Source organism: Nocardioides sp., from assembly GCF_047606145.1.
In the GTDB taxonomy this organism is placed as follows: Bacteria; Actinomycetota; Actinomycetes; order Propionibacteriales; family Nocardioidaceae; genus Nocardioides.
Window position 1 is genome coordinate 1 of the sequence record NZ_JASGET010000088.1, and the last position, 56507, is coordinate 56507.

The following is a 56507-nucleotide window of genomic DNA, read 5'->3' on the forward strand; positions in this document are numbered from 1 at the left end:
CCCCAGACGCCGAGACGCCCCGGGTCGACGCCGACCTCCGCGCCCCGGCGCCGCAGCCAGTCGACGGCGGCGACGGCATCGTCGAGCTGGGCCGGCCACCCGGCCTCGCCGGAGAGCCGGTAGTCGATGCTGGCGACCGCGATCCCGGCGGCGGCGAGGGTCGCGAACGGCTCCGGCGCGCGGAACATCGGCCCGGCCGACCCGCGGCGGCCGACTCGCCATCCGCCGCCGTGGCAGAACACCACCACCGGCACGGCCCGATCGGCCACCGGTAGATAGAGGTCGAGCTCCAGCGGTCGGGCGCCGGCCAGGTCGCCGTACGGGATCCCGGGGATCACCCGGAGGCCGTCGAGCTCGTACGGCGCCGGGACCGGTGCCGCGCTCGGTGGCGGAGGAAGTGCTGGTCCCGCGGGTCGAGCGGGTTCAGGCATCGGGCCACCGGGTCTCGGGCAGGAACGTCATCTGGTGCCTCTGGGCCGCCTTCCCCATCTTCTCGAACGAGGGGATGTATGGCGGGCTGTCCGGGTCGATCCGGTCGGTGAGGGTGCCCATGTGCTGGAAGAACCGCTCGAAGCCGCCGCTGACCGCACCGAGCATCCGGCCCGACTCCTCGACCCGATAGGCATGGGTGTAGCCGGCCGGCACGTAGCCGAAGTCGCCCGGCAGCAGCAGCCGGGAGATCTTCTCGCCGTCCTCGAGCTCGACGAAGACCCGCACCTTGCCCTCCAGCACGTAGAAGGTCTCGTGCGTGCCGTCGTGGTTGTGCGCCGGGATGATCTCGCCCTTGGGCGTGGTCGCCACGAACATGCCGAACTGGTTCTGGGTCTCGTCCCCGCTGAGCATCACCGAGAAGTGGTCGCCGAACAGCTTGGCGTGCTCGCCCTCGCCGTCGGTGAGGAAGAACGGCTCGGGCCGACCGGGCAGCAGGCCCTCCCACGCGGGGCGGCCGTCGGGTGCGGAGAGGTACTCGAAGGTCATGAGCCGATGATCGCGTGTGATGCCCGTCTCTACCATCCGTGCTTCCATTGGTTGGAAGCGACGGTGACCCGGGCGGGGGATCAGGTCAGCCCGATCGCGCGCCGTGCCCCGAGCGCCCTCGAGATGGCCCGAGTGGCCATCATCAGCGGGGGACCGAGCCGACGGGCATCGTCGTCGCCCTCGGGCACCAGCACGGAGAGCGCGGCGACGATGGTGTCGTCCGCGCCGAAGACCGGCCCGGCCACCGAGACGAGCGGCTCGGGCACGGTCCGGCGCAGCACCGAGAGGCGCTCGCGGCGAACCTCGGCGATGGTGTGGCGCAACTCGGCCGCCGAGACCGGGGCGTGCTCCGGCTCGTGGACGTGGCGGCGGGCCAGGTAGGCCTCGCGGAAGCCGTGCTCGGCGAAGGCCAGCAGCACCAGTCCGACCCCGGTGGAGTGCAACGGCAGTCGCCCGCCGACGCGGTAGAGCACCGGCATCGCCCGATGGCCCGAGAGCCGCTCGACCAGCAGCGCCTCCTCCCCGTCGCGGACCGCGAGCAGCACGTGCTGCCGGGTGGCCTCGGCCAGGTCGCCCATGTAGGGCAGCGCGCGCTCGCGCAGGCCGAGGCCGCGCGGAGCCAGCGAGGCGACCTCGTAGAGCCGCAGGCCGACCGCGTACCGCCCCTCCTCGTCGCGCTCGAGCGCGCCCCAGGCGATCAGCCGCTCGGCGAGCCGGTAGGCGGAGCTGAGCGGGATGCCGCTGCGCTGGCTCAGATCGCCGAGGGTGAGCCGGCGATGGTCGGTCTCGAAGCACTCCAGCAGTCGCAGCGCACGGTCGATGACCGGCTCGCCCTGCTTGGGCCGCCGCCCGCGGGTCACAGGCCGCCTCCGCGGCACGGCCGCGACCGCAGGGCGTGCACGTAGTCGTCGGGAGCGCCGGCAACCTCCGCCGCGGCCGACAGCGCGCCCAGATAGTGCGCCGAGGGCAGGCCACCCTCATAGGCGTCCAGGACGTAGGTCCACGCGACCACGTCCCCGGCGAGGGTGTGCACCCGGACCTTGGTCTTGCGGTACAGCCCGTTGCCGTCGGCGCGCGCCACCTCCCACTCGTCGAGGTTGCGCTCGTCGAGCGGGCTGAGATCGTAGATCGCCACGAAGACCTGCTGGTCCCGCTCCTGCACCAGGGTCGCCAGCGCGCCGTCCCAGCCCAGCTCCTCGCCGCCGAAGGTCAGCCGCCAGCCGGTCAGCCACCCGGTGGCCCGCAAGGGGGAGTGGGGACACCGGCGACCCATCAGGTGGGGGTCGAGGTTGGTCCCGTAGGCGGCGTACGGCGTCACCGGCTCAGGCTATCGGCCGGACCCGTGCCGGACCTGTCGTCGGGCCGCGCCGGAGGTGCGCATCACCGTGGCCGAGGCGACACCCGACGGGCGGTCGCCGCAGTCTAGGCTTTGCTGCGTGACCCACTTCGATGTCCTCGTCCTCGGCGCCGGCCCCGGTGGCTACGTCGCCGCCATCCGTGCCTCCCAGCTCGGCAAGTCCGTCGCCGTGGTGGAGGAGAAGTACTGGGGCGGCGTCTGCCTCAACGTCGGCTGCATCCCGTCCAAGGCGCTGCTGCGCAACGCCGAGATCGCGCACATCATCACCCACGAGAAGGCCACCTTCGGCATCTCCGGTGACGCGACCATGGACTTCGCCACCACCCACCAGCGCAGTCGCGGCGTGGCCGAGGCGAGCGCCAAGGGCGTGCACTACCTGATGAAGAAAAACAAGATCACCGAGGTCAACGGCTGGGGCACGCTGACCGGCGCCACCTCGATCGACGTCAAGGCCGCCGACGGTACGACGAGCCAGCACACCTTCGACCACCTCATCATCGGCACCGGCGCGACGGTGCGCAGCGTGCCGGGCGTCGTACCGAACGGGCAGAACATCGTCACCTACGAGGAGCAGATCCTCGACGCCGACCTGCCCGGCTCGATCGTGATCGGCGGCTCCGGCGCCATCGGCGTCGAGTTCGCCTACGTGCTGAAGAACTTCGGCGTGGACGTCACCATCGTGGAGTTCCTCGACCGGATGGTGCCGACCGAGGATGCCGACGTCTCCAAGGAGCTGGCCAAGCAGTACAAGAAGCTCGGCGTCAACGTGCTGCTCTCCACCGCCGTCAAGGGTGTCGAGGACACCGGCTCCGGGGTCCGCGTGACGGTGGCTCCGGCCGCGGGCGGTGAGGAGACGGTCATCGAGGCCGACAAGTTCCTGGCCGCCTTCGGCTTCGCGCCGCGGGTGGAGGGCTACGGCCTGGAGAACATCGGCGTCCAGCTGACCGAGCGCAAGGCGATCGCCGTCGACGCGCGCGGCCGCACCAACGTGCCGAACGTCTACGCCATCGGCGACTGCACCGGCAAGCTGATGCTCGCCCACACCGCCGAGGCGATGGGCGTCGTGGCCGCCGAGACCATCGCCGGCGCGGAGACCATGGAGATCAACTTCGACATGATCCCGCGGGCGACCTTCTGCCAGCCGCAGATCGCCTCGTTCGGCTACTCCGAGGCGCAGGCGCGGGAGAAGGGGTACGACGTCAAGACGGCATCCTTCCCGTTCTCGGCCAACGGCAAGGCCCGTGGCATGGCCGAGGGGGTCGGCTTCGTCAAGATCGTCGCCGACGCCGAGCACAACGAGCTCCTCGGCGCGCACATGATCGGCCCCGAGGTCACCGAGCTGCTGCCTGCGCTCACCCTCGCCCAGCAGTGGGACCTGACCGCCGACGAGGTCGCCCGCAACGTCTTCGCCCACCCGACCCTCTCGGAGGCGATGAAGGAGGCCATCGAGGGCATCGCCGGGCACATGATCAACCTGTAGAGCCCGTTGGGCCGGCGGACCGCCGCAACTACAGTGCGACCGTTCCCACGACATCGTCGGCCGGGACGAAGGCGTTGAGGCACTTCTTCTCGACGGCGGGGTTCGTCTTGGCGGCCTTCTGCCTCCCGGCTGAGCAAAGGTGGTAGGAGGAGTCGACGGAGTCGCCGCGGTTGTCGCCCATGAGGAACAGGCGTCCGTCGGGGACGTCGGCCGACCAGCCGCGGCACCCGCCGCGGACGATGCCGTCGTCTTGAGCCATTGGTCCGTTGCACGAGGCGCTGCCGACGCCGATGTAGGGCTCGTCGATCCCCTTCCCGTTGATCTCGATCCGGCCGCGGGCGTCGCAGCACCCGACGGTGTCGCCGCCGACGCCGATGACTCGCTTGACGAGGCGACCGCCTCCAGCACTGTCGGTGAGCCAGTCAGTGGGAGCGTCGAAGACCACGATGTCGCCCCGGTGGCCCTGGTAGTGGTGGACGACGGTCGCGATGAGCGTCGATCCCTGGGGGATGGTCGGCTCCATGCTGGAGCTCGGCATGAAGTAGGCGTGCTGCTCGCTCCGGGTGCCGGAGCCACACGAGCAGAGCAGGGTGGCCGCCATGAGCATGCCGGCGAGCATCACCAGCGCCCGCCATCCCCGGTTCGTCGGCGACCTGCGCGTGGCCATCGGGCTCATCGTCTTTCCTTCCCGAGAGGGTTCCTGGTGCTCATGACCGTAGCGGCGGCGATCTCCACCGGCGACGAAGAAGGTCCTCGACCCTCGCGATGTCCTCCGGAATCGCGGTGGCGATCGTGTCCCAGAGCACCTGCGGACGGAGGCTCCGGCTGCCGCGGCCGAGGAGTGCCCGTCGCCGCGCGGGGGACGCCTGCCCTGGCCGGATCCGGCCAGGGCATTGCCAGCCATTGAAGCGTTTCACTAACCTCGGCGACCGGTGTGGTGAGTGCCACAGCCGACCGTCGAGAGGTGAGGACTCCATGAAACGCGCCCGACTGTGCCTCGCGACACTGCTGACCGGAGCCTGCCTGGTCTCGACCGGGCTCGCCAGCGGGTCGACGTACGCCGCCATCCCTGCGGCCGCCGTGGTCTCGACTGCCACGCTCTCGACCGCCGCGACCAGCATCGACGGCCCGACCGGGCTGAGCACCGACGGGCTGACCACGCCGGCGGACCTCGAGGACGACACCCCGACCTTCGCCTGGCACGCACCGGACATCGCCGCTCAGAGCGCCTACCGCATCGTCGTCTCCTCGACGGCGGCGAAGGCCGCGGCGCACGAGGGTGACGTGTGGGACTCCGGAGAGATCGCCTCCGCCGAGCAGGGTCAGATCGCCTACGCCGGCTCGAAGCTGGCGACCTCGCAGCGCTACTACTGGTCGGTGCGCGTCTGGGACGAGGACGGCACCGCCTCCGACTGGTCGTCGGTGACCTGGTTCGGCACCGGCCCGGGCAGCAGCTGGGACGCCACCCCGATCTGGAGCCAGTCGCCCACCGAGTTGTGGACCGACTACACCCTCACCGCCAAGCTGACCGTCACGGCCGTCGCGGTCGGCATCCGGTTCCGCTCTCCGGACGCGAACAACGGCTACATGTGGCAGTTCCGCGGCGCCGACAACCAGTTGGTGCCGCACGTGAAGGTGGGCGGGACCTACACGACCCTCGGCGACGCCGTCACCCTGCCGGACGGCACCCTGGCCATCGGCCAGCAGGTCACCATCGCCATCGACGTCGACGGGGACATCATCACCACCTCCATCGACGGGATCCAGGTCGATCAGCGCACCGACGACACCTTCTCCTCCGGCATCGTCGGCGTACGCACCGGGCGCACCGAGACCGGCACCCTCGACGACCTCAGCGTGGTCCCCGACGACTCCGACGACTCCGACGAGACGCTGCTGAGCAGCGACTTCTCCGACACCAACGTGTTCGGCTGCGGGACCGTCGCCGACGGTGTACTCAGCATCCCGATCTCCTCGGACTGCCTGGCCACCGGCCTGACCAACGACTGGGCGTTCTTCCGCAAGGACATCGACGTCGAGGACAAGCCGATCGCCTGGGCCAGCGCCTACGCCACCGCGGACGCGTGGAAGTCCTCCAAGCAGTACGTCTACAAGCTCTCCGTCGACGGCACCTTCGTCGGGCTCGGCCCGACCGCGCCGACCGGCGAGGAGACCAGGTACGACGGCTTCGACATCACCGACCTGCTCGCCCCCGGGAAGACCAGCACGGTCTCCGCGATCGCGCACTCGACCTCGTCCACCGCTCGGTTCCTCGCGATGGTGGTGATCGCCTACACCGACGGCACCACCCAGGTCGTCGGCACCGGATCGGACTGGCGCGCGCAGGCAGGCTCGTCGGTCTACCGCAGCCCGGGCAGCTACGGCACCGGCTACTTCACCGCGCCCAGGGAGAACACCGACGCGCGCGCCTACCCCGACGGCTTCGACGAGCCCGGGTACGACGATTCCGGCTGGCCGGCCGCCGTCGAACAGGACGCGTTCGAGGATCTCGAGGCCGCCCCGATGGGCAAGGTCACCGAACAGAGCGAGAAGGCCGCGTCGATCACCGAGATCGCCGACGGCGACTACGTCGTCGACTTCGGCCGCACCTGGCTGGGCGGCACCAGCTACGACATCACCGACGGCACCGCCGGCTCCCAGGTGCAGCTCCGCTACGGACAGGTGCTCAACGACGACGGCACCGTGAAGTACCAGACCAACGCGGGCAACACCTATCTGGACACCTACACCCTCGCCGACGGCGCTTCGCACGTCGACACCTTCGGCATGCGGACCTTCCGCTACGTCGAGATCGTCGGTGCGCCCGAGGCCGTCACCGCGGACAACCTCGAGGCCGAGGCGCTGATCTACCCGTTCGACGAGGACGCCTCCACCTTCGACTCCTCCGACGACGACCTCAACCAGGTCTATGCGCTGGCGAAGAACACCATCGAGGCGACGAACCAGAACTTCTACACCGACTCCTACGAGCGCGAGCGCACCGACTACGAGGCGGACGCCTACCTCCAGCTGATGAGCTCGCTCTACCTGATGGACGACCTGTCGCTGGGCCGCTACTCGATGAACTACTTCAAGTCCAACCGCACCTGGCCCACCGAGTGGCCGGTCTATGTGATCCTCGCCGTCCACGACGCCTGGGAGCAGACCGGGAACACCGAGCAGGTGGCCGACTACTACACCGACCTGCAGTCCAAGCTGCCCACCAGCACGTGGCTCGACACCGAGACCGGCCTGATCGAGAAGACCTCGGGGTCGAACGGCTGCAGCTCCAGCACCGACTGCGACATCGTCGACTGGCCGACCAGCGAGCGCGACGGCTACGTCTTCGAGCCCTACAACACGGTGGTCAACTCGCTGACCTACCGCGCGCTGCAGGACATGTCCGAGATGGCCCGCGCGATCGGTGAGGACGGCGACGCGACGACGTACGCCGACCAGGCGACGACCATGCGCACGGCCATCAACTCCTACCTCTACGACTCCGACACCGGGGCGTACGACGACGGGATGACCGCCGACCACACTCTCTCCGGCCACGAGTCGGTGCACGCCAGCGCGTTCGCGCTCGCCTTCGGGGTGCCCACCGCTGAGACCGCCAGCAAGGTCGCCGACTACGTCGCCAGCCGAGGGCTCGGCAGCGACGGCCTGACCTGCAGCGTGTACTGCGCCGCCTTCCTGATCGAGGGCCTCTACTCCGGCGACGACGGTCAGGCCGCCCTGGACGCGCTGACCGCGGAGGGCACCAGCAGCTGGATGAACATGATCGCCGACGGCGCCGGTGCGACCGCGGAGGCCTGGGACTCCTCGCTGAAGTCCAACCTGACCTACTCGCACCCGTGGGCCGCCTCGCCGGCGTTCAACGTGCCCTCGGGACTCTTCGGGATCCAGCCGGAGACGGCCGGATACGAGACCGTCTCGATCAAGCCCCAGCCGGGCGACCTGGACTGGGCCCACATCAGTACGCCGACCGTGCGGGGTGAGGTGGGCACCGGCTTCGACCACGGCAGCGACGACGCGCTGCGGGTGGTCGCCTCGATCCCGGGCAACACCACCGCCACGGTCAGCGTGCCGACCAGCGCCACCGAGGCGACCACCGTCTACGTCGACGGAGCCGCCCGCACGGTGACGCCCGAGGACGGCTACCTCACCGTCGACGACCTCGGCGCGGGCTGCCATCTGGTCACCACCTCGACCGACACCGAGCTGAGCGAGCACCTGACCTCGGTCTGCACGCCGGCGACGGACACCGCGTCTGCGCCGTCGAACACCACCGCCCCGAGGATCACCGGCGCTGCGATCGCCGGACGGACCCTGCGGGTCGGCCACGGGACATGGCGGAGCGACGGCGGCCTGAGCTACTCCTTCCGGTGGCTCCGGGACGGTAGGCCGATCGGGTCGGCGACCGCGGCGCGCTACACCCTCCGGGCCGCCGACGTGGGCCGCAGGATCGCGGTGCGGGTCACCGCGACCTCGACCGGCGGGGAGTCGGCGGTCGCCGACTCGGCGTACACCGCGAAGGTCGCCAAGGCGGCCTCCCGGGTGCGGGTCACGGCCGCGCCGAAGCGGGTCCATCGTGGCGCGAGGGTCCGGGTCAGGATCCGGGTCGGCGCGACCGGGCTCACCGCCACCGGCACGGTCCGGATCACCCGGCCGGGGAGCACGCCGGTGACCAGGCGGCTGGTCAAGGGAGTCGCGACGGTGACGTTCCGGGCCCGCGGGAGCGGGAAGAAGAAGGTCCGGGTGGTCTACTCCGGCTCGGCGAGTGTGACGCGGTCCACCGGCAGCGCCACCGTCGTCGTACGTCGCTGAGCCCGCCCGGCCGCCCCAGCCGGCCCGGGTCCCGCCCGAATCCCGCTGAGACCGCGCTCGCTGCAACAATGAGCGCCATGGCGCGTGCGGTGATCATCGGCGGCGGACCGGGCGGCTACGAGGCGGCGCTGGAGGCCCACCAGCTGGGCGCCGAGGTGGTGGTGGTCGACCGGGACGGGCTCGGCGGGTCGGCGGTGCTGACCGACTGCGTGCCGAGCAAGACCCTGATCGCCACCTCGGACGTGATGATCGAGATGGCGGCGGCACCCGAGCTCGGGGTGGCCTTCGAGGACGCCGGCGGCGATGCCGCGACCACGGTCCGGGTCGACCTGGCCCGGGTCAACGGCCGGGTCAAGGCGCTGGCCGCCGCTCAGTCGGCCGACATCGAGGGCCGCTTCGAGCGTCGCGGGATCCGACTGGTCAAGGGCACCGGACGCCTGGCCGGCCCCGGCCGGGTGATCGCCACCGCCCCCGACGGCGAGGCCGAGGAGCTGGCCGCCGACGCGGTGCTGGTGGCCACCGGTGCCCGCCCGCGCACCCTGGCCAGCGCCCGGCCGGACGGCGAGCGCATCCTCACCTGGGAGCAGGTCTACGACCTCACCGAGGCGCCGAGTGAGCTGATCGTGGTCGGCTCCGGCGTCACCGGCGCCGAGTTCGCCAGCGCCTACCTCTCCCTCGGCGTCCCGGTGACCCTCGTGTCCAGTCGCGACCGGGTGCTGCCGGGCGAGGACGCGGACGCCGCCGCCGTACTCGAGGACGTGCTCACCCGTCGTGGCATGAACGTGCTCGGCCGCAGCCGGATGGCGTCGGTGACCCGGGATGGGGACACCGTCACCGTCACCCTCACCGACGGCCGCACGGTGACCGGCTCGCACTGCATCCTGGCGCTCGGCTCGGTCCCGAACACCGAGGGCCTCGGACTGGCCGAGGCCGGCGTCTCGCTCGACGACGGCGGCTTCATCACCACCGACCGGGTCTCGCGGACGACCGCGACCGGCGTCTACGCGGCCGGCGACTGCACCGGCGGATTCATGCTCGCCTCGGTCGCCGCGATGGCGGGCCGGATCGCGATGCGGCACTTCCTCGGCGACGCGGTCAGCCCGCTCAATCTCCGGCTGGTCAGCTCCAACGTCTTCACCAGCCCGGAGATCGCCACCGTGGGCCTCACCCAGGCGCAGATCGACGGTGGCGAGGTCGCCGCCGACGTCGTACGCCTCGACCTGTCGGGCAACCCTCGGGCCAAGATGCAGGGCGTCCGTGACGGGTTCGTGAAGCTCTTCGCGCGCCGCGGCTCGGGCACGCTCATCGGGGGAGTGGTCGTCGGGCCGCGGGCCAGTGAGCTGATCCACCCGATCTCGCTGGCCGTCTCGGCCGGTCTCACCGCCGACCAGCTCGCCGCGGCGTTCACCGTCTACCCGTCGATGAGCGGGTCGGTCGCCGAGGCGGCGCGCCGACTGCACACCGTGGAGTGAGCCGATGCCTCGGGCCGGGTACGGTCGTGGCGTGCGCCAACCCCTCTCGCTGCTCTGTGCCCGTCTCGCCGCCGCGCTGACCACCGGTGCGCTGGTGGCCACGGCCGGCGTGGCCTGCGGCAAGGAGGCGGACCCGCTGCCGAACAGCACCAAGATCACCATCACCGGTCACGGCAACGGCCACGGCCACGGCATGGCGCAGTGGGGTGCGCAGGGCGCGGCGAAGAAGGGCAAGAGCTACCGCCAGATCCTCTCCTTCTACTATCCCGGCACCAGGTGGGGTACGGCGAGCGGGAACCTCCGGGTGCTGATCGGCGACGACACCACCCGTGACGTGCTGGTGTCCGCCCGCAGCGGGCTGCGGGCGCGCGCCGCGTCCGGGCGGACCTGGAAGCTCGCTCACCTGCATCCCAACGCGACCCGGTGGCGGATCGTGCCGGTCTCCGCCACCCGGGACGCGCTGGAGTACAAGACCAGCTCCTGGCACCGGCAGGCGACCGCGACGGGGACCGTCGGGTTCACCGCCGGCGGCGCGGCGATGACGCTGCTGCTGCCGCACGGCAAGAGCGCCAGCTACCGTGGCACGCTCCGCTCGGTCGCGCCGAGGTCGGGCAGCAAGGCGCGCAAGACGGTCAACGTCGTCTCCCTCGACAACTACCTGGCCGGCGTCGTACCGGCGGAGGTGTACTCGTCGTGGAAGGCGGCGGCTCTCAAGGCACAGGCGGTGGCCGCCCGCAGCTACGCCGTCTACCAGCGGGTGCACGATGCGCACGGCTGGTTCGACGTCTACGACGACACCCGGGACCAGGCCTACGACGGAGCCGGCGGGGAGGCCTCGACCACCACCGCCGCGGTCAAGGCGACCTCGGGGAAGATCCTCACCTACGGCGGCTCGGTCGCCTTCACCCAGTTCAGCGCCTCCAACGGCGGATACATGCTGGCCGGCAGCGTTCCCTATCTGGTCTCCAAGCGCGACCCGTACGACGCCAAGGCCTCCGGCGACCCGAGCCTGACCTGGACGAAGAAGGTCACCGTCAAGCAGATCCGGGCGCGGTGGCCCTCGGCCGGCAAGATCCTCTCGGTCAAGGTCACCAAGCGCGTCTCGGGCACCGGCGGCCGCTACGTCAAGGTGGTCACCGTCGAGGGCCAGGACCGGACCTACCAGGTCTCCGGTGACGCCTTCCGGTCCTGGGCGGGGCTCTCCTCGACCTGGTTCAGCCTCAAGACCGGCTGAGGAGCGGCGCCCCGCGCTGCCTGTGGCGCCCGCGGCGCCCCGCGCGCCGGTTCGTCTAGGTATGCAGGGCAACGGGCACTTCCCCGGTGGAGTTCCGCGGGGGAAGTGCCCGCTCGGCTGCATACCTAGACGAACAGGCAGCCGGCAGCCGGCAACCCAGGGCCTACTCCAGCACCAGGATCAGGTCTCCGCCCTCGACCGACTGGGTGCCGCCGATGGCGACCCGGGCGACGCTGCCACCGACGGGGGCGGTGATGGCCGCCTCCATCTTCATCGCCTCGATGGTGGCGATGGTGTCGCCGGCGGCCACCTTGTCGCCCGCCCCGACGATCACGGTCACCACGCCCTGGAACGGGGCGGCGACCTGGCCGGGGGTGTTCGGGTCGGCCTTCTCGGCGGCGGCGACCTCGGCGGAGACGGAGCGGTCGCGCACGGCGATGGGTCGCATCTGGCCGTTGATGGTGGCCATCACGGTCCGGTAGCCGCGCTCGTCGGGCTCGCCGATGGCCTGGACGCCGAGGAGGATCGTCTTCCCGGCGTCCAGTGGGACGCTGTGCTCCTTGCCGAACTGCAGCCCATAGAGGTAGTCGAGGGTGGAGAGCACCGAGACGTCGCCCCACTTCGAGCGGGCCTCGGTGAACTCCCGGGTCGGGCCGGGGAACAGCAGCCGGTTCAGTGTCTCGCGGCGGACCTCGGCCGACTCGCTCTCCAGCGCCGCCTCGTCGTCGGCGGCGAGGGTCTCCTCCGGCGCGGTCCAGGCCCGTCCCTCGATGGCCCTGGAGCGGAACGGCTCGGGCCAACCGCCCGGAGGGTCGCCGAGCTCGCCGTGCAGGAACCCGATCACCGACGCCGGCACGTCGTACGACGCCGGGTCGGCGGCGAACGCGGCCGGGTCCGCGCCGGCGGCGACCAGGGAGAGCGCGAGGTCGCCGATCACCTTCGAGGACGGGGTCACCTTCGGGACACGGCCGAGGATGTCGTTGGCGGCGGCGTACATGTCCTCGATCTGCTCGAACTTCTCGCCGAGCCCGAGCGCGATGGTCTGCTGGCGCAGGTTGGAGAGCTGGCCGCCGGGGATCTCGTGGCGGTAGACCCGTCCGGTCGGAGCCGGGAGCCCGGACTCGAACGGTGCGTAGAGCCGGCGGACCGCCTCCCAGTACGGCTCGACCGCGTTGACCGCCGCGAGCGAGAGCTCGGTGGTGCGGGCGGAGAAGTCGGTGGCCGCGACCAGCGAGGAGAGCGGCGGCTGCGAGGTCGTCCCGGCCATCGCCGCACAGGCGGCGTCGACCGCGTCCACGCCGGCGTCGATCGCCGCGGTCAGGGTGGCCAGCTGCCCGCCCGGAGTGTCGTGGGTGTGCAGGTGGACCGGCAGATCGAACCGCTCGCGCAGCGCCGTGACCAGCCTCCGCGCGGCCGGCGCCCGCAGCAGTCCGGCCATGTCCTTGATCGCCAGCACGTGCGCACCGGCCCGGACGATCTGCTCGGCCAGCCGCAGGTAGTAGTCGAGGGTGTAGAGGCTCTCGCCCGGGTCGGAGAGGTCGCCGGTGTAGCACAGCGCCACCTCGGCCACCGTGTTGCCGGTGGCGCGGACCGCCTCGATGGCGGGCCGCATCTGGTCGACGTCGTTGAGCGCGTCGAAGATCCGGAACACGTCGATCCCGGTCGCCGCGGCCTCGGCGACGAAGGCATCGGTCACCTTGGTCGGGTACGGCGTGTAGCCGACCGTGTTGCGACCCCGCAGCAGCATCTGCAGGTTGATGTTGGGCACCGCCTCGCGCAACGCGGCCAGGCGCTCCCACGGGTCCTCGGAGAGGAACCGCAGCGCCACATCGTAGGTGGCGCCGCCCCAGGCCTCCAGCGACCACAGCTGCGGCGTCAGCCGAGCCATGTGGCCGGCCACCGCGAGCAGGTCGGTGGTGCGCACCCGGGTCGCCAGCAGCGACTGGTGCGCATCGCGGAAGGTGGTGTCGGTGACCGCCACCTCGTGCTGGGCCCGCAGCGCCGCGGCGAACCCGTCGGGGCCCAGCTCGCGCAACAGCTGGCGGGAGCCGTCCGGGATCGGTGCGGCCGGGTCGAGCGCCGGCAGCTTGCTGGCCGGATCGACGCTCACCGGCGCGGCACCGTGCGGCTGGTTGACCGTCACGTCGGCCAGATAGGTCAGCAGCTTGGTGCCGCGGTCGCCGGAGGCGCGTGCGGTCAGCAGCCCCGGGTGGGTCTCGATGAAGCTGGTGGTGATCCGGCCGGCGATGAAGTCGGGGTCGTCGAGCAGCGCCTGCAGGAAGGGGATGTTCGTGGAGACGCCGCGGATCCGGAACTCGGCCACCGCACGCCGCGCCCGGCGTACCGCCTCGGCATGGGTGCGGCCGCGACACGTCAGCTTGGCCAGCATCGAGTCGAAGTGCGGGCTGACCTCGGCACCGGAGTAGGTGGTGCCGCCGTCCACGCGCACCCCGGCGCCGCCCGGCGAGCGGTAGGTGGTGATCATCCCGGTGTCCGGGCGGAACCCGTTGGCCGGGTCCTCGGTGGTGATCCGGCACTGCATCGCCGCGCCGCGCAACTGCACGCTCTCCTGGGACAGGCCCAGGTCGGCCAGCGTCTCACCCGAGGCGATCCGCATCTGGGACTGCACCAGGTCGACGTCGGTGACCTCCTCGGTCACGGTGTGCTCGACCTGGATGCGGGGGTTCATCTCGATGAAGACGTAGTTGCCCTGCGGGTCGAGCAGGAACTCCACCGTGCCGGCGCACGAGTAGCCGATCGCCCGGGCGAACCGCACCGCGTCGGCACACATCCGCTCCCGCAGGTCCGGGTCGAGGTTGGGGGCCGGCGCGATCTCGACGACCTTCTGGTGGCGCCGCTGGACCGAGCAGTCCCGCTCGAAGAGATGGATCACGTGACCGCTGCCGTCGGCGAGGATCTGCACCTCGACATGGCGCGGCTCGACCACGGCCTGCTCGATGAACACGGTGGCGTCGCCGAAGGCGGCCTCGGCCTCGCGCATGCAGGTCAGGATCGCCTCACGCAGCTGGGCACCGCCGGCGCCGGGCTCGTCGACCCGACGCATCCCGCGGCCGCCGCCGCCGGCGACCGCCTTGACGAAGAGCGGGTACGGCAACGCCGCGGCCGCCTCGAGGAGTGCGTCGACGTCGGTGGAGGGGTCGACGCTGGCGAGCGTGGGTACGCCGGCCGCCTTGGCCGCCGCGATCGCTCGCGCCTTGTTCCCGGTCAGCTCCAGCACGTCGGCGCTAGGCCCGACGAAGGTGATCCCGGCCTCCGCACAGGCCTCGGCCAGCGCCGGGTTCTCCGACAGGAAGCCATAGCCCGGATAGATCGCGTCCGCGCCCGCGCGCAGCGCGACCTCGACGATCGCGTGCGGATCCAGATAGGCGCGGACGGGATGACCCTCCTCGCCGATCTGGTAGGCCTCGTCGGCCTTCAGACGATGCTCCGACCCGCGGTCCTCGTAGGGAAACACCGCGACGGTCTTCGCGCCCAACTCATAGGCCGCCCGGAACGCTCGGATCGCGATCTCGCCCCGGTTGGCCACCAACACCTTGGTGAACATGGGCCGAAGGCTACCGAGATCGCGTTGCCGGCGGATGACGGTCCATCAGGCGTGCGCCTGCTGCCACCAGGCGACCGTCGCGCGCACACCGTCCTCCAGCGAGGTCGGTGCGAGTCCGAGCCGGGCCTGCGACGCGGTCGAGTCGAGGACGAAGGGGGCGGCGAACTGGAAGCTCATCTCGGCCAGCTCCCGGGTGGGGCGATGGAGTACGCCGATCGCACGCAACGCCCACCCCGGGATGGCGCTGACTCGTGCCGGCGGGGCGCCGGCGGCGTCGGCGTACGCCTGGGCGAGTCGGCGCTGGCTGACCGGCTCGGCGGTCGGGGCGTGCAGCACGCTGCCCCAGCACCCCTCCTCGCCGGCGGCGAGGATCATCGCCGCGGCGAGGTCGGGGACGTAGGTCCACGAGTGCGGTGCATCGGGGTCGCCGAGCACCTGCAGCCGGCGGCCGGCGAGCGCGGCGGCCAGCATCCGCTCGCCGGCGTGAGCGTTGCGCACCCGCGGCCCGTAGAAGTCGGAGGCGGCGACGCTCACCGTCGCGGTGGTCGAGGCCGCGCGCGCGGCGAGCAGTGCGGTGCGCACGCCGGGCTTGCCGAAGTCGGCGTCGCGCGGGGTGTCCTCGGTGATCGGTCCGCTGACCCGGCCGTAGGCGTAGAGGCTCTCGGGGAAGACGACGACCGCACCGACCCGGCCGGCCGCCGCGAGCACGGCCTGCTCGGCGGCGGGCAGTTCGGCGCGCCAGGCCGCGGCGTCGTACCGGCTGGGGTGCATGCAGTCGAAGACCGCCGAGACGCCGTCGACGGCCTCGGCGAGCGTGACCGGGTCGGCGGCGCTACCGGAGCGCCGCTCGACCAGCGGATGGGTCGGGCCGCCGCCCGATCGGGTGAGGATCCGGACGTGGTGGCCGGCGTCGGCCAGTTGGGTGGCGATGGTGGCGCCGACAGGCCCGGCGCCGATGACGAGGTGACTCATGGGGACTCCTTGGGTGGATTGACGAGAGCAGTGCTCTCGAAATTCAGCATGGCATCGTCGGACCGGAAAAGCAAGAGCGGTGCTCACATTTGCGTTCTTTGCTCTCATTTGCCAGGATCGGACGATGGCGACCACCCCGCGACAGCGAGCCCGCGAGCGCACGATGGCCGACATCGTCCGGATCGGCCGCACGCACCTGGCCACCGACGGCGCGGCCGCGCTGTCGCTGCGCGCGATCGCCCGCGAGCTCGGGGTGGTCTCCTCGGCGGTCTATCGCTATGTGGCCAGCCGCGACGAGCTGCTCACCCTGCTCGTCATCGACGGGTACGACGAACTGGCCGATGCGGTCGCCGGCGCCACCGCCGAGGTGGACACCGACGACTTCCGCGGTCGGCTGATCGCGATCGGAACCGGCGTGCGTGCCTGGGCGCTGCGCGAGCCGGCCACCTATGCGCTGCTCTTCGGCAGTCCGGTGCCGGGCTATCACGCCCCGGCGGAGCGGACCACGGAGCCGGGCACCCGGGTGATCCGGGCGCTGCTGGAGGTCTGGTCGCAGGCCTATGCCGCCGGTGCGATGCGGGTGGCCGAGCAGCCGGTGGTGCCGTCCTCGTTGGCCGGCGCCTTCGCCGGGGTGCGCGACGAGTTCGGCGTCGATCTGCCCGACCAGGTGCTGGCTCGTGGGGTCTTGGCCTGGGCGGCCCTGTTCGGCTGTCTCAGCTTCGAGGTCTTCGGGCAGTACGGCCCGGAGTCCTTCGGCGACCCGGCGGCGCTCTTCGGCTATCAGCTCGAGCTGCTCGCCGACACCGTTGGACTGGCGAGCTGAGTCGACCGGGGCGCCGTACTCCCTGCGTGAAACTGCCACTTCCTGCGGGTTGCAACCCGCAGGAAGTGGCAGTTTCACCGGTTCACCGGCGATTCCGGCCCGGGACTCCCACCCACAGGTTAATGAACGCTAACCTCGTGCCCATGAGCTACGAACTCTCTCGTGAGCACGAGGAGTTCCGCCGGGTGGTGCGGGACTTCGCCGAGGCCGAGATCGCGCCGCTCGCGGCCCAGTGGGACCGCGAGCACCGCTTCCCGGTCGAGGTCGTACGCCGGATGGGGGAGCTCGGGCTCTTCGGCCTGACCGCCCCGGAGGAGTACGGCGGTGCGGGCGGGGACTTCACCAGCCTGTGTGTCGCGATCGAGGAGCTCGGCCGGGTGGACCAGTCGATGGGCATCACCCTGGAGGCAGGGGTGGGGCTCGGCATCAATCCGATCCTCACCTTCGGCAGCACCGAGCAGAAGGAGCGGTGGCTGCCGGACCTGGTCGCCGGACGACGGCTGGCCGGCTTCGGCCTCACCGAGCCAGGGGCGGGCTCGGACGCCGGCGCCACCAGGACCCGGGCCGAGCTCGACGGCGAGGAGTGGGTGCTCAACGGTGCCAAGCAGTTCATCACCAACTCCGGCTCCGCGCTCACCTCGGTGGTCACCGCGACCGCTCGCACCGGCACCCGCGCCGACGGCCGGGCCGAGATCAGCGCGATCATGGTGCCCGCCGACACCCCCGGCTTCGTCGCCGAGCCCGCCTACGACAAGCTCGGCTGGCATGCCTCGGACACCCACCCGCTGACCTTCGTCGATGCCCGGGTGCCGGCCGGCAATCTGCTCGGCGAGCGCGGCCGCGGCCTTGCCCAGTTCCTCGCCACCCTCGATGACGGCCGGGTCGCGATCGCGGCGCTGGCGGTCGGCTGCATCCAGGCGTGTCTGGAGATGTCGCTCGACTACGCCGGGCAGCGACAGACCTTCGGCGGTCCGATCGGCCGCAAGCAGGGGGTGGCCTTCCAGTTGGCCGACCTGGAGGTGATGGTGCGCTCGGCGCGGCTGCTCACCTACCAGGCGGCCGCGATGAAGGACGCCGGCGCTCCCGCGGCGCAGTTCAAGCAGGCCGCGGCGATCGCCAAGCTGCACGCCACCGAGTCGGCGGTGAGCGCGACCCGGATCGCCACCCAGATCTTCGGCGGCTACGGATTCATGGAGGAGTACCCGGTGGCGCGATTCTATCGGGACGCCAAGATCCTGGAGATCGGCGAGGGCACCTCGGAGGTGCAGCGGATGCTCATCGCGCGTGGGCTCGGGCTGCCGGTGGAGTAGCGGATCCGATCGCCGCCCCCAGGTCTCGCTCGGCGATAGGCAGGTCGATGCCGCCGTTCATTGGTCGGACCAGCCATTGGTCGGACCAGCGAGCAGGCGGGCTCAACGAAGGCGAAACAGCGGTCGCTTAGGGTGAAGCCATGGGACGACTCGCCGGTGAGGTAGGCCGGTTCATGGCAGTCGGCGGGATCTCCACCGCCGTCGCCTTCGTCCTCTTCAACTTGCTGGCCCACGGCCTCGGCGTACCGGCGATCATGCCGGGGCACCCGATCCTCGACTACGTGTTGGCCAACACCGTCGGCATGCTGATCAGCTACGACCTGAGCCGGCGCTGGACGTTCCGGCATCGCGTCTCGGACCACCCCGACGGCGGCTTCACGGCCTACGTGGTCATCAACGTGGCGACCATGACGATCCCGGTCGCCTGTCTGTGGCTCAACCGGAACTGGCTGGGCAACTCCGACCCGATCTCGGACAACATCGCCGCGAACGTGATCGGCATCCTGCTCTCCCAGGTGGGCCGGTTCTATCTGTTCCGCCAGTTCGTCTTCCGGCGTCCGATCCGGTACACCGAGGTGTACGGCGCCGTCGACGAGGCCGGGGAGGACGTCGCGGAGGACAGCGCGGAGGACACCGTCTCAGCGCCAGAACGACGGCCAGGAGTGGCCGAGATCGGCGAGCAGTAGTCGGAGCAGCGGCAGGCTGACCCCGACCACGTTGTGGTGGTCGCCCTCGATGCCGCGGACGAAGGCTCCACCCAGGCCGTCGACGGTGAAGGCGCCGGCGACGTGGAGCGGTTCGCCGGTGGCGACGTACGCCGCGATCTCGGCCTCGTCGACCTCGGCGAAGTGGACGGTGGTGGCGGCGGTTCGGGAGAGGGTCGCACCGGTGGCGACGTCGTGCAGCGCGTGCCCGGTGACCAGTACGCCGCTGCGCCCGCTCATCTGCGTCCAGCGGCGGGTGGCCTGTGCCGCGGTGCCCGGCTTGCCGAGCGCCTGGCCGTCCAGGGAGAGCACGCTGTCGCAGCCCAGCACGACCGCGTCGGCCGGCAGGTCGTCCCGTCCGGCGACGGCGGCGCACTTGAGCTCGGCCAGTCGGAGTGCCAGCTCCGCCGGCGGCAGTCCGGTCAACTGGTCCTCGTCCACCCCGCTGACGATCACCGTCGGGTCGACGCCGGCGGCGCGCAGGGTCGCGAGTCGCGCGGGGGACTGGGAGGCGAGCACCAGAGTGGCCATGCATCTCAGGGTAGGAGAGCGGCTCCCTCTAGACTCACCCGGGCGGGCCGGAGTGGTGGAACAGGCAGACACGCAGGATTTAGGTTCCTGTGCCCACGGGCGTGCGGGTTCAAGTCCCGCCTCCGGCACGATCGAATCGGCTCCACCGAACCGGCTCGATCGGTCAGTGTCGATCGGTCAGTGTCGATCGGTCAGTGTCGATCGGTCAGTGTCGATCGGTGTGGGCGAGGTGGATGTCGGCGCGGCACTCACGACAACCGGACGTAGGATTCGCGCTCCTCGCCGCGGGGCTTCCCGCGGGCGTCGTTCGAGACCCTGGTGGCCCGCTCGCGGCGGGGCGACGGCCGGGCGCGCACACTGCTGCGTGAGCGTGCCGAACACGCCGGGGTCGCGGCCGCGCTGCTCATCGACCTCCTCGATCCGGACGTGGTGGTGCTCGGCGGCGGACTGCTGCAGGCGCCGGAGCATCTCGACGCCCTGCGTGCCCGAGCCGGGTCGAGGCTGAGCCGGCCGGCGGCCGCGGAGCTGATCCGATCGACCGGGCTGGGGGAGGGCTCGCTGGTGCGGGGCTCGGCGAGCCTGGTCATGGACGCCTTCTTCTCCGATCCGACCGGCATGCTGCCGGCCGGATCGGTGCTGGCGGACTGAACCCGCCGCGGAGGCCGGGGTCCGTCGGGACGCGGTGCCGTCTCGGCCCGCGTCCGGGCCGTCTCAGTACAGGTGCTCAGTCACTCAGTGGGCCAGGCCCCAGATGAACCCGAAGATCCCGCACGCCACGCCGAGGACGACGATGGTCCACAGCGTCACGGTGGCCGCGGTGTGCATGGTGTGCTGGTAGGGGTTGTGCTCGTAGCCGTCGAAGGTGTCGCTCTGCGTGCTCGACATCGCCGCTCCTGTTCCGGTGAGTTCGTCGGAATCAAAGGTAGTCGATGGTTCGAGCGATCAGGCCGCCGTTCCGACGTAGTAGGCGGCACGGACCGTCCGCCTCACCAGGTCGCCGTCGGCCTGCCACAGGTGCACCCGCCAGCTGGCGCGCGCCCGGTGGAGGCCGTCGCCGGTCGGCGGACCGTAGACCTCCCCCTGGCCGCAGGAGTAGAAGCCGACCCAGGTCGGGTGCGCGGGGACCTGGCCCCAGGCGCCGCCGATCCGGATCAGGCAGCGCTCGCCATCGCCGAGCACCAGCGCCTGCGGCCGCGGATGGCGAGGTGCCTGGACGCCCTTCCAGTGCCCCTGGAAGCGGACCCGGACCAGGGTCCTCGACCTCGGACTGCGCAGGCACAGCACGGTGTGGTGCGTCGACCTCCAGCACGAGGGCAGGTAGGCGGCGCTCGGGCCGCAGGTGGTGATGCCGTCGTCGACGGCGGCGGCCGAGCGGCCGAAGCAGCTCACCCGTCCCTTCCTCGTGGTGACCCGGTAGCCGCTGGCCGGCTCGCCGGCGTCGGTGACGGGCCGGATGACATGCCGCGCGGTGGCGGCGCTGCCGGCCGCGTCGGCTGGTGACCCGGCCGCGAGGAGAACGGCGAGCAGGGCGGCGAGGACGAGGGCGGTGGCCAGCGCGGTGAGCGTGGCGAGGATCCGGCGCATGAGGCTGCTCCTTCGCGCAATGGGTTCGCGGTCCGAGTACGCCTACGGGACCGAGTGATCACCGTTGGGGACGCGGGCGCGGCCGGAGGAGTTGCGGCATCGAGGCGGTCCGACCGCTCGGCATGACCCCACTAGGCTGCTCGACATGAGCGAGCCGCGTCGGGTCCACGTCGAGCGCGACCTGGCCGACGGCGCCGCCTATCCGCTGCTCAACCGGCTGGTCGTGCCCCGGCCGATCGCCTGGGTCTCGAGTCGCTCCGCCGCCGGGGTGGACAACCTGGCGCCGCACTCGTTCTTCACCGTGGCGTGCTCGGATCCGGCGGTGGTCAGCTTCACCTCGGTCGGACACAAGGACACCCTGCGCAACGTGCGGGAGACCGGCGAGTTCGTGGTCAACCTCGCCCCGGCCGGGCTGGTGGAGCAGATCAACGCCACCTCGGCGCCCTACCCACCCGAGCTCAGCGAGTTCGACGAGGTCGGCCTGACCCGGCTGGCCAGCCAGATCGTCGTACCGCCCAGCGTCGCGGAGTCGCCGGCTGCGATCGAGTGCGTGCTGGAGCGGACGGTGGAGTTCGGCGAGGCGCCGCGTGGCTCGGTGGTCTGCTTCGGCCGGGTGGTCGCCATCACCGTCGAGGCGCGCGTGTACGGCGACCGCGGGCCCGACATCGGGCTGCTCGACCCGATCAGCCGACTGGGCGGGATCGAGTGGGGGCGCGTCGGGGAGGTCTCCGCCCGACAACGCCCCGGGTATCCGCCGGCAGAGCAGTGAGCCGACGTGGCCTGGTGCGGGGACGCCTCATTCCTGGTCGCTGGCCCAGCGTCCGTCGAGGTAGGCGACCAGCGCCGGGTCGGCAGAGACCAGCCGGGACACCTCCTCGCCGCCGGTGCAGGTGCACAGGCTCAGTCGCACCGTCGGCCCGCCCGCGTCCAGACGCCGCCAGGTGCCGCCCGAGTCCTCCCAGCGCCGCAGCGTCGCCACCGGGTCGCCGGACGTGGCCTCACCCGCCGGCCCACTCGCCGGTTCGTCCACCCGTTCGTCCACCGGGCCATCGTGCCACCCGGCGTACCCTCGCAGGCGTGAGTACGGCGAGCCCCGACTGCGTCTTCTGCGCCATCGTCGCGGGGACGACCCCGGCCCATCTGGTCCTCGACGAGCCGGCGGTCGTCGGCTTCCTGGACCGGCGGCCCGTCTTCAAGGGCCACGTCCTGGTGGCACCGCGCGACCACGTGGTCACGCTGCCCGACCTGACGCCCGACCAGCTGACCACCGTGATGACGGCGGCGCAGCGGGTCGCCGCCGCGGTGCCGGGCGCGCTCGATGCCCAGGGCACCTTCGTCGCGGTCAACAACGTGGTCAGCCAGTCGGTCCCGCACCTGCACGTGCACGTCGTGCCGCGGCGTCGAGGAGATGGGCTGCGCGGCTTCTTCTGGCCCAGGACGACGTACGACTCCGACCAAGAGGCGGCGGAGATCGCCGGCGTGCTCCGCACGGCGGTGGCCGCATCACTGGTCGATGAATGACTGCTCGCCGGGTGATCGCCGGTGATCGACAGTGATGGCCGGTGATCGACAGTGATGGCCGGTGATCGACAGTGATGTGGTGCGGCTCACCGTAGGCGCCCGCTGATTGCGCACCGGCAGGGACCGGTGGCGTATGGTCTCCGCGCGCCTCCCGGGCCTGAGTACGCCGACCGGTGACACTGAATCCGATAGAACCTGTTGACTTTGAACGGAGCACACCCGTGCGCACCACCCGCCCCGCGACCCGAACCCTTCTCCGCGTCGTCTCCCCGCTTGCCGCCATCGCGCTCGCGCTCACGGCCTGTGGTGGCGGGTCCGACGACTCCGACGCCAGCTCCAGTAGCCCGCAGGCGGTCGACTCCGGCGCGTCCCTGGACAGCACCTGGCCGTTGACCGGGCTCGCGGTCAGCGGTGACGAGAGCGCGGCCCAGAGCCACCCGGCGTACATCGTCAAGGTGGACAACACCGAGGACAGCGACCCGCAGATCGGGCTCTCCCAGGCGGACATGGTCACCCAGGAGCTGGTCGAGGGGGGCATCACCCGGCTGGCGGTCTTCTACTACACCAACCTGCCCAGCAAGGTCGGGCCGGTGCGCTCGATGCGGGCCACCGACGCCGGCATCGCCGCGCCGATCAACGCCACCATCATCACCAGCGGGGCCGCCGGCTACACGTTCAAGCAGCTCAAGAAGCAGCACGTGCGCTGGATCGCGATGGGCAATCACAACGTCACCCGCATCCTCGACGGCACCCACGACACCCTGCACAGCGTGTTCGCCAACGTGAAGAGCATCGGCAAGGAGGCCAAGACCAAGACCGCCCGGCCCGAGGACTACTTCACCTGGGGCGAGGCCTCGGACTACACCGGCAAGAAGAAGGCCTCCTCGATCAAGGCACAGTTCTCCGGCTACCGGACCGACGACTTCAGCTACAAGGGCGGGAAGTACGTGTTGGCGAACAACTACTTCGCCTCCGGTGACGCCTTCACCCCGGACACCGTCATCACCGCGACGGTGCGGACCACCATCGCGCCGTACACCGACCCGGCCGGCAACCCGGTCCCGGTCTCGCACTTCACCGGCACCGGGAAGGCCTGGATCTTCCACGGCGGCAAGGCGCTCAAGGCGACCTGGAAGAAGGCCGGCGAGGACGCCACGGTGAAGTTCTACGTCAAGGGCAAGCAGGTCAAGATCCCGACCGGCCACACCTGGCTCGACCTGATCCCGAAGAGCGGCGGGAACGTCAGCTTCACCGCCAAGTGAGCGCCTCGGCCCCGGCCGGAGAGCCGTGCGCCGGGGCCGGCGCGAGGGGTCGCTCCGGAGACCCGATCGCAGCACCGCTGCACCGAACCGCTGCCCGGGGTGTGAAGATCGGAGGGTGACCCGGACCGACCTCGGCTTCGGCCAGCTGCTGGTGGCATCACCGCGGCTGGCCGACCCGAACTTCGTCGACACCGTCGTGCTGCTGCTCGACACCGGCGGCGAGGGTGCCCTGGGGGTCGTGCTCAACCGGCCGATGCCGGCGCCGCTGCCCGACGCCCTCGCCCTCTGGCAGGACCGGGTCAGCCCGCCGGTGCATCTCTTCGAGGGCGGCCCGGTGGAGACCAACGCCGCCCTTGCCCTCGCCTGGCTGCCGGAGCGGACGGCTCCGTTCGAGGGGTACCGACCCCTCGGCGGGTACGACGCCAACCCGGCCGGCCGGGTCGGTCTGCTGGACCTGGACACCGACCCCGCCGACGTACCGCCGCTGATCGGGATGCGCATCTTCGCCGGATACGCCGGCTGGGGCAGTGGCCAGCTCCAGCGCGAGGTGGCGGGCGGGGACTGGGACGTGGTGCCGGGTGAGCCCGCCGACGCCTTCGGCGCCGAGCACTCCCGGCTCTGGCGGGACGTGCTGCGGCGCCAGCCGGGCGACCTGGCCTGGCACTCCACCCGCCCGGCCGATCCGGACCTCAACTGAACCCCGTAGGCTGAGGCAATGGGGTTCCTGGGGTTCGGCACCGATACCGCGGTCGAGGAGGAGGTCCGCGAGGACGAGCGGACCGTCCCGACCGACGCGGGTGACCACGACCGCTTCTCGCACTATGTGGAGAAGGACAAGCTGACCGAGGCGATGGTGATGGGCACCCCGGTGGTGGCCCTGTGCGGCAAGGTGTGGGTGCCCAGCCGCGACGGCACGAAGTTCCCGGTCTGCCCGGAGTGCAAGGAGATCTGGGAGTCGCTGTCCGACGACACCGGCGGTGCCGACGGGAACGGCGAGGCGTGAGCGAACCCCACCTGACCGGCGCCCTCACGCCGGCCTGGCCGGATCGTGCTGCCTGGGGGACGGCGACCAAGCTCCGTGCCTGGCAGCACGCCGCGATGACCCGCTACTTCTCCGACTCGCCCCGCGACTTCCTGGCGGTGGCCACGCCGGGGGCGGGCAAGACCACCTTCGCGCTGTCGGTCGCGGCCGAGCTGCTCGGTCGCCGGATGATCGACCGGGTCACGATCGTGGCGCCCACCGAGCACCTCAAGCTGCAGTGGGCCGAGGCGGCCGGGCGAGCCGGCATCCCGATCGACCCCACCTACTCCGCCGGTCAGGGTAAGACCTCGAAGGAGTTCGTCGGCATCGCCGTCACCTACGCCGGGGTGGCGGTCAACCCGCTCGCGATGCGGATCCGCACCGAGAACTTCCGCACCCTGGTCATCCTCGACGAGGTGCACCACGCCGGCGACGCGTTGTCGTGGGGCGAGGGCGTCCGCGAGTCCTTCGAGCCGGCCACCCGCCGACTGGCCCTGACCGGCACCCCGTTCCGCTCCGACGCCAACCCGATCCCGTTCGTCACCTATGCGCCGGGTGCCGACGGCATCCCACGCTCGGCGGCCGACTACACCTACGGATACGCCGAGGCGCTCCGCGACCACGTCGTCCGACCGGTGCTCTTCATGGCCTACTCCGGCCAGATGACCTGGCGCACCCGGGCCGGCGACGAGATCGCCGCGCATCTGGGTGAGCCGCTCACCAAGGACCTGACCGCGCAGGCGCTGCGCACCGCGCTCGACCCGAACGGCTCCTGGATACCGTCGGTGCTGGAGGCCGCCGACAGGCGACTCTCCGAGGTCCGTCGCAGCGTCCCGGACGCCGGGGGACTGGTGATCGCTACCGACCAGGACTCGGCCCGGGCCTACGCCAAGACGCTGCGCGCGATCACCGGTGAGGCCGCGACCGTCGTGCTCTCCGACGAGAAGGCGGCCTCGAAGAAGATCGCCGCCTTCGCCGACGGCGAGAGCCGCTGGATGGTGGCGGTCCGGATGGTCTCCGAGGGGGTCGACGTGCCTCGGCTCGCCGTCGGGGTCTACGCCACCACCACCTCGACGCCGCTGTTCTTCGCCCAGGCCGTGGGCCGGTTCGTCCGGGCCCGTACCCGCGGCGAGACCGCCTCGGTGTTCCTGCCCTCGGTGCCCGCGCTGCTCGGCTTCGCCGCCGAGCTCGAGGTGGCTCGCGACCACGTGCTCGGTCGCCGGATCGGCGACGAGGACGACATCTTCGCCGCCGAGGACGCCCTGCTGGCCCGGGCCAACCAGGCCGAGGGGGCGGCCGAGGAGGAGGCGCTCGGTCCATGGGAGGCGCTCGACTCCGAGGCCCGGTTCGACCGGGTGCTCTTCGACGGCGGCGAGTTCGGCCACGAGGGGGAGGTGCGGGTCGGCTCGGAGGAGGAGATGGACTTCCTCGGCATCCCCGGCCTGCTCGACGCCACCCAGATGCGCGACCTGCTGGCGCAGCGACAGAGCGAGCGTGCCAAGCAGCAGAAGGCGGCCGCGGCGAGCTCGCCGCGACCGGCCGAGACGGTCGCCGCGGTCTCCGCCCACGAGCAGCTGGCGATGCTGCGCCGTGAGCTCAACGGCCTGGTGGCCGCCTGGCACCACCGCACCGGCCAGGCCCACGGCGCGGTGCACAACCGACTCCGCAAGGAATGCGGTGGACCGGCCGCCGCGGTCGCCACCGCTGATCAGCTGCGCCGCCGCATCGACACCCTCCGGGAGTGGGCGGCCCGCCGCTCGGGCTAGACGGAGCCGTCCGGGCCAGACCAGCCGGGGACCGGTCGCTGGGCTACTCGCTCGGGACGGCCTTCGGGCTCGGCTCGACCAGGTCGCGGAGCACCGAGACGGCGGCCTCGATCTCCTCCGGGGTGCGCTCGGTGGTGGCCAGTCGCTGGGCGACGTCGGCCGAGATGCGCTCCCGGGTCGCGGCCAGCTCCGCGCGGCCGGCCTCGGTGAGCGAGATGACGCTGCTGCGGGCGTCGACCGGGTTGCGGGTGCGCGCCACCAGGCCGGCGTCGAAGAGCTGGGCCACCTGGGCCGACATGGTGGGCTGCGAGCAGTTGTCCAGCTGCGCCAGCTCGGTCACGCCGAGCGGACCGGTCTGCTCCAGGATCGCCAGCACGCGGACACCGGCGGACAGGTCCAGCGAGCGGTTCATGGTGCGCATCAGGCGGGCGGCGTACACGATCAGGTCGCTGGTCATCGCGAGCTGGGTAGCCGAGGTGATCAGGTGGTGCATGGCGGTCCTTCGTCCGTCTCGGGGCATCGCCCACCGTGGGCTCCGAGGCTGCTGGGCAGAGCGTATCGGGAGATGCCTGACCGCGTCGCCGGAATCGGCCCGGCCCGGGTCCGGCTGGGCCCGGTGTGACCCGGTGTGACCCGGTGTCACCGATCCTTCACCCGACGTTGCTCGACCCCGGTCCGGACCGCGCATACAGTCGGTGCGCTCAGGGGGCCGGATCCGGCCCCGGCCTCAACCTCGGGAAGGTCTCGATGACTGACCAGACTCACTCGGCCCCCGCGCCCCGTCGCCGTACCGTCATCACCGGTGCCGTGACCGGCGCCGCCGCACTGGCCGCCGCCGGTTTCGCCGGCCCCGCCGATGCGCGCGGTGGCACGCACGGCACCCATGGCAGGCACGGCAGGCACGGGCACGGCAACGACACCCTGCGGCTGACCGTGCTCGGCACCACCGACCTGCACGGCAACGTCTACAACTGGGACTACTACCAGAACGCCGAGTTCGACGACACCGCGCACGACGACGTCGGCATCGCCAAGGTGCAGACCCTGATCAAGGCGATGCGGGCCGAGCGCGCGGGTGAGCCGATCCTGACCCTGGACGCCGGCGACACCATCCAGGGCACGCCACTGGCCTACTACTACGCCCGGATCGACCCGATCACCGATGGTGCGATCCACCCGATGGCCAACGCGATGAACCTGGTCGGCTACGACGCCGCGGCGCTGGGCAACCACGAGTTCAACTACGGCCTCGACACCCTGCGCACCTTCGAGAAGCAGGTCGACTTCCCGCTGCTCGGCGCCAACGCGGTCGATCCGAGCAGCAAGCTGCCGGTCTTCCCGCCGTACCTCATCAAGCGGTACCGGGTGCGCGGTGGGCGGACCCTGACGGTGGGCATCCTCGGCCTGACCAATCCCGGCATCGCGATCTGGGACAAGGCGAACGTGGCGGGCAAGGTCGAGTTCCCCGGGTTGGTCGAGCAGGCCACGACGTACGTGCCCAGGCTCAAGCGGGCCGGCTGCGACGTGGTCATCGTCAGTGCCCACTCCGGCGCCGACACCTCCAGCTCGTACGGCGACTCGCTGCCGCCGGAGAACGCCTCCTCACTGGTCGCCGCCCAGGTGCCCGACATCGACGCCATCCTGGTCGGGCACGCCCACGTCGAGATCCCGCAGCGCTACGTCACCAACGAGGTGACCGGCCGCGACGTGCTGCTCTGCGAGCCCTACTACTGGGGCATGCGGCTGGCGGTGATGGACCTGACGCTGACCAGGAGACACGGGCGCTGGACGGTGAGCACGGCGACCTCGCAGCTGCTCAACTCCAACACCGTCGACGAGGACGCGGCGGTGGCCGCGGCGGTCCGCAGCCAGCACCAGATCGTGGTGGACTACGTGAACTCGGTGGTGGGGGAGTCGGCCGAGGAGCTGCTCGCCGCCCGGGCCGTGGTCGAGGACGTGCCGATCATCGACTTCATCAACTACGTCCAGGCCGACGCGGTCAAGGCCGACCTGACCGGCGACGACGCCAACCTGCCGATGCTCTCCATCGCCGCGCCGTTCAACCGGTCGGCGTCGTTCCCGGCCGGCGACGTCACCGTGCGCGACGTCGCCGGTCTCTACATCTACGACAACACCCTGTTGGCGGTGCGGATGACCGGCGCCCAGGTCAAGGACTATCTGGAGTACTCCGCCCGGTACTTCCAGCAGATCTCCGGCACCGGGCCGTTCACCATCGACCAGGTGACCAACGCCGTCACCGACACCGCGCCGAACGGGACGCCCGACTACAACTACGACGCGGTCGCCGGGCTGGACGCTCCGCTGACCTACGACATCGACATCGCCCAGGCGCCGGGCGCGCGGATCCTGAACCTGGCCTACGACGGGGTCGCGGTGGCCGACGACGCCGAGTTCGTGATGGCGATCAACAACTATCGTCAGTCCGGCGGGGGTGGCTTCCCGCACGTGGCGGACGCCGAGGTGGTCTACAACCGGCAGGTCGAGATCCGGCAGCTGCTCATCGACTGGGTCAGCGCCCACAAGGTCATCGACCCGGCCCAGTTCGCCTCGGTGGACTGGACGCTGGTCTCCGGGGGAGAGCCGATCACGATCAGCTGATCGGTTCGGCATCCGGCCGCGAGTGGACGGCGACCCCGGCGGCCCGCAGCTCCGCCAGGGCGCGAGCGGTCGTCTCGGGTGCCACCCCCGCGCTCAGCTCGGTGAGCACGGTGGTGGCGAAGCCCTCCCGGACCGCGTCCAGGGCGGTGGCCCGCACGCAGTGATCGGTGGCCAGGCCGCAGACGTCCAGGTCGGTGATGTCCCGCCCACGGAGCCAGTCGGCGAGCGTCGTACCGTCCTCGGCGGCGCCCTCGAAGCCGGAGTACGCCGCGGCGTGCTCGCCCTTGCGGAACACCTCGTCGACCGCCGCCACCGCCTCGGCGAGAGCCGGGTGGAACTCCTCGCCGGCCGAGCCCACCACGCAGTGCGCCGGCCAGGAGTCGACGTAGTCGGGAGGATCGCCGAAGTGCGGTCCCGGGTCGACGTGGTGGTCCTTGGTCGCCACCACCGCGTCGTACCCGTGCGCCGTGCGCAGCAGCGCGGCGATCGCCGCCGCGACCTCGGCGCCGCCGGTCACCGGCAGCGAGCCGCTCTCGCAGAAGTCGTTCTGAACGTCGACGACCACCAGCGCCTTCACCGCGCGGCCCCCTCGAAGAGGGTCGGGATCGCCGGGTCCGCCTTGATCAGGGAGTGGGCGGCGAGGGGGAGCTCGGCGATGGCGGCGGCATGCCGGTCCCGCGCGGCCTGGAGCGACTCGCGCCCGACCACCTCGCCGCCGCGGACCAGGGGGACCAGCAGCGGCCGGTCGGTGTCGTCGGTGGCCGGCTCGGCGCCGATCCCGATCACCTCGGCCTCGGCGACCCCCGCCGGGTCGCGGCGGCGCAGCGCGTACTTGCGGCCGCCGACCGAGGTCTTCTCGGTGCTCCTCTTCGCCACCGGGACCATCTGGCCGCCCTCGCCCTCCCGGGAGACCAGCTTGTAGACGAACCCGCAGGTCGGATGGCCGCTGCCGGTCACCAGCTGGGTGCCCACCCCGTAGCCGTCGACCGGTGCGGCCGCGAGCGAGCCGATCGCGAACTCGTCCAGATCGCTGGTCACGATGATCCGGGTCGAGGTGGCGCCCAGGTCGTCGAGCTGGGCGCGCACCCGGGAGGCGAGCATGCCGAGATCGCCGGAATCGATCCGGACGGCGCCGAGCTCCGGTCCGGCCACCTCGACACCGAGGCGCACCGCCTCGGCGACGTCGTAGGTGTCGACCAGCAGCGTGGTGCCCACGCCGAGGGAGTCCACCTGGGCGCGGAAGGCGTCCCGCTCGGTGTCGTGCAGCAGGGTGAACGAGTGTGCGCTGGTGCCGGTGCTCGGCACGCCGTACCGGGCGCGCGCGGCCAGGTTCGAGCTGGCGGCGAAGCCGGCGACGTACGCCGCCCGCGCGGCCGCCACCGCCGCCTCCTCGTGGGTACGCCGCGAGCCCATCTCGATGCACGGCCGCTCGCCCGCCGCCAGCGTCATCCGCGAGGCCGCCGTCGCGATGGCCGAGTCGTGGTTGTAGATCGAGAGCAGGACCGTCTCCAGCAGGACCGCCTCGGCGAAGCTGGACTCCACCAGCAGCACCGGCGACTGCGGGAAGTAGGCCTCGCCCTCGGCGTACCCCCACACGTCGCCGGAGAACCGGAACCTCGCCAGCCAGGCCAGGGTCGGCGCGTCCACCACCCCGTCGAGCGCGGCGAGCGTGGGCTCGTCGAAGCGGAACGCCTCGATCGCATCCAGCGCCCGGCCGACGCCCGCCACCACGCCGTAACGCCGTCCGCCGGGCAGCCGGCGGCCGAAGAGCTCGAAGACCGAACGGCGGCCGGCGGTGCCGCCGGCCAACGCGGCCTGCAGCATCGTCAACTCGTAGTGATCGGTGAGCAACGCCGTGGAGGTCACTGCGCCAGCGTAGTGGTGTGGATCAGCCTCTATCGTAGGAATCATGACCGCGCCGAGCCCCGTGGAACTCGACGAGCCTGATCTGGACGACCTGACCGTGCCGGACACGCCGTGGATCACCATCGTGTGGAACGACCCGGTCAACCTGATGTCGTATGTGACCTACGTCTTCCAGACCTACTTCGGCTACTCGAAGAAGAAGTCGGAGAAGCTGATGCTGGAGGTCCACCGCGACGGCAAGTCGGCGGTCAGCTCCGGAACCCGCGAGGAGATGGAGCGGGACGTGAGCGCGATGCACGAGTACGGGCTGTGGGCGACCCTGGAGAAGCAGGACGCATGATGGGCGGCTTCAGCTACCACCGGCCGAGCGGGCACGTGATCGCCACCTTCTCCGGCTTCGAGGCCGACCTGTTGCGCTCGCTGGCCGGACAGCTCGTCGAGCTGCTGCGCAACGAGGCGGCGGCGCCGACCGAGACCGACGACCCGCTCGAGGCGATGCTCGACTTCTCCGGACCGACCAGCGAACCGGAGGACCCCGTGCTCGCCCGGCTCTTCCCGACCGCCTACCGCGACGACCAGGATGCGGCCGCGGAGTTCCGTCGGTTCACCGAGGGGTCGCTGCGGGAGGGCAAGGCCGCCGCGGCCGCCACCATCGTGGACACCCTCGAGGAGGCCGGCCTGCCGCCGGAGCCGGACGACGACACCCTGGTCATCGACGTCGAGCTGGACCCGCCGCGGGCGCAGGCCTGGCTGCGTTCCTTCACCGACATCCGGCTGGCGCTGGCCACCCGCCTCGGCGTGACCGAGGACGACGAGGACTACTGGGAGCAGCTCGACGAGGAGAACCCCTCCGGCCAGGTCTATCGGATCTACCAGTGGGTCGGCGTCTTACAGGAGACCCTCGTGGACGCGCTGTGGGCCGAGTCCGCCTAGGCTTGGCTCTTGTGTTGAGGGCTGTGCTGTCGAGAGTGGTGGCGTTGAGGATCGGGCCGTGTTGAGGATCGACCGGGCGACGTACGACGCGATCGTCGCGCACGCGAAGCGGGACCACCCCGACGAGGCCTGCGGCATCGTGGCCGGACCGGAGGGCTCCGACCGGCCCGAGCGCTTCATCGAGATGGTCAACGCCGCCGGCAGCCCGACGTTCTACGAGTTCGACTCCGCCGATCTGCTCCGGCTCTACCAGGAGATGGACGCGCGCGAGGAGGAGCCGGTGGTCGTCTACCACTCGCACACCGCCACCGAGGCCTACCCGAGTCGCACCGACATCGGCCTGGCCAGCGAGCCCCAGGCACACTACGTGCTCGTCAGCACACGCGAGCACGGGAATAACGAAGGCCCGGTGGACTTTCGTTCCTATCGGATCGTCGACGGCGTGGTGACCGAGGAAGAGGTCAGCATCGTCGCTGCGCTGGACTGACAGCGCTCGACCAGTTCCCACCGTTCGACCAGTTCCCACGAAGGAGAAGAGATGGCCATCGAGGTCAAGATTCCGACCATCCTGCGCACCTACACCGGCGGCGAGAAGGCCGTCACCGCGCAGGGTGCCAGCCTGAGCGCGCTCATCGACGACCTCGAGGCCAACCACCCCGGCATCAAGGATCGCCTGATCGACGACGGTGAGCTGCGTCGGTTCGTCAACGTCTACATCAACGACGAGGACGTCCGCTTCATCGGCAGCCTCGAGGCCGAGCTCAAGGACGGCGACCAGGTCGTCGTCCTGCCCGCGGTGGCGGGCGGGGCGCGCTAGGTCTCGATACCCCCTCGCCCGGCCGCTCGGGCCACTCGACCACCGAAAGCATCCATGACACGTTTCGACAACCTCCTCAGCTCCGTCGGCGGTACGCCGCTGGTGGGGCTGCCCCGGCTGTCGGCACCGTTCAACCGCGGTGGCGTGCAGGTGCGGCTGTGGGCCAAGCTCGAGGACCGCAACCCGACCGGCTCGATCAAGGACCGCCCGGCGCTGAAGATGATCGAGGAGGCGGAGAAGGACGGCACCCTGCGGCCGGGGTGCACCATCCTCGAGCCGACCTCCGGCAACACCGGCATCTCGCTGGCGATGGCGGCCAAGCTCAAGGGCTACCGGATCGTCTGCGTGATGCCGGAGAACACCTCCGAGGAGCGTCGCCAGCTGCTGCGGATGTGGGGCGCCGAGATCGTCTCCAGCCCGGCCGCCGGTGGCTCCAACGAGGCGGTCCGGGTGGCCAAGGGGCTCGCCGTGGAGCATCCCGACTGGGTGATGCTCTACCAGTACGGCAACATCGCCAACGCGCTCGCGCACCAGGAGGGCACCGGTCCGGAGATCCTGGCCGACCTCCCATCGGTGACGCACTTCGTGGCCGGGCTGGGCACCACCGGCACCCTGATGGGCGTCTCCCGGTTCTTCCGGGCCGCCAAGCCGGAGGTCCGCGTCGTGGCCGCCGAGCCGCGCTACGGCGAGCTGGTCTACGGCCTGCGCAACCTCGACGAGGGCTTCGTCCCGGAGCTGTACGACGCCTCGCTGATCGACGCGCGCTTCTCGGTCGGTCCGCGCGACGCGGTCCGCCGGGTGCGGGAGCTGCTCGAGCTGGAGGGGATCTTCGCCGGCATCTCCACCGGGGCGATCCTGCACGCCGCGCTCGGTCAGGCCGCCAAGTCGCTGCGGGCCGGCGAGGACGCGGACATCGCCTTCGTCGTCGCCGACGGCGGCTGGAAGTACCTCTCCACCGGCGCCTATGAGGGCACCATCGATGAGGCGGAGGAATCCCTCGAGGGCCAGCTCTGGGCCTGACCAGCGCCGCCCGGACACGCACGCTCGCGGGGTTGTCGGCGCTTGCCGGCCAACCCCGGGCCGTCTTCGCTTCTCCGCCTTGCGATCGCACGCGCCGGGCGACGCTGGTGGTGGGAGGGGCACGCTCGCGGGGTTGTCGGCGCTCGACGGCCGACCCCGGGCCGTTGCTCGACGGCCGACCCGGGCGCCTCAGCCGATCCGCAGGTCCTGGAGGGCGTCGAGCTCGCTCCCCGGCACCGACCGCAGGTCGAGCAGGGTGAGCGCGAGGTTCGCCAGGTCGCCGTTGCGGATGGGCTGCCTCGCGGCGGCATAGCCCGGGCGTGCGGTGCCGGGGTCGGCGTAGTCGGGGTTGATCCGGTAGAGGTCGCCGGCCCGGACGCCGTCGCCCCAGACCAGGAACGGGATCCGGTAGTTGGCGAGGATGCGCCGCGCATGGCTGGTCGTGCCGGCGGCGAAGCCGTGGTCGGCGGTGAGAATGATCGTGGTACGCCGCTCCAGCCGTCGATGCCGGTCGAGGGCTCGCAGCACGATGCCGAGCTGCTCGTCGGTGCGCCGTACCGCCTGCAGGTAGGCCGAGGACATGCCACCGTGCGCGTGCCCCGCCCGGTCGGGCAGCGAGATGTGCAGGAAGGTGAAGTCGCGACCCCGGGCGACCAGGTCGTGAGCGGCGGTGCGGACCAGCGCCATCTGGTCGCGCTCGACGGTGAAGCGGCAGATCGACCTGGGCCAGGACCGGTGGTAGAGGCCGAACTTCTCCTTGGCGGAGAACAACGCGGTCGACCCGCCGGCGCCATGCACCACGCTGAACACCGACGAGACCGGGTGACCGGCCGCCCTGGCCACCGTCATCCGCCTCCGGTCGCGGTCCCAGGTGACCCCGTGGCCACCGCTGGCGGCGTCGATCCGGCGTCCGGTCATCATCCCGGTGTGGTTGGGCAGGGTGACGTTCTGCTCGTACTCGGTGCGCGCGTTCAGGGTGCGGGCGCCCTGGTGCAGCAGTCGATGGAAGTGCGGCAGCTCGGCCCGGCCGAGCCGGGTCAGCGCCCGGGTGTTGAGGCCGTCCACCGAGATCGCCAGCACCACCGGCCGGGCGGTGTCGAGGGCAGCCTGCGGCGTGCTCGGGGACACCGCCGGACTCGGCGACCGCGACCCGGTCGGCGCGACGTCGCAGGCGGTCAGGACCGGGGCGGCGACCAGTGTCGCGATGGCGGTGGCGCCGGCCCTGACGGCCACCGCTCGCAGCGGGAGGCGGAGCACGCCGGCAGCCTACGGCCTCGGGGAGAGCCGAGGAGATCGGCGTGAGTTTCGTCGCGGCGCCGTGCGAGCGCGCGGTCGAGCGCCTAGCATCGATCCTCGTGCGTCCCGTTCCCGACCCCGAGGCACCGATCGGCATCTTCGACTCCGGATTCGGCGGTCTGACGGTGGCACGCTCGGTGATCGACCAGTTGCCGCACGAGTCGGTCCGCTACGTCGGCGACACCGCCCGGGCGCCGTACGGGCCCAAGCCGATCGCCGAGGTCCGCGAATACGCCCTGGAGTGTCTCGACCACCTGGTCGACGAGGGTGTCAAGGCACTGGTCATCGCCTGCAACTCGGCCTCGGCGGCGATGCTTCGCGACGCCCGGGAGCGATACGACGTGCCGGTGGTCGAGGTCATCCTGCCGGCCACCCGGCGTGCCGTGGCGGCCAGTCGCACCGGCCGGATCGGGGTGATCTGCACCCACGCCACCGCAGAGTCGATGGCCTACGAGGACGCCTTCGCCGCCGCCCCGCATGTCGACCTCTCCACCCGGGTCTGCCCGGCGTTCGTGCCGTTCGTGGAGGCCGGCATCGTCGGCGGCCCGGAGCTGCTCGAGGCCGCACACGAATACCTCGATCCGCTGACCAGCGCCGGGGTGGACACCCTGATCCTGGGCTGCACGCACTACCCACTGCTGACCGGCGTCATCTCCTACGTGATGGGCGACAACGTCACCCTGGTCAGCAGCGCCGAGGAGTCGGCCAAGGACGTCTACCGGATGCTGGCCGGGAGCGGGCTGATGAAGCAGAGCGGTGAGCCGACCTACTCCTTCGTCACCACCGGCGACCCGGCCGAGTTCGAGACCATCGGCCGCCGCTTCCTCGGACCGGAGCTGGTCGGCGCCACCCAGTTCGCCAGCCCGACCCGGATCGCCGGCGGGCTCGTCCCGGGAGGCGGCGCGTGAGGCTCACCGTGGTCGGCTGCTCGGGCTCGTATCCCGGCCCGGACTCGCCGGCCAGCTGCTACCTGGTGGAGGCCGACCACGAGGGGAGGACCTGGCGGATCGTGCTCGATCTCGGCAACGGTGCCCTCGGCGCGCTGCACAACTACGCCGACCCGCTGACGCTGGACGCGGTGCTGCTCACCCACCTACATGCCGACCACTGCATCGACATGGCCAGCTACTACGTGCTGCGCAAGTGGCATCCGCGCGGGCCGCAGCCCAAGATCCCGGTCTGGGGTCCCAAGGGCACCGCGCGCCGGCTGGCCAAGGCCTACGACCTGCCGAAGGCGCCCGGGATGCGCGAGGAGTTCGACTTCCACCGGTACGACGACCCGTTCGACATCGGCCCGTTCGAGATCACGCCCGTCGCGGTCGACCATCCGGTGCCGGCGTACGGACTGCGGATCGGCGCGGACGGGGTCACCCTCGCCTACACCGGCGACACCGGACCGACGCCGGCGCTGCAGGAGCTGGCCGACGGCGTCGACCTGCTGCTGTGTGAGGCCTCCTTCAACGAGGGTGACGAGAACCCGCCGCACCTGCACCTGACCGGCGCGGAGGCCGGTCGCACCGCCACCGAGGCGCAGGCACGGCGGCTGGTGGTCACCCACGTGCCGCCGTGGCACGACGCCGACGCGATCCTCGCCGAGGCGGTCGGGGAGTTCGCCGGGCCGACCGAGCTGGCCCGGGCGGGCGCGGTCTACGAGCTGTAGCGGTCGCGCGAAGGGCCGGCCGCCGGCGACCCACGGTTGCCACCGGCGAGCGTGAGGTCCGCTCTCCACAGGGCGTCGGGCGACGGTGGCGGTTCCGCGCGGGACGGGCGATACTGCCCGGAGGTGTCACTCTCGGGAAGGACCACCGATGCGGCGAACTCGGCTCGGCGTGGTGATGTTGATCGCCGCCTCGGCCCTCGCTGCGGGCTGTGGCGGCGGGGACCCCGCCGCGACCCCGTCCAGCTCGGGGATCTCCACGGTGCCGACCAGGACGCCGACGACCTCGGCACCGACGCCATCGGCGTCGCCGGAGAGCGCCGAGCAGTTCCTGCGTCGGTGGGTACGGGTCGGGGACCGGGCCCAGGTCACCGGTGACGTCTCTGACCTTCGCGCGATCAGTGCCCCGAGTTGTCGATCGTGCGGGCGCTTCATCGCGGAGATACGCAGGATCTACCGACACGGTGGCGAGGTGAGATACAGCGGCAGCACCGTTGCGGGGGTGCGAAGGCTGGGGAGTGGTCATTTCAGGCTGTTGCAGAAGTCCCCCGGCGTCACCTATCGACGTGGGCGAGGGGAGAAGTGGCAACACCTGCCGCGAGGGGTCGACATCTTCAACGTTGAGGTCAAGCGGATCAAGGGAGCCTGGGTTGTCGCGCAGTACTCGCAGATCGAGCGGGCCCAGGCATGAGAAGCGCCGTGCTGGCTGTGTGTGTCATCGTGGGCATCGCCGCGGTGGTCCATGCGACGCCGGTGTGGGCGGGTGCACCATCCGGAAGTCCGTGCACCGTCTCGTCGACCTTGGCGGGGGCGGCGGCGTTGTGCGACAGACCGCCGACCGATGCCACTGCGTCATACGAGGATGACTCCAGGACCACGCGCGTCGACCTGGTGCCGATCTGCATGATCGACTCAGAGGACGTATGCCCGGGCCGGGAGAGGTGCGGTCTCGACGCCGCGGGCGTCCTGTACGACGTGATGAAGGACGACGCCTACGCGGGCTCTCGCTGCATCGTCCTGGCCAGCGCGGTGGACTCGGAGACGCGCGCGGACGTCACCCCCGGCCTGGTGCTCGCGGCGTTCCGGCGGTTGTCGTGGCCGCAGGCGAAGCTGGTGGTGCAGCCGCGCCACGGGTGGACGTTGGTGAACCTGGCGACGGTGTTCTCGACGCCGACGACGGGCTCGAGGACGCAGACGGTGCGGCTGCTGGGCCGGCGGGTGCAGATCCGGGCGCACCCGGCGTCGTACGTCTGGATCCACGGCGACGGGAGCCGACAGACGACGGCGACTCCGGGGCATCAGGTGCATCCGGGCGCCGGCGTCGCGGCCCAGGACGTCGACCTGCGTGGCACGGTGAACCACGTCTACCGGATCGAGGAGCGGGTGCTGGTGGAGCTGGACGTGACCTATGCCGGCTCCTATCGGGTCGGCTCCGGTCCCTGGGTCACGATCCCGGGGACGTTGACCGTGGCGGGGGAGCCGCGGCCGTTGCGGGTGCGCACGGCGACCCCGGTCCTGGTCGGCTGAGTGTCTACAACAATCCGGCGTCGTGCACGCAGATGGCGATCTGCACCCGGTTGGTGGCGCCGAGCTTGTCCAGCAGCCGGGAGACGTGCGCCTTGACGGTGGGCACGGAGAGATAGAGATCGCCGGCGATCTCGGCGTTGGAGAGGCCGTGCCCGACCGCGACCGCCACGTCCAGCTCGCGTTCGGTGAGCACCGCGAGACGACGCTTCGCCCGGGCGCAGCGCACCGCCGCCTCGTCCGACGTGGACTCGTCCGCCCCCGGCGCGTCGGCCCGCAGCCTGGCCAGCAGGGTGCGGGTCACCGAGGGGGAGAGCATCGGCTCCCCGCTGGCCACCTTGCGGATCGCCGCGACGATCTCCGCCGGAGGCGTGTCCTTGAGCAGGAACCCCTCGGCCCCCGCGCCGAGCGCGCCGACCACATGCTCGTCGGCGTCGAAGGTGGTCAGCACGATCACCTTGGGCGGGTCCGTCATCCGGTGCAGCTCCCGGGTCGCCTCCAGTCCGGAGAGCCGGGGCATCCGCAGGTCCATCAGCACGATGTCGGGCCTCGCGGAGACGGCCAGATCGACCCCGTCGCGGCCGTCGGCCCCCTCGCCGACGATCTCCAGGTCCGGCTGTCCACCCAGCATCAGGCTCAACGCCGAGCGCACCAGCGGGTCGTCGTCGACGATCAACAGCCGGATCACGGGACCCACGGTATCCGGGCGCGGAGCACGAACCGTCCTCGTTCGACGGAGTGGCTCAGGGTGCCACCGGCCAACCGCATCCGTTCGGCCAGGCCGACCAGACCGAGGCCGGCCCCCGGCGTGCGGGCGGCGCTGAAGCCGAGCTGGTTGCTGACCACCACCTGCAGCCCCTCGGCCGGCGAGCCGGTGAGCTCCACCTCCACCACCGAGCCGGCGGCATGCTTGTGCGCGTTGGTGATCCCCTCCTGCACGATCCGGTAGGCGGCCCGGCCGGCCGAGTCGGGCGGTGGTCCGTCGCTGACCTCGTCATGCAGCCGCACGGTCGGCCCCGCCTCGTTCGCCTCCGCCACCAGGCCGGCCAGGTCGCCGTACGTCGGCTGTGGTCGCAGCAGCTCGCCGTCGTTGCCGCGCAGCACCCCGAGGACCGAGCGCAGGTCGGTGAGGGCCTCGTGCGCCTTGGCCTGGATGAGGGTGGCGTCGGCACGCATCTGCTCGGCGGTCAGGTCCTCGCGGAAGCCGAGCGCCCCGGCGTGCAGCGAGATCTGCGAGATCCGGTGCGCGAGCACGTCGTGCATCTCCCGGGCGATGGCCGCCCGTTCGTGGTCCCGGGCCTGCGCCACCCGCAGCGTCTGCTCGGCCTCGGCCGACTCGGCCCGATGGCGCAGCGTCCAGATGAGCTCGCGGCGCGAGCCGACGTACATGCCCCAGCTGAGCGTCGCACCGGTCGCCGCCGCGTTGACGATCAGGTCGACCCAGTCGGGGCTGTCGGAGGTCATGGTGGTGAAGGCCTGGCCCGCCGCGAACGCGACCGAGCCGACCAGGCCGATCTCCCAGGGGCGTCGCCGGGTGGCGAGGGAGACGGCCGCCAGCACGCCCGGCCCGCTCGAGGAGGCGGAGACCAGGCCGGTCGCCGCCAGCACGACCGCGATCGCCAGCGGAGCCCGGCGCCGGTAGTGGGTGAGCACCAGGGCCACCAGGCCGACGGCGAGATCGACGGCGGGCCAGCCGTGCCAGACCTCGTATTCGCCCTGCACGCCGTCGGCGAAGACGAGTCCACCGATGAGCAGCATCGCCGCGAACCGCCAGGTGTGCCCCCAGGCGCCGAGGCGAGGCTGGTACTCCTCGGGTGCCGGGCGGTCCATGACCCCACGCTAGGTCACCGCTCGGTCCGGCACAGCCGACCGAGGTCGGGGTTCCCCCTGACCGTCGGATCCGCCCGACGCTACTTAAGTCAGGGCACGATAGCCGTGTGGCAGATGTGTGAGCGCCGATCGGCAGGGCAGGGTGGTGGCATGATCAAAGTGGACTCACTGACCCGCACCTATGGGTCGTATGTGGCGGTCGACGACATCAGCTTCGAGTGCAAGCCGGGGACCGTGACCGGGTTCCTCGGCCCGAACGGGGCCGGCAAGTCGACCACGATGCGGGTGATGGTCGGGTTGACTCCGCCGACCCACGGCCAGGTCACCATCGGTGGCCGGCACTACATCGACATCCCCAATCCGGGCCGGTACGTCGGCGTACTGCTGGACGCCTCGGCACAGCACGCCGGCCGCAGCGGCCGGGAGACGCTGATGCTCGGCGCGATCGCGATGGGGCTGCCGACCAGCCGGGTCGACGAGATGCTGCAACTGGTCTCGCTGACGCCGGCCGAGGCCAAGCGCCGGGTGGGGAACTACTCCCTGGGCATGAAGCAGCGACTCGGCATCGCGCACGCCCTGCTGGGCGACCCACAGGTGCTGATCCTGGACGAGCCCGCCAACGGGCTCGATCCGGCGGGCATCCGCTGGATGCGTGGCCTGCTGAAGGCGTACGCCGACCGAGGAGGCACGGTGCTGCTCTCCTCTCACCTGCTGCACGAGGTCGAGCAGATCGCCGACGAGATGATCCTCATCGGTCGCGGGAAGATCGTCGCCCAGGGCGACCGGCAGAGCTTGCTCGCCCAGTCCGGTCCGGAGAGCACCCTGGTCACCTCGCTCGACAACGCCGCGCTGGCGAACGCGCTCAGCGCGAAGGGCTACCACCCGGTCCCGGCCGGTGACGGGATCCGGGTCGACTGCGCGCCGGTCGAGGTCGGCCGGGTCGCACTCGAGGCCGGCAGCGTGCTCAGCGACCTGCGCTCGGGCAGCGCGGGCCTGGAGGACCTGTTCCTGGAGCTCACCTCCGACACCCAGCGAGAGGGGATCAACTGATGTCCAGCTCCATGCCCGGCGTCGCCATGACGCCGCCACTGCCGCCGGTGACCAATGCGGTGCCCACGCCGTTCTCCCGGACCTTCAAGGTCGAGTTCCGCAAGGCGTGGGACAGCAGGGCGGGGTTCTGGCTGCTGGCCACGATCGTCGCCCTGGTCGTCCTGGTCGAGCTGATCGCCACCATCGTCACCGGGGTCAAGGACGAGGAGATGGCCTGGGGCGACTTCGCCGGCATCGCCGGGTTCGTCACCTCGGTGCTGCTGCCGGTGCTCGGCATCATGCTGGTCACCAGCGAATGGGGTCAGCGCACCGCGATGACCACCTTCACCCTGGAGCCTCGACGTCCCCGGGTGATCCTCGCCAAGGCGCTGGTCGGGGTGGCACTGACGGTGATCACCGTCGTGGCCGCGATGATCGTCGGCCTGGTGTGCAACGGCCTCTACGCCGTTCTCGCCGGCCACGGCGACTGGGACCCCGGGCTCGGCAATCTGGCCGGCTTCACCATCTACCAGGTGCTGAGCATGCTCGGCGGGTTCGCCTTCGCCTGCCTCTTCCTCAACACCGCGGCCGCCATCGTCGCCTTCTTCGCCTACACCTATGTGGTTCCGACCCTGCTCGCGATCGGATCCGCGACGATGGACTGGTTCGACAAGCTGGCCCCCTGGATCGACTTCCAGTCGGCGGTGTCGCACTTCGTGGACTGGAGCTTCGAGGGCGACGACGTCGCGCAGTTGATCGTCTCCGGCCTGATCTGGCTCGGCATCCCGCTCTTCTTCGGGCTGCGCCGCATCTTGCGCGCGGAGGTCAAGTAGCGCCGAGTCGGCGCTACGGGTACGCGTTGGGAGGTCGAGTCGGCGCTACTTGTACGGCGTGACCTGGACGGCGGCCCGCCGACTCGGCGACGGCACGTGCGCTTCGCGCCGTGCCCCGGTGGGTGCTCGTGCGGGCGCCGTCGCCGCGGCTCGTAGGGTTCGGGGTATGACACGTGCTGACGGCCGCGCCGACGATGAACTCCGCCCGATCAAGATCACCCGCGGTTGGCTCGACCACGCGGCCGGCTCGGTGCTCGTCGAGTTCGGCAGGACCCGGGTGCTCTGCGCGGCGTCGGCCTCCGAGGGCGTGCCGCGGTGGCGCAAGGGGTCGGGGCTGGGCTGGGTGACCGCCGAGTACGCGATGCTGCCCGCCTCGACCAACACCCGCTCGCAGCGGGAGTCGACCAAGGGCCGGATCGGTGGCCGTACCCACGAGATCTCCCGGCTGGTCGGCCGCTCGCTGCGGGCGGTGATCGACTACCAGGCGCTGGGAGAGAACACCATACAGCTCGACTGCGACGTGCTGCAGGCCGATGGCGGCACCCGCACCGCCTCGATTACCGGGGCGTACGTCGCCCTGGCCGACGCGGTCGCCTCGCTCGGCGTCCCGGCGGCGCTGACCGGCTCGGTCGCCGCCGTCTCGGTGGGCATCATCGACGGCGTCCCGCGGCTCGACCTGCCCTATGAGGAGGACGTGCGCGCCGAGACCGACATGAACATCGTGATGACCGGCGCCGGGAAGTTCGTCGAGGTGCAGGGCACGGCCGAGGGCGCCGCCTTCGACCGTGCCGAGCTGGACGCGCTGCTGGCGCTGGGGGAGAAGGGCTGCGCGGAGCTCACCTCGCGGCAGCAGGCGGCACTCGCGGAGAGCCTCGGGTCGACGCGGTGAGGCTCCACGTCGCCTCCCGCAACGCCGGGAAGATCGAGGAGATGCACCGCCTGCTCGACGCACACGTGGCCGGCGTCGAGATCGTCGGGCTCGACGACGTCGCGCCGTACGACGAGCCGGTCGAGGACGGCGCCACCTTCGCCGACAACGCGCTGCTCAAGGCGCGCGCCGGGTACGCGGCCACCGGGCTGCCCTCGATCGCCGACGACTCCGGGCTGTGCGTGGACGCGCTGAACGGGATGCCCGGGGTGCTCTCGGCGCGCTGGTCCGGGCCTCCGAAGTCGGATGCGCGCAACAACGAGCTGCTCCTCGCCCAGCTCGCCGACGTGCCCGACGAGCGCCGTGGGGCCCGGTTCCGCTGCGTGGTCGCCTACGTCGACGGACCCGGAGACGACGACGTCCTCCTCGTCGAGGGCGTGATGCCCGGCCGGGTGATCCGGGAGACCCGCGGCAGCGGCGGATTCGGGTACGACGTCGTCTTCGTGCCCGCCGCGGCCGAGCCGCACACCTCCGCGGAGCTGGCCTCGGCCGCCAAGGACGCGATCTCGCACCGCGGCCGCGCCCTGCGCGAGATCGCGCCGCAGGTGGCCAGGCGGCTGGCCGGCGGTGGACGCTGATGCGGCTCTTCCCCGCGGCCCGGGCCGCCGTCGAGGCGGACGCCGCCGCGCCTCGTCCCTGGGAGCTCGACATCGACGAGCAGCGTGCGGGCGCCCGGCGTGTCGCCGCCGTGCAGCCGCGACCCGACGTCGCCGAGGTCAGCGACCACGATGCCGACGGCGTGGCGGTCCGGCTCTACGTGCCGCACGCCGCACGGGACGGCGTGATCGTGCACCTGCACGGCGGCGGCTTCGTCTTCGGCGACATCGAGGTGCACGACGCGGCCGCCCGTGAGCTGGCCGAGACCACCCGGATCCGGGTGCTCTCCGTCGACTATCGCCGTCCGCCCGAGCACCGGTTCCCGGCGGCCCCCGACGACGTCGACACGGTCCTGGCCTGGCTCGCCGCGCAGCCCGGGATCGGCACGATGCCGGTCTACGCGCACGGTGACAGCGCCGGCGGCAGCCTCGCGCTGGTGGCGGCGCTGCGCAACCCCGGCCGATTCCGGGCGGTGGCGCTGGTCTACCCGTTCCTCGACCCGAGCTGCGCGAGCGCGTCGTACCGGATCGAGGGCGGCTGGGCGGAGGAGGCGAGGTGGTACTGGGAGCAGTACGCCGCCAGCCCGGCGGACCACGCCGACCCCGATCTGGCGCCGCTGCTCGCCGGCGACGACCGGCTGGCCCGGCTGCCGCCCACCCTGGTGGTCAGCGCCGAGGGCGACATCCTCGTGGACGAGGACGAGGAGCTCGCCCACCGGCTGGCGGACCTCGGCGTCGAGGTCGTCGCCTTCCGTGCGGTCGGGCAGGTGCACGGCTTCTGGCGGCACTCGTCGGTCTTCTCCGCGGTCGGGCCGGTGATGGCGATGACGGCGGCCTTCCTGAGCAGGCAGGGCTGAGAGACTCCGCGGGCGGGCGACCACCCCGGGGCGGAGGACCACCACCCACCGCCTGGTGGTGGCCGACCCGGGCCCGGGAGGACCGGTCGACCGGCGTGAGCCGACCCCGCCGCGGTCTGGAAGACTGCCCCCATGCGTGTGCATCTGGGCTGTGACCATGCCGGCCTCGACCTGAAGAGCCACCTCATCGGTCGTCTCACCGAGCTCGGCTACGAGCCGGTCGACCACGGTCCGTTCGTCTACGACGCGCTCGACGACTACCCGGTCTTCTGCATCCGCGCCGCCGAGGCGGTCGCGCGCGAGCGCGAGGCCGGGCTGGACAGCCTCGGCGTCGTCATCGGCGGCTCCGGCAACGGCGAGCAGATGGCCGCCAACAAGGTCGCCGGCATCAGGTGCGCGCTGGTGCACAGCGACGAGACCGCGAGGCTCGCCCGCGAGCACAACGACGCCCAGGTGGTGGCCGTGGGCGGCCGGATGCACCCGCTGGAGGAGATGACCCGGTTCGTCGAGCTGTTCCTGGCCGAGCCGTTCAGCGGCGAGGAGCGACACGCCCGCCGGATCGGCCAGCTCAGTCACTACGAGGAGACCGGGCAGCGGCCCCCGTTGCCGGACTCGGCGGTGGGCCTCGGCCCCGCCGAGGACCAGGACTGATCCGGTGCCCGAGGGGCACACCCTGCACCGGCTGGCCCTGGACCTCAGCGAGGCCTTCGCCGGGCAGCGGCTCCGGGTCAGCAGTCCCCAGGGGCGGTTCGCCGAGTCGGCGGCGCTGGTGGACGGCGACGAGTGTCGGGGCGCGGACACCTGGGGCAAGCAGCTCTTCATCGAGTTCGTCGGCGATCGGTTCATCCACATCCACCTCGGCCTGTACGGCAAGCTCGCGATCACCTCGACCGAACCCGGCGAGGAGCCGCCGGCTCCGGTGGGACAGGTGCGCCTGCGTCTGATCGGCACCACCTCGTACGCCGACCTGCGTGGCGCCACCGCCTGCGATCTCATGACCCGGGAGCAGCGGGCGGCGTGTGTGGCCAGGCTCGGCCCGGACCCGTTGCGCCCCGACGCCGACCCGGAGCGCGCCTGGGCCCGGATCTCCTCCTCGCGCGCGCCGATCGGCGGCCTGCTGATGGACCAGTCGGTCCTCGCCGGCGTCGGAAACGTCTACCGCGCCGAGCTGCTCTTCCGCCACCGCCTCGACCCGATGCGGCCCGGCCGCTCGCTGCGCAGGGGACAGTGGCAGGCGATGTGGGCCGACCTGGTCGAGTTGATGGCCGATGGTCTGGCCAAGAACCGGATCGACACCGTTCGGCCGGAGCACACCCCCGAGGCGATGGGCCGGCCGCCGCGACGCGACGACCACGGTGGCGAGGTCTACGTCTATCGGCGCGCCGGACAGCCGTGTCACGTCTGCGGCCGGCCGGTGCGCACCGCGGAGCTGCACCAGCGCAACCTGTTCTGGTGTCCCGGTTGCCAGCGCACCTACCGTCCGCGGGGGAACGGCGCCCGCCGCGCGGGCGCCCCGCAGACCGCCGCACCGGAGAACGCCGCACCGGAGAACGCCGCACACTAGAGTGCGCTCATCCGCCCCCGGTCACGAAGGTCGCCCATGCCATCCAGGCCATCCAGGTCAGCTCGCGGTTCCCGCTCGGGCGAGATGCGCACCTACGTGGTGCGTCGCCGGCTGCAGAACCCCGAGCTGCGGATGTGCGGCTGGCTCAGTCTGCTCGCCCTGGTGCTCACCGTCTTCGCGGCGCTGCAGCAGCACTGGATCGTGTGGTTCCCGCTCGCCGCGCTCTCCATCCCGCTGCTGCTCGGTGCCCTTCTGCTCGGACCGCGCACGCTGCCGTGGTTCGTCGTGTTCGTCATGTTGCTGCTGGTGGTCGCGGCCAGCCGGCGGCTGGTGATCGACGCCAACCAGGCGGCCGCGATCGTCGTCTACTTCGTCCTCGGCCTCTTGGTGCTGCTGGTCTCCTACCGCCGCTCGCGGCTGGGCGTGGCGGGGATGCGCGGCGAGTCGATGCTCGTCGATCTGCGCGACCGGATCCTGCGGCAGGGCGGGATCCCGGCGCTGCCGGCCGCCTGGGTCGCCGAGTCGGCGATGGCCTCGGCCGGAGGCACCAGGTTCTCCGGAGACTTCGTACTCGCCGTCCGCACCGGGGACGATCGGCTGGAGGTGGTGGTGGTCGACGTCTCCGGCAAGGGCGAGCAGGCCGGCACCCGGGCGCTGCTGCTCTCCGGCGCGCTCGGCGGGCTGCTCGGCGCCGTACCGCCAGCGGCGTTCCTGCCCGCGGCCAACGCCTACCTGATCCGGCAGGGCTGGGAGGAGGGGTTCGCGACCGCCATCCATCTCAGCCTCGACCTGGGCAGCGGCCGCTACGAGGTCCGTGCGGCCGGGCACCCGCCGGCGCTGTTGCGGCCGGCTCCGACGGAGCCCTGGCTGAGCCTGGAGTCCGGCGGCCCGGCGCTGGGCCTGATCGACGAGGCGACCTACGACGCCGCCCTCGGCATGATCGGCCCCGGCGGCCTGATGCTGCTCTACACCGACGGCATGGTCGAGGAGCCCGGTCACGAGATCGAGGCCGGTGTCGAGCAGCTGATCGCCGCTGCGGACCGGATCACGAGCACCGGTCTCTCCGGGTCGGCCCGAGAGCTGGTCGAGGCACGGGGCATCCGCAACGACGACCGGTCGGCGGTGGTGATCGGTCGGGCGGGACAGCTCGGTTGAGGTCCGTGGACCGGATCGCCGAGGAGGGGTCGAGGACGGCGCGGGCGATCGCGGGGCGGCGTGCCGGCCGGTCTCACCGGGGCCGGCCGGTTGGGTCCGATCGCCGGCGGTGTGGCACCATTTCGGGGTTGCCCGCTCCGGCCCCGGTCCCTCGCGGCCCGAAGACGGAGAAGGCGCGCGCGGATGTAGCTCAATGGTAGAGCCCCAGTCTTCCAAACTGGCTACGCGGGTTCGATTCCCGTCATCCGCTCGGAGCTGGTCTCCTCGTGCCCGAGGAGACCGGTCTCGCCGGGGCGTAGCGTAGTGGCTAGCGCGCCTGCTTTGGGAGCAGGAGACCGCAGGTTCGAGTCCTGTCGCCCCGACTGCAACGATCCGACCGGGTCACCGCAGCCCATGCACCATCCGAGAACGAACGACAGGAGTCACCGAGTGAAGAGCGCCGTCGAGACCTTGAGCCCGACCCGGGCCAAGCTGACCGTCGAGGTGCCCTTCGAGGAGCTCAAGCCGAGCCTCGACGCGGCGTACAAGCAGATCGCCCAGCAGATCAACGTGCCGGGCTTCCGACGCGGGAAGGTTCCGCCGCAGATCATCGACCGTCAGGTCGGTCGCGAGGCGGTGCTCGGCGAGGCGGTCAACCAGGTGCTGCCGGCCAAGTACGCCGAGGCGCTGCAGGCCAACGACCTCGAGCCGCTGGCCCAGCCCGAGGTCGAGGTGACCAAGCTGGAGGACGACCCGGCCGAGGGCGCGGCGCTGGAGTTCACCGCGGAGGTGGACGTCAAGCCGACGATCGAGCTGCCGGACTACGCCGGCCTCGAGGCCCAGGTCGACGACGTCGAGGTCACCGACGAGGACGTCGAGGAGCAGCTGCAGGCGATGCGGGAGCGGTTCGGCACGCTGAGGGACGTCGAGCGTCCCGCCGAGGACGGCGACTTCGTGGTGATCGACCTGGCCGCCACCAAGGACGGCGAGCCCGTCGAGGGCGCCGAGGTCTCCGGCACCAGCTACCAGGTCGGCCGCGGCGGCATGCTGGAGGGCCTCGACGAGGCCGTCACCGGACTGTCTGCCGGCGAGTCGACGACCTTCACCAGCCAGCTGGTGGGGGGAGACCTGGTCGGCCAGGACGTCGACGTCGCGGTCACCGTGCGGCAGGTCCAGGAGCAGGAGCTCCCCGAGTACGACGACGACTTCGCCCAGCTGGCCAGCGAGTTCGACACCGTGGCCGAGCTCGAGGCCGACGTCCGTGAGCGGTTGGGCCGCGGCAAGCGGCTCGAGCAGGCGGCCGCCGCCCGGGACGCGGTCCTGGAGGCGCTGCTGGAGAAGGTCGAGGTGCCGCTGCCGGACAGCCTGGTCACCGAGGAGCTCAACGCTCGCCGGGAGAACATCGAGCAGCAGCTCGCCTACGCCGGCATCACGATGGAGAAGTACCTCGAGGACGAGGAGCAGACCGTCGAGGAGTTCGAGGCCGACCTGGAGCGGCGGGTGCGGGACGCCGTCGCGGCGCAGCTGGTCCTCGACCAGATCGCCAAGACCGAGGAGTTCCCGGTCGATCAGAACGAGCTGACCCAGCACATGATGCGCCGGGCCCAGCAGTCCGGTCAGGACCCGCAGGAGTTCGTCAACCACATGCTGGAGCACAACCACGTGCCCGAGCTGGTGGCCGAGCTGCTGCGCGGCAAGGCGCTGGCCCAGATCGTGGAGTCGGCGGTCGTCACCGATGCCTCCGGCAACACCGTCGAGCTCAAGAACCTCCGTCCCGACGGCACCATCGGCGATCCCGAGGACGAGGCCGCCGAGTCGGCCGAGGAGTCTGCCGGTGAGGTGACCGAGGAGTCGAGCGCCGAGTCGACCGACCAGGGCGCCGTGGAGAGCTCCACGGACTGATCCTGCTCTCGCAGTGACGGCCCCGTCCTCGGACGGGGCCGTTGCCGCATTTCTGGTCGGCTCCCTTCTCGAGAGGAGTTCGGGGCCGGGACCGGCGCCGCCGGGGGCGGCCCGGAGTCGGCCGGAGTGGGCCCGGAGCCGGGCCGGCACCTCGGGCACCCGGCGCCGACGGTGTGCGGGTCCGCCGAAATCTGCTGTCGGCGAACAGCGCCGGACAGGCCGTGGAACTGTCCGGCGCGACGGCTAAGGTCGGCGACGTGAACCAGTACTCCAGCGCCCACGACGGCGACTCCGGACCGGGTCTGTCCCCGACCTCGGGCGGCGGCGCCGGCCTGAACCTGCTCGACGACAACATCTACAACCGGCTGCTGCGCGAGCGCATCGTGTTCCTCGGCTCTGAGGTGCGGGACCAGAACGCCAACGCGATCTGCGCCCAGCTGTTGTTGCTGTCGGCCGAGGACCCCGAGGCCGACATCTTCTTGCACATCAACTCCCCGGGCGGCTCGGTGGACGCCGGGATGGCGATCTACGACACCATGAACTACATCCCCAACGACGTGGCCACCGTCGGCATGGGCCTGGCCGCCTCGATGGGTCAGTTCCTGCTGTGCGCCGGCGCGAAGGGGAAGCGCTACGCGCTGCCGCATGCGCGGATCATGATGCACCAGCCCTCGTCCGGCATGGGCGGCTCGGCTTCGGACATCAAGATCCAGGCGCAGCAGTCGCTGCACATCAAGAAGGTGCTGCTCGAGCTGATCTCCGCGCACACCGGTCAGCCGCTGGACCAGATCATCGCCGACGCCGACCGCGACCGCTGGTTCACCGCCGACGAGGCACTGGAGTACGGCCTGGTCGACAAGGTGATCACCAGCGCTCGGGAAGCATCCGACGAGGGCCGTCCCGCCCACAAGAAGGACTGAGAGGCAGGCTGATGAACTACTACATCCCGCAGTGGGAGGAGCGGACCTCCTATGGGATCCGCCGGATCGACCCGTACGCGAAGCTGTTCGAGGAGCGGATCATCTACCTCGGCACGCCGATCAGCGACGACGTCGCCAACGCGATCATCGCCCAGCTGCTGTGCCTGCAGTCGATGAACCCCGACCAGGACATCAGCATCTACATCAACTCCCCGGGTGGCTCGTTCACCGCGCTGACCGCGATCTACGACACGATCCAGTTCATCAAGCCCGACGTACAGACGGTGTGCATGGGCCAGGCGGCGTCCGCGGCCGCGGTGCTGCTGGCCTCCGGCGCGCACGGCAAACGCCTGGCGCTGCCCAACAGCCGGATCCTGATCCATCAGCCGTACACCGAGGGCACCTTCGGCCAGACCTCCGACATCGAGATCCAGGCCAACGAGATCCTCCGCATGCGCGAGCTCTTGGAGAAGATGATCGCCGACCACAGCGGCAAGAGCGTCGAGGAGGTCAGCGTCGACATCGAGCGCGACAAGATCCTCACCGCCGAGCAGGCGGTCGAGTACGGGATCGTCGACTCCGTGCTGGCCTCGCTCAAGACCCCTGCGCTGGCCTGACCGGCGGTGGTCTGTGACGGACTCCCGAGCCGTTCCCGCCACGCGGGCCCGGCTCGGGGTACCGTCGGTGTGCTCCACCCCGCTTGATCCGCCCCACCCGTTCGACCCGTTCCTATTGGAGGATGACCGCCCGTGGCACGCATCGGTGACGGAGGCGACCTGCTGAAGTGCTCCTTCTGCGGGAAGAGCCAGAAGCAGGTCAAGAAGCTGATCGCCGGCCCCGGCGTGTACATCTGCGACGAGTGCATCGACCTGTGCAACGAGATCATCGAGGAGGAGCTCAACGAGGGCGGTGAGGTCCGACTGGAGGAGCTGCCCAAGCCACGGGAGATCTTCGAGTTCCTCAACTCCTACGTGATCGGGCAGGAGCGGGCCAAGAAGTCGCTCGCGGTCGCCGTCTACAACCACTACAAGCGGGTGCAGGCGGGGCTGCAGCCGGGCGCGACCGGGCCCGGCTCGGGCAAGCACACCAAGGACGAGAACGTCGAGGTCGCCAAGTCGAACATCCTGGTGATCGGACCGACCGGCTGTGGCAAGACCTACCTCGCCCAGACCCTGGCCCGGATGCTCAACGTGCCGTTCGCCATCGCCGACGCCACCGCGCTCACCGAGGCCGGGTACGTCGGCGAGGACGTCGAGAACATCCTGCTCAAGCTCATCCAGGCGGCCGACTACGACGTGAAGAAGGCCGAGACCGGGATCATCTACATCGACGAGATCGACAAGGTGGCCCGCAAGGCGGAGAACCCGTCGATCACCCGCGACGTCTCCGGTGAGGGCGTGCAGCAGGCGCTGCTGAAGATCATCGAGGGCACCACCGCCTCGGTGCCGCCGCAGGGGGGCCGCAAGCACCCGCATCAGGAGTTCATCCAGATCGACACCACGAACATCCTGTTCGTCGTCGGTGGCGCCTTCGCCGGTCTGGAGCACATCATCGAGCAGCGGGTCGGCAAGAAGACGCTCGGCTTCACCGCCGAGATCCACGGCAAGGCCGAGAAGGAGGCCGAGGACCTGCTTGCCCTGGTCCGGCCGGAGGACCTGACCAAGTTCGGGCTGATCCCGGAGTTCATTGGCCGGCTGCCGCTGATCGCGAGTGTCAACAAGCTCGACCGGGATGCGCTCGTCCAGATCCTCACCACTCCACGCAACGCGCTGGTCAAGCAGTATCAGAAGCTCTTCGACCTCGACGGGGTCGACCTGGAGTTCACCCCCGAGGCGATCGAGGCGATCGCCGACAAGGCGCTGGAGCGCGGCACCGGTGCCCGCGGCCTGCGCGCCATCATCGAGGAACTGCTGCTCCACGTGATGTACGACGTACCGTCTCGCGGTGACGTGGCCAAGGTGATCGTGACCGGCGAGGTCGTCGAGGCGGGCGACGCGCCGACGCTGATCCCGCGCGCGGACAAGAAGAAGAAGTCTGCCTGACCGCACCCGCCGAGTCGGTCCTTAGAACCGCCGAATCGGTCCTCAGAACCGACGAGTCCGTCCTCGGATTCGACGAGTAGGACGGTTGAGGCAGGAACGTCGGAAGCCGTGGGTCTGCCGGGAACGCGTTGACGGCGTTCCTCCGGGTCGTCGAGGAGTTGCTTGCCGACCGGGCACAGGTGCGTCTGTTTGGACGCACTCGGCCGCCTTCTCTGAACGCTGCCACCCGCACGACCCGAACCGACGACTCGGGCTACAACAACTAACAACTCGCGCCACCGAAGGACCGATTCGTCGCCACAGCCGGGCGGCCACCCCGCCCGCACGGGGCACAGGGCCTCGGAACGCTAGTCCTGACTAGTCCTTTCGGGTCATTTTGCCGTCTGAACTCGCCTGGAGGCGGAGCCTCGGGAAGAATCATCGGTACTCGATGAGAAACAGCTGTGGGATGGTGACGGGTGAGCGGTCAGGGCAGGGCACCCTTGGCGGCGTATGTCGTCGTGGTGCTGCTCGGTCTGCTGGTCATCTGGCAGGCGCTCAGCGACGGTCCGCTCGGGATGAGTCAGATCAGCGACTCGCAGAGCACCGTCGAGCACCAGCGTGTGGTGGCCGACCCCGGCGCGCCGATCATGCCCGACACCACCGCCCAGGACGGCGCGGTGAAGCTCGGCTCCGGTACGTCGTCGGGCGGTGGCTCGACCGGGAGCACGCCGTCGTCGTCCTCGGACAGCTCGGCCGCCGGGACCGCCGACCAGGCGACCGGCAACGGCGGGACCGGTGACACGTCGACCGACGGTGGCCGGGGGAAGTCCGGGGACGACAGCGGGACGCCGGTCGGTACCGTGGGCAAGTCCGGCCATGCCGCCGGGTCGGCCGGCGGAGACGAGCAGACCGATCACCACGACGGGAACTCGCACGACTCGAGCACCGGCAATACCGGCAAGACGGGCGACACCGGCAGCACCGGCGACACGGGGGACAGCCAGTCGGAGACCGGCGACGCGCAGAGCGACTCCGACCAGGACGAGAGCTCGGGCAGCCGGAGCTCCAACTTCGCGAACGGGTTGGGCCTCACGAGCTTCACCAGCCTCGTCCACAGTGCGCTCTCGAACGTGCTGGAGAACGAGGACACCACCGAGTCGGTCGACAGCTCCACCGGTGACTCCTCGACCGACTCCGATGACTCCTCGACCACTGCAGAGTCGACCGATTCAGAGTCCGGCTCGGAATCGACCGACTCGTCGACCAGCTCGGAGTCGACCAGTTCGGAGTCGGCCGCCGACACGCCGTGGTGGTACTCCCCGGGCGATGGCGACTCCTCGTCGGCGCAGCCCTCCTCGTCGAGCAGCGACCCGACCGGCTCCACCGACGCGGCAGACTCGACCGGTTCGACCGGTTCGACCGGCTCGGCAGCCGGCGACTCGGTTCGCGCCGACCAGGGTCAGAGCGGCAGCCCAGGCGACGAGCAGGGCGACGAACAGGGCAATGAACAGAGCGACGAGAACGGCCGCAAGAGCCCTCGATCGCCGGCGGAGACGTCGAAGTCGTCGGCCGACCATCGAGGCGCGGTCTCCGCGACCACCGTCGCCAAGGTCCACGCCAAGAAGAGCGGCGTCAACGGCCAGGGCACGCACCGGGCCGATCGCAGCGGCGGGAAGACCAGCGTCGGCAAGCACGCGGCGCGCTCGAGCAGCCGGCACACCGGCCACCTCGGCCACGCCGCCCATGCCAGCCAGGCCGGCCAGGCCGGTCAGGGAGGCGACCACTCCCGACACCGGGCCTCATCCGGCCACGCCGGCTCCCTCACCGCTCACCAGGGCGGCAAGAAGGCCCACGGCAAGCACGCGCACGCCGACAAGGGCAAGCACGCCCACGGCAAGCACCGCTCCTGATCAGGTCCGACCGGGCCCGACCGGGCGCGCCACTCGTCGCGCCAGGGTCACTCCCGGCGGGTCAGGTCAGACGTCCTCGTCGCTGCCGATCTCGACGTCGACGCTCAGCTCCGTCGCGTCCGGGACGGTGGTGAAGACCAGGTCGCCGACCACGTTGCCGGCCCGGCGCAGGTCGGCGGCGGCCGACTCGGCGTCGGCGACCAGCTCCGCCGGCCCACGGATCTCGGCTCGCTTCAGCGGCGTACGCATCTTGACCTTCGCGGTGGACTTGGCGCCGCGGATCGCCGACAGGGCGGCGGCCACCGCGGCCAACGGGCGCGGTTCGGCGGCGGCCGCGGAGCCGAGCTCGAGCTCGGTGGGCCAGGAGGACCGATGGATCGAGCCCTCCTGCCACCACGACCAGACCTCCTCGGTCACATACGGCAGGAACGGCGCCAGCAGCCGGAGCTGGGCGTGCAGCGCGATCGCCAGGGTCGCCTTGGCCGAGGCGGTGTCGGACGGCAGATTGCCGTCCTCGTCGGGCTTGACGTAGGAGCGCTCCTTGACCAGCTCCAGATAGTCGTCGCAGAACTCCCAGAAGAACCTCTCGGTGGTCTCCAGTGCGGTGGTGTAGTCGAAGGCCTCGAGCGCCTCGGTCGCCTTGGTGATGGTGTTGCACAGTTTGCCGAGCAGCGCGCAGTCGATCGGCTCGGCGACCTCGAACGGCTTCAGCTCGGTCGCGCCGACGCTGCCGAGCACGAACTTGGAGGCGTTGAGCACCTTCATCGCGAGCCGCCGGCCGACCTTCATCTGGGTCTCGTCGAAGGGCGAGTCGAGGCCGGGCCTGGTCATCGCGGCGCGCCAGCGCACGGCGTCGGCGCCGTACTTGTCGAGGATCTCGGTCGGGACCACGACGTTGCCCTTGGACTTGGACATCTTCTTGCGGTCCGGGTCGAGGATCCACCCCGAGAGCATCGCGTGGCTCCACGGGACCACACCGTTCTCCAGGTGTGCCCGGACGACGCGACCGAACAGCCAGGTGCGGATGATGTCGTGCGCCTGGGTGCACAGGTCCATCGGGAAGACCCGGGCGAACAGATCGGGGTCGGTCTCCCAACCACCGGCGATCTGCGGGGTCAGCGAGGACGTCGCCCAGGTGTCCATCACGTCCGGGTCGGAGATGAAGCCGCCCGGCGCGCCGCGCTGCTCCTCGGTGTAGCCGGCCGGTGCGGTGGTGGACGGGTCCACCGGCAGCTGGTCCTCGCTCGCCACGATCGGGCTCGCGTAGTTCGGCTCGCCCGACTCGTCCAGTGCGTACCAGATCGGGAACGGGATGCCGAAGAAGCGCTGCCGCGAGATCAGCCAGTCGCCGTTGAGGCCGCTGACCCAGTTGTCGTAGCGGTGATGCATGTGCTCGGGCAGCCAGTCGATCCGGTCGCCGGCGGCGAGCAGGGCCTCGCGCAGCTGCTCGTCCCGGCCGCCGTTGCGGATGTACCACTGCCGGGTGGCGACCACCTCGAGCGGCTTCTCGCCGCGCTCGTAGAAGTTCGCCATCCGCTGGGTCGGGGTGGGCTCGCCGTCCAGGTCGCCGGACTCGCGCAGCAGCGCGACGACCGCCTCGCGGGCCGAGTGCACGGTCTTGCCCTTCAGCGTCTCGTACGCCGCCGTGGCGGCCTCGTCGGTGAGCCATTCCGGGGTGTCCCGGCCGAACCGGCCGTCGCGGCCGATCACGGTGCGCACCGGGAGCTGCAGCTCGCGCCACCAGGTGACGTCGGTCAGGTCGCCGAAGGTGCAGCACATCGCGATCCCGGCGCCCTTGTCCATCTCCGCCGCCGGATGGGCGAGGACGGGGATCTCCACGCCGAAGATCGGCGAGGTGACCACGGTACCGACCAGGTCGGCGTACCGCTCGTCGTCGGGGTGGGCGATCAGTGCGACGGCGCTGACGATGAGCTCGGGCCGGGTCGTCTCGACGTACACGGGCGTGCCGTCGGGTCGGTGGTAGGCGACCCGGTGGTAGGCGCCCGGGTACTCGCGGGCCTCCAGCTCGGCCTGCGCGACCGCCGTCTGGTAGGTGACGTCCCACAGCGTCGGCGCCTCGGTCAGGTATGCCTCGCCGCGGGCGAGGTTGCGCAGGAAGGCGCGCTGGCTGGCCGCCTGGGCGACCGGGCCGATGGTGGTGTACTGGTGCGACCAGTCGTAGGAGACGCCGAGGGTGCGCCACAGCGACTCGAAGACCCGCTCGTCCTGCTTGACCAGCTCGTTGCAGAGCTCGACGAAGTTGGGCCGGCTGATCGCGACCTGCCGCTTGGCGTCGGGCTTCTCCGGCGGGGTGAAGTCCGGCTGGTAGGGCAGGCTCGGGTCGCACCGCACGCCGTAGTAGTTCTGCACGCGGCGCTCGGTCGGCAGGCCGTTGTCGTCCCAGCCGATCGGGTAGAAGATCGTCTTCCCGCGCATCCGGTGGAACCGCGCGATCACGTCGGGATGGGTGTAGGAGAAGACGTGCCCGACATGGAGCGAGCCCGACACCGTGGGCGGCGGGGTGTCGATGGAGAACACGTTCTCGCGCGGCTGACTGCGGTCGAAGGCGTAGGTGTCGGCACGCTTCCACTGCTCGGCCCAGCGGGCCTCGAGACCCTCGAGCGCGGGCTTGCCCGGTACGACGACGGCGCGCGGTTCGGTCGCGGTCGTCGTACGCGTGCCCCCGTCGGGTGCGGTGCTCTGGGTATCGGTCATGACAGAAATCCTAGGCGTCGGCGTTCACCTGCGCGAAACGCGGTTGCGTCGACGCGCCCCGCCATGTGGTGCGCGACATGCGGTGTGCGACTCAGCCGGACCCTGGCCCCGCCCCACGGCGTC

At 71.1% G+C, this 56507-nt stretch carries 57 protein-coding genes and 3 tRNA genes (1 of these 60 running past the window's edge); 40 read left to right on the forward strand and 20 right to left on the reverse strand.

All coding sequences use genetic code 11. The features are described 5' to 3' along the window. The 4 genes from QM638_RS10625 to QM638_RS10640 form a co-directional block, all read right to left on the reverse strand. A partial coding sequence (locus tag QM638_RS10625) for an alpha/beta hydrolase fold domain-containing protein (protein WP_415141945.1) occupies positions 1 to 431 on the reverse strand: 431 nt, incomplete at its 3' end. Further along, positions 424 to 978 carry a quercetin 2,3-dioxygenase gene (locus QM638_RS10630; RefSeq protein ID WP_415141946.1) on the reverse strand — a complete coding sequence of 185 codons (555 nt, stop codon included), beginning with the start codon at positions 976 to 978 and terminating at the stop codon, positions 424 to 426. The genes QM638_RS10630 and QM638_RS10625, both read right to left, overlap by 8 nt. An 80-nt stretch (positions 979 to 1058) precedes the next feature. Further along, complete coding sequence (locus QM638_RS10635) at positions 1059 to 1838, reverse strand: IclR family transcriptional regulator (RefSeq protein WP_415141947.1); 780 nt, start codon at positions 1836 to 1838, stop codon at positions 1059 to 1061. Continuing rightward, on the reverse strand, positions 1835 to 2296 hold the full coding sequence (locus QM638_RS10640) for a gamma-glutamylcyclotransferase (RefSeq protein WP_415141948.1): 462 nt from the start codon (positions 2294 to 2296) through the stop codon (positions 1835 to 1837). Before QM638_RS10640 ends, QM638_RS10635 begins: the two co-directional genes overlap by 4 nt. A gap of 118 nt (positions 2297 to 2414) precedes the next feature. Between QM638_RS10640 and lpdA the strand changes: the two genes are divergently transcribed. After that, positions 2415 to 3815 carry a dihydrolipoyl dehydrogenase gene (lpdA, locus tag QM638_RS10645; protein WP_415141949.1) on the forward strand — a complete coding sequence of 467 codons (1401 nt, stop codon included), beginning with the start codon at positions 2415 to 2417 and terminating at the stop codon, positions 3813 to 3815. Positions 3816 to 3843: 28 nt separating this feature from the next. Here the strand turns inward: lpdA and lepB are convergent, their stop codons facing one another. After that, on the reverse strand, positions 3844 to 4491 hold the full coding sequence (gene lepB / locus QM638_RS10650; RefSeq protein WP_415141950.1) for a signal peptidase I: 648 nt from the start codon (positions 4489 to 4491) through the stop codon (positions 3844 to 3846). A gap of 299 nt (positions 4492 to 4790) precedes the next feature. Between lepB and QM638_RS10655 the strand changes: the two genes are divergently transcribed. From QM638_RS10655 to QM638_RS10665, 3 genes are all read left to right on the forward strand, one after another. After that, complete coding sequence (locus QM638_RS10655; RefSeq protein ID WP_415141951.1) at positions 4791 to 8645, forward strand: family 78 glycoside hydrolase catalytic domain; 3855 nt, start codon at positions 4791 to 4793, stop codon at positions 8643 to 8645. A gap of 77 nt (positions 8646 to 8722) precedes the next feature. Further along, the gene (locus QM638_RS10660; protein WP_415141952.1) at positions 8723 to 10117 is read left to right on the forward strand and encodes an NAD(P)H-quinone dehydrogenase; all 1395 of its coding nucleotides are present in this window, start codon (positions 8723 to 8725) and stop codon (positions 10115 to 10117) included. Between the two features lie 31 nt (positions 10118 to 10148). Further along, positions 10149 to 11351, forward strand: coding sequence for a SpoIID/LytB domain-containing protein (locus QM638_RS10665; RefSeq protein WP_415141953.1), 1203 nt, complete (start codon positions 10149 to 10151; stop codon positions 11349 to 11351). A gap of 163 nt (positions 11352 to 11514) precedes the next feature. On the opposite strand, the gene QM638_RS10670 is transcribed toward QM638_RS10665, so the two are convergent. After that, on the reverse strand, positions 11515 to 14916 hold the full coding sequence (locus QM638_RS10670; RefSeq protein WP_415141954.1) for a pyruvate carboxylase: 3402 nt from the start codon (positions 14914 to 14916) through the stop codon (positions 11515 to 11517). Positions 14917 to 14961: 45 nt separating this feature from the next. Beyond that, positions 14962 to 15888 (reverse strand): NAD-dependent epimerase/dehydratase family protein, encoded by a 927-nt coding sequence (locus QM638_RS10675; protein WP_415141955.1) that lies wholly within the window; start codon positions 15886 to 15888, stop codon positions 14962 to 14964. Positions 15889 to 16012: 124 nt separating this feature from the next. Here QM638_RS10675 and QM638_RS10680 point away from each other — a divergent pair, with 124 nt between their 5' ends. From QM638_RS10680 to QM638_RS10690, 3 genes are all read left to right on the forward strand, one after another. Further along, entirely contained in the window at positions 16013 to 16711 is a 699-nt protein-coding gene (locus QM638_RS10680) for a TetR/AcrR family transcriptional regulator (protein ID WP_415141956.1), read from the forward strand. A gap of 143 nt (positions 16712 to 16854) precedes the next feature. Further along, positions 16855 to 18021: an acyl-CoA dehydrogenase family protein gene (locus QM638_RS10685; protein ID WP_415141957.1), complete on the forward strand. Its 1167-nt coding sequence runs from the start codon at positions 16855 to 16857 to the stop codon at positions 18019 to 18021. A 140-nt stretch (positions 18022 to 18161) separates the two neighbouring features. Further along, the gene (locus tag QM638_RS10690; RefSeq protein WP_415141958.1) at positions 18162 to 18707 is read left to right on the forward strand and encodes a GtrA family protein; all 546 of its coding nucleotides are present in this window, start codon (positions 18162 to 18164) and stop codon (positions 18705 to 18707) included. On the opposite strand, the gene QM638_RS10695 is transcribed toward QM638_RS10690, so the two are convergent. Beyond that, complete coding sequence (locus QM638_RS10695; protein WP_415141959.1) at positions 18660 to 19256, reverse strand: Maf family protein; 597 nt, start codon at positions 19254 to 19256, stop codon at positions 18660 to 18662. The genes QM638_RS10690 and QM638_RS10695 overlap by 48 nt on opposite strands. Before the next feature lie 46 nt (positions 19257 to 19302). Between QM638_RS10695 and QM638_RS10700 the strand changes: the two genes are divergently transcribed. Both QM638_RS10700 and QM638_RS10705 read left to right on the forward strand, forming a co-directional pair. Further along, positions 19303 to 19384 (forward strand) — tRNA-Leu (locus tag QM638_RS10700). Positions 19385 to 19574: 190 nt separating this feature from the next. Beyond that, the gene (locus QM638_RS10705; protein ID WP_415141960.1) at positions 19575 to 19904 is read left to right on the forward strand and encodes an ROK family protein; all 330 of its coding nucleotides are present in this window, start codon (positions 19575 to 19577) and stop codon (positions 19902 to 19904) included. Between the two features lie 84 nt (positions 19905 to 19988). Here the strand turns inward: QM638_RS10705 and QM638_RS10710 are convergent, their stop codons facing one another. Next, a complete protein-coding gene (locus QM638_RS10710) occupies positions 19989 to 20141 on the reverse strand; it encodes a hypothetical protein (protein WP_415141961.1) in 153 nt (50 codons plus the stop codon). Between the two features lie 57 nt (positions 20142 to 20198). Beyond that, entirely contained in the window at positions 20199 to 20840 is a 642-nt protein-coding gene (locus QM638_RS10715; protein ID WP_415141962.1) for a hypothetical protein, read from the reverse strand. A gap of 145 nt (positions 20841 to 20985) precedes the next feature. Here QM638_RS10715 and QM638_RS10720 point away from each other — a divergent pair, with 145 nt between their 5' ends. Continuing rightward, on the forward strand, positions 20986 to 21609 hold the full coding sequence (locus QM638_RS10720) for a flavin reductase family protein (RefSeq protein ID WP_415141963.1): 624 nt from the start codon (positions 20986 to 20988) through the stop codon (positions 21607 to 21609). Positions 21610 to 21636: 27 nt separating this feature from the next. Here QM638_RS10720 and QM638_RS10725 read toward each other — a convergent pair whose 3' ends face one another. After that, complete coding sequence (locus QM638_RS10725; protein WP_415141964.1) at positions 21637 to 21882, reverse strand: hypothetical protein; 246 nt, start codon at positions 21880 to 21882, stop codon at positions 21637 to 21639. A 35-nt stretch (positions 21883 to 21917) separates the two neighbouring features. On the opposite strand from QM638_RS10725, the gene QM638_RS10730 reads away from it, so the two are divergent. The 5 genes from QM638_RS10730 to QM638_RS10750 all read left to right on the forward strand — a co-directional run bounded on the left by QM638_RS10730 (position 21918) and on the right by QM638_RS10750 (position 26410). Continuing rightward, a complete protein-coding gene (locus QM638_RS10730) occupies positions 21918 to 22361 on the forward strand; it encodes an HIT family protein (protein ID WP_415141965.1) in 444 nt (147 codons plus the stop codon). A 221-nt stretch (positions 22362 to 22582) separates the two neighbouring features. Then, positions 22583 to 23623 carry a DUF3048 domain-containing protein gene (locus tag QM638_RS10735; protein ID WP_415141966.1) on the forward strand — a complete coding sequence of 347 codons (1041 nt, stop codon included), beginning with the start codon at positions 22583 to 22585 and terminating at the stop codon, positions 23621 to 23623. 115 nt (positions 23624 to 23738) lie between these two features. Further along, entirely contained in the window at positions 23739 to 24320 is a 582-nt protein-coding gene (locus QM638_RS10740; RefSeq protein WP_415141967.1) for a YqgE/AlgH family protein, read from the forward strand. A gap of 18 nt (positions 24321 to 24338) precedes the next feature. Continuing rightward, the gene (locus QM638_RS10745; RefSeq protein ID WP_415141968.1) at positions 24339 to 24626 is read left to right on the forward strand and encodes a DUF3039 domain-containing protein; all 288 of its coding nucleotides are present in this window, start codon (positions 24339 to 24341) and stop codon (positions 24624 to 24626) included. A 95-nt stretch (positions 24627 to 24721) separates the two neighbouring features. Then, positions 24722 to 26410, forward strand: coding sequence for a DEAD/DEAH box helicase (locus QM638_RS10750; protein WP_415142006.1), 1689 nt, complete (start codon positions 24722 to 24724; stop codon positions 26408 to 26410). A gap of 43 nt (positions 26411 to 26453) precedes the next feature. On the opposite strand, the gene QM638_RS10755 is transcribed toward QM638_RS10750, so the two are convergent. Next, positions 26454 to 26903, reverse strand: coding sequence for a MarR family winged helix-turn-helix transcriptional regulator (locus QM638_RS10755; protein WP_415141969.1), 450 nt, complete (start codon positions 26901 to 26903; stop codon positions 26454 to 26456). 254 nt (positions 26904 to 27157) lie between these two features. On the opposite strand from QM638_RS10755, the gene QM638_RS10760 reads away from it, so the two are divergent. After that, the gene (locus QM638_RS10760; protein ID WP_415141970.1) at positions 27158 to 29029 is read left to right on the forward strand and encodes a bifunctional metallophosphatase/5'-nucleotidase; all 1872 of its coding nucleotides are present in this window, start codon (positions 27158 to 27160) and stop codon (positions 29027 to 29029) included. Here QM638_RS10760 and QM638_RS10765 read toward each other — a convergent pair. Together QM638_RS10765 and QM638_RS10770 are read right to left on the reverse strand one after the other, a co-directional pair. Then, the gene (locus tag QM638_RS10765) at positions 29022 to 29606 is read right to left on the reverse strand and encodes an isochorismatase family protein (RefSeq protein ID WP_415141971.1); all 585 of its coding nucleotides are present in this window, start codon (positions 29604 to 29606) and stop codon (positions 29022 to 29024) included. The two genes, QM638_RS10760 and QM638_RS10765, sit on opposite strands and share 8 nt — an antisense overlap. Next, positions 29603 to 30940 carry a nicotinate phosphoribosyltransferase gene (locus QM638_RS10770; protein WP_415141972.1) on the reverse strand — a complete coding sequence of 446 codons (1338 nt, stop codon included), beginning with the start codon at positions 30938 to 30940 and terminating at the stop codon, positions 29603 to 29605. Before QM638_RS10770 ends, QM638_RS10765 begins: the two co-directional genes overlap by 4 nt. On the opposite strand from QM638_RS10770, the gene clpS reads away from it, so the two are divergent. Genes clpS through QM638_RS10795 form a run of 5 tightly spaced genes read left to right on the forward strand, consistent with a single transcriptional unit; the run spans position 30939 to position 33665 of the window. Further along, positions 30939 to 31235, forward strand: a complete 297-nt coding sequence (gene clpS / locus QM638_RS10775; RefSeq protein ID WP_415141973.1) for an ATP-dependent Clp protease adapter ClpS — start codon at positions 30939 to 30941, stop codon at positions 31233 to 31235. The two genes, QM638_RS10770 and clpS, sit on opposite strands and share 2 nt — an antisense overlap. Further along, complete coding sequence (locus QM638_RS10780) at positions 31232 to 31828, forward strand: DUF2017 domain-containing protein (RefSeq protein ID WP_415141974.1); 597 nt, start codon at positions 31232 to 31234, stop codon at positions 31826 to 31828. The genes clpS and QM638_RS10780 overlap by 4 nt, the downstream gene beginning before the upstream one ends. A gap of 58 nt (positions 31829 to 31886) precedes the next feature. Continuing rightward, positions 31887 to 32315, forward strand: coding sequence for a Mov34/MPN/PAD-1 family protein (locus QM638_RS10785; protein WP_415141975.1), 429 nt, complete (start codon positions 31887 to 31889; stop codon positions 32313 to 32315). A 51-nt stretch (positions 32316 to 32366) separates the two neighbouring features. Then, positions 32367 to 32645, forward strand: a complete 279-nt coding sequence (locus QM638_RS10790; RefSeq protein WP_415141976.1) for a MoaD/ThiS family protein — start codon at positions 32367 to 32369, stop codon at positions 32643 to 32645. Between the two features lie 54 nt (positions 32646 to 32699). Then, positions 32700 to 33665, forward strand: coding sequence for a PLP-dependent cysteine synthase family protein (locus tag QM638_RS10795; RefSeq protein ID WP_415141977.1), 966 nt, complete (start codon positions 32700 to 32702; stop codon positions 33663 to 33665). Positions 33666 to 33854: 189 nt separating this feature from the next. Here QM638_RS10795 and QM638_RS10800 read toward each other — a convergent pair whose 3' ends face one another. Then, positions 33855 to 34922, reverse strand: a complete 1068-nt coding sequence (locus QM638_RS10800; protein WP_415141978.1) for an alkaline phosphatase family protein — start codon at positions 34920 to 34922, stop codon at positions 33855 to 33857. 92 nt (positions 34923 to 35014) lie between these two features. Between QM638_RS10800 and murI the strand changes: the two genes are divergently transcribed. Both murI and QM638_RS10810 read left to right on the forward strand, forming a co-directional pair. Then, complete coding sequence (gene murI, locus QM638_RS10805; RefSeq protein WP_415142007.1) at positions 35015 to 35869, forward strand: glutamate racemase; 855 nt, start codon at positions 35015 to 35017, stop codon at positions 35867 to 35869. Continuing rightward, positions 35866 to 36621 carry an MBL fold metallo-hydrolase gene (locus tag QM638_RS10810; RefSeq protein WP_415141979.1) on the forward strand — a complete coding sequence of 252 codons (756 nt, stop codon included), beginning with the start codon at positions 35866 to 35868 and terminating at the stop codon, positions 36619 to 36621. Before murI ends, QM638_RS10810 begins: the two co-directional genes overlap by 4 nt. Before the next feature lie 126 nt (positions 36622 to 36747). Here the strand turns inward: QM638_RS10810 and QM638_RS10815 are convergent, their stop codons facing one another. Next, complete coding sequence (locus tag QM638_RS10815) at positions 36748 to 36990, reverse strand: hypothetical protein (RefSeq protein ID WP_415141980.1); 243 nt, start codon at positions 36988 to 36990, stop codon at positions 36748 to 36750. Between the two features lie 163 nt (positions 36991 to 37153). Between QM638_RS10815 and QM638_RS10820 the strand changes: the two genes are divergently transcribed. Both QM638_RS10820 and QM638_RS10825 read left to right on the forward strand, forming a co-directional pair. Continuing rightward, entirely contained in the window at positions 37154 to 37309 is a 156-nt protein-coding gene (locus QM638_RS10820) for a hypothetical protein (protein WP_415141981.1), read from the forward strand. A 212-nt stretch (positions 37310 to 37521) separates the two neighbouring features. After that, positions 37522 to 38145 (forward strand): hypothetical protein, encoded by a 624-nt coding sequence (locus tag QM638_RS10825; RefSeq protein ID WP_415141982.1) that lies wholly within the window; start codon positions 37522 to 37524, stop codon positions 38143 to 38145. 4 nt (positions 38146 to 38149) lie between these two features. On the opposite strand, the gene QM638_RS10830 is transcribed toward QM638_RS10825, so the two are convergent. After that, positions 38150 to 38830: a response regulator gene (locus QM638_RS10830; protein WP_415141983.1), complete on the reverse strand. Its 681-nt coding sequence runs from the start codon at positions 38828 to 38830 to the stop codon at positions 38150 to 38152. After that, complete coding sequence (locus QM638_RS10835) at positions 38827 to 39972, reverse strand: sensor histidine kinase (RefSeq protein WP_415141984.1); 1146 nt, start codon at positions 39970 to 39972, stop codon at positions 38827 to 38829. The genes QM638_RS10830 and QM638_RS10835 overlap by 4 nt, the downstream gene beginning before the upstream one ends. A 150-nt stretch (positions 39973 to 40122) precedes the next feature. On the opposite strand from QM638_RS10835, the gene QM638_RS10840 reads away from it, so the two are divergent. The 15 genes from QM638_RS10840 (at position 40123) to QM638_RS10910 (ending at position 53669) form a co-directional block, all read left to right on the forward strand. Further along, positions 40123 to 41022: an ABC transporter ATP-binding protein gene (locus tag QM638_RS10840; RefSeq protein WP_415141985.1), complete on the forward strand. Its 900-nt coding sequence runs from the start codon at positions 40123 to 40125 to the stop codon at positions 41020 to 41022. Then, entirely contained in the window at positions 41022 to 41834 is an 813-nt protein-coding gene (locus QM638_RS10845; RefSeq protein ID WP_415141986.1) for an ABC transporter permease, read from the forward strand. Before QM638_RS10840 ends, QM638_RS10845 begins: the two co-directional genes overlap by 1 nt. Positions 41835 to 42000: 166 nt before the next feature. Then, complete coding sequence (rph, locus tag QM638_RS10850) at positions 42001 to 42723, forward strand: ribonuclease PH (RefSeq protein ID WP_415141987.1); 723 nt, start codon at positions 42001 to 42003, stop codon at positions 42721 to 42723. After that, positions 42720 to 43340, forward strand: a complete 621-nt coding sequence (gene rdgB / locus QM638_RS10855; RefSeq protein WP_415141989.1) for an RdgB/HAM1 family non-canonical purine NTP pyrophosphatase — start codon at positions 42720 to 42722, stop codon at positions 43338 to 43340. The genes rph and rdgB overlap by 4 nt, the downstream gene beginning before the upstream one ends. After that, positions 43340 to 44215, forward strand: a complete 876-nt coding sequence (locus QM638_RS10860) for an alpha/beta hydrolase (protein ID WP_415141990.1) — start codon at positions 43340 to 43342, stop codon at positions 44213 to 44215. Before rdgB ends, QM638_RS10860 begins: the two co-directional genes overlap by 1 nt. Before the next feature lie 132 nt (positions 44216 to 44347). After that, complete coding sequence (locus tag QM638_RS10865; protein ID WP_415141991.1) at positions 44348 to 44866, forward strand: ribose-5-phosphate isomerase; 519 nt, start codon at positions 44348 to 44350, stop codon at positions 44864 to 44866. Between the two features lie 4 nt (positions 44867 to 44870). Then, positions 44871 to 45779 carry an Fpg/Nei family DNA glycosylase gene (locus tag QM638_RS10870; protein ID WP_415141992.1) on the forward strand — a complete coding sequence of 303 codons (909 nt, stop codon included), beginning with the start codon at positions 44871 to 44873 and terminating at the stop codon, positions 45777 to 45779. 84 nt (positions 45780 to 45863) lie between these two features. Continuing rightward, positions 45864 to 46934, forward strand: coding sequence for a PP2C family protein-serine/threonine phosphatase (locus QM638_RS10875; RefSeq protein ID WP_415141993.1), 1071 nt, complete (start codon positions 45864 to 45866; stop codon positions 46932 to 46934). 179 nt (positions 46935 to 47113) lie between these two features. Continuing rightward, positions 47114 to 47184, forward strand: a tRNA-Gly gene (locus QM638_RS10880). A gap of 39 nt (positions 47185 to 47223) precedes the next feature. After that, a tRNA-Pro gene (locus QM638_RS10885) sits at positions 47224 to 47296 on the forward strand. Positions 47297 to 47363: 67 nt separating this feature from the next. Next, a complete protein-coding gene (gene tig / locus QM638_RS10890; RefSeq protein ID WP_415141994.1) occupies positions 47364 to 48815 on the forward strand; it encodes a trigger factor in 1452 nt (483 codons plus the stop codon). Between the two features lie 257 nt (positions 48816 to 49072). Next, a complete protein-coding gene (locus QM638_RS10895) occupies positions 49073 to 49735 on the forward strand; it encodes an ATP-dependent Clp protease proteolytic subunit (protein ID WP_415141995.1) in 663 nt (220 codons plus the stop codon). A gap of 11 nt (positions 49736 to 49746) precedes the next feature. Next, positions 49747 to 50352, forward strand: coding sequence for an ATP-dependent Clp protease proteolytic subunit (locus tag QM638_RS10900; RefSeq protein WP_415141996.1), 606 nt, complete (start codon positions 49747 to 49749; stop codon positions 50350 to 50352). A gap of 132 nt (positions 50353 to 50484) precedes the next feature. Continuing rightward, complete coding sequence (gene clpX / locus QM638_RS10905; RefSeq protein ID WP_415141997.1) at positions 50485 to 51777, forward strand: ATP-dependent Clp protease ATP-binding subunit ClpX; 1293 nt, start codon at positions 50485 to 50487, stop codon at positions 51775 to 51777. A gap of 458 nt (positions 51778 to 52235) precedes the next feature. Then, positions 52236 to 53669, forward strand: a complete 1434-nt coding sequence (locus QM638_RS10910; protein WP_415141998.1) for a hypothetical protein — start codon at positions 52236 to 52238, stop codon at positions 53667 to 53669. A gap of 66 nt (positions 53670 to 53735) precedes the next feature. Here the strand turns inward: QM638_RS10910 and valS are convergent, their stop codons facing one another. Continuing rightward, positions 53736 to 56384 carry a valine--tRNA ligase gene (valS, locus tag QM638_RS10915; RefSeq protein ID WP_415141999.1) on the reverse strand — a complete coding sequence of 883 codons (2649 nt, stop codon included), beginning with the start codon at positions 56382 to 56384 and terminating at the stop codon, positions 53736 to 53738. A gap of 91 nt (positions 56385 to 56475) precedes the next feature. After that, positions 56476 to 56507, reverse strand: partial view of a response regulator gene (locus QM638_RS10920; protein WP_415142000.1) — the 3' portion only. 685 nt of this gene lie beyond the right edge of the window; only the last 32 of its 717 coding nucleotides appear in the window; its start codon lies beyond the right edge, outside the window; its stop codon occupies positions 56476 to 56478.

Excerpts from the sequence above, each read along its gene's own strand:
- QM638_RS10630 (WP_415141946.1), bottom strand. The coding sequence starts at position 978 with ATGACCTTCGAGTACCTCTCCGCACCCGACGGCCGCCCCGCGTGGGAG.
- lepB (WP_415141950.1), bottom strand. The coding sequence starts at position 4,491 with ATGAGCCCGATGGCCACGCGCAGGTCGCCGACGAACCGGGGATGGCGG.
- QM638_RS10655 (WP_415141951.1), top strand. The coding sequence starts at position 4,791 with ATGAAACGCGCCCGACTGTGCCTCGCGACACTGCTGACCGGAGCCTGC.
- QM638_RS10660 (WP_415141952.1), top strand. The coding sequence starts at position 8,723 with ATGGCGCGTGCGGTGATCATCGGCGGCGGACCGGGCGGCTACGAGGCG.
- QM638_RS10670 (WP_415141954.1), bottom strand. The coding sequence starts at position 14,916 with ATGTTCACCAAGGTGTTGGTGGCCAACCGGGGCGAGATCGCGATCCGA.
- QM638_RS10675 (WP_415141955.1), bottom strand. The coding sequence starts at position 15,888 with ATGAGTCACCTCGTCATCGGCGCCGGGCCTGTCGGCGCCACCATCGCC.
- QM638_RS10680 (WP_415141956.1), top strand. The coding sequence starts at position 16,013 with ATGGCGACCACCCCGCGACAGCGAGCCCGCGAGCGCACGATGGCCGAC.
- QM638_RS10685 (WP_415141957.1), top strand. The coding sequence starts at position 16,855 with ATGAGCTACGAACTCTCTCGTGAGCACGAGGAGTTCCGCCGGGTGGTG.
- QM638_RS10690 (WP_415141958.1), top strand. The coding sequence starts at position 18,162 with ATGGGACGACTCGCCGGTGAGGTAGGCCGGTTCATGGCAGTCGGCGGG.
- QM638_RS10695 (WP_415141959.1), bottom strand. The coding sequence starts at position 19,256 with ATGGCCACTCTGGTGCTCGCCTCCCAGTCCCCCGCGCGACTCGCGACC.
- QM638_RS10710 (WP_415141961.1), bottom strand. The coding sequence starts at position 20,141 with ATGTCGAGCACGCAGAGCGACACCTTCGACGGCTACGAGCACAACCCC.
- QM638_RS10715 (WP_415141962.1), bottom strand. The coding sequence starts at position 20,840 with ATGCGCCGGATCCTCGCCACGCTCACCGCGCTGGCCACCGCCCTCGTC.
- QM638_RS10720 (WP_415141963.1), top strand. The coding sequence starts at position 20,986 with ATGAGCGAGCCGCGTCGGGTCCACGTCGAGCGCGACCTGGCCGACGGC.
- QM638_RS10745 (WP_415141968.1), top strand. The coding sequence starts at position 24,339 with ATGGGGTTCCTGGGGTTCGGCACCGATACCGCGGTCGAGGAGGAGGTC.
- QM638_RS10750 (WP_415142006.1), top strand. The coding sequence starts at position 24,722 with ATGACCCGCTACTTCTCCGACTCGCCCCGCGACTTCCTGGCGGTGGCC.
- QM638_RS10755 (WP_415141969.1), bottom strand. The coding sequence starts at position 26,903 with ATGCACCACCTGATCACCTCGGCTACCCAGCTCGCGATGACCAGCGAC.
- QM638_RS10760 (WP_415141970.1), top strand. The coding sequence starts at position 27,158 with ATGACTGACCAGACTCACTCGGCCCCCGCGCCCCGTCGCCGTACCGTC.
- clpS (WP_415141973.1), top strand. The coding sequence starts at position 30,939 with ATGACCGCGCCGAGCCCCGTGGAACTCGACGAGCCTGATCTGGACGAC.
- QM638_RS10770 (WP_415141972.1), bottom strand. The coding sequence starts at position 30,940 with ATGATTCCTACGATAGAGGCTGATCCACACCACTACGCTGGCGCAGTG.
- QM638_RS10780 (WP_415141974.1), top strand. The coding sequence starts at position 31,232 with ATGATGGGCGGCTTCAGCTACCACCGGCCGAGCGGGCACGTGATCGCC.
- QM638_RS10790 (WP_415141976.1), top strand. The coding sequence starts at position 32,367 with ATGGCCATCGAGGTCAAGATTCCGACCATCCTGCGCACCTACACCGGC.
- QM638_RS10795 (WP_415141977.1), top strand. The coding sequence starts at position 32,700 with ATGACACGTTTCGACAACCTCCTCAGCTCCGTCGGCGGTACGCCGCTG.
- QM638_RS10825 (WP_415141982.1), top strand. The coding sequence starts at position 37,522 with ATGATCGACTCAGAGGACGTATGCCCGGGCCGGGAGAGGTGCGGTCTC.
- QM638_RS10835 (WP_415141984.1), bottom strand. The coding sequence starts at position 39,972 with ATGGACCGCCCGGCACCCGAGGAGTACCAGCCTCGCCTCGGCGCCTGG.
- QM638_RS10840 (WP_415141985.1), top strand. The coding sequence starts at position 40,123 with ATGATCAAAGTGGACTCACTGACCCGCACCTATGGGTCGTATGTGGCG.
- QM638_RS10845 (WP_415141986.1), top strand. The coding sequence starts at position 41,022 with ATGTCCAGCTCCATGCCCGGCGTCGCCATGACGCCGCCACTGCCGCCG.
- rph (WP_415141987.1), top strand. The coding sequence starts at position 42,001 with ATGACACGTGCTGACGGCCGCGCCGACGATGAACTCCGCCCGATCAAG.
- QM638_RS10860 (WP_415141990.1), top strand. The coding sequence starts at position 43,340 with ATGCGGCTCTTCCCCGCGGCCCGGGCCGCCGTCGAGGCGGACGCCGCC.
- QM638_RS10865 (WP_415141991.1), top strand. The coding sequence starts at position 44,348 with ATGCGTGTGCATCTGGGCTGTGACCATGCCGGCCTCGACCTGAAGAGC.
- QM638_RS10875 (WP_415141993.1), top strand. The coding sequence starts at position 45,864 with ATGCGCACCTACGTGGTGCGTCGCCGGCTGCAGAACCCCGAGCTGCGG.
- QM638_RS10900 (WP_415141996.1), top strand. The coding sequence starts at position 49,747 with ATGAACTACTACATCCCGCAGTGGGAGGAGCGGACCTCCTATGGGATC.
- valS (WP_415141999.1), bottom strand. The coding sequence starts at position 56,384 with ATGACCGATACCCAGAGCACCGCACCCGACGGGGGCACGCGTACGACG.